General features: G+C 30.4%; 52 protein-coding genes (2 of these 52 running past the window's edge). 44 read left to right on the top strand and 8 right to left on the bottom strand.

Features of this window, described 5'->3' with window-relative positions; genetic code table 11:
• Both ACR9ES_RS00775 and ACR9ES_RS00770 read right to left on the bottom strand, forming a co-directional pair.
• Nucleotides 1-6,774, bottom strand: the 5' portion of a protein-coding gene (locus ACR9ES_RS00775) for an HYR-like domain-containing protein (protein WP_435254711.1). It extends 1,692 nt beyond the left edge of the window; the window shows 6,774 of its 8,466 coding nt (coding positions 1-6,774); its start codon is at nt 6,772-6,774; its stop codon lies beyond the left edge, outside the window.
• A 41-nt stretch (nt 6,775-6,815) separates the two neighbouring features.
• Nucleotides 6,816-7,292 carry a hypothetical protein gene (locus ACR9ES_RS00770; RefSeq protein WP_274634525.1) on the bottom strand — a complete coding sequence of 159 codons (477 nt, stop codon included), beginning with the start codon at nt 7,290-7,292 and terminating at the stop codon, nt 6,816-6,818.
• A 362-nt stretch (nt 7,293-7,654) separates the two neighbouring features.
• Between ACR9ES_RS00770 and mnmE the strand changes: the two genes are divergently transcribed.
• The 31 genes from mnmE to ACR9ES_RS00615 all read left to right on the top strand — a co-directional run bounded on the left by mnmE (nt 7,655) and on the right by ACR9ES_RS00615 (nt 40,929).
• The gene (gene mnmE, locus ACR9ES_RS00765; RefSeq protein WP_274634524.1) at nt 7,655-9,049 is read left to right on the top strand and encodes a tRNA uridine-5-carboxymethylaminomethyl(34) synthesis GTPase MnmE; all 1,395 of its coding nucleotides are present in this window, start codon (nt 7,655-7,657) and stop codon (nt 9,047-9,049) included.
• A 172-nt stretch (nt 9,050-9,221) separates the two neighbouring features.
• Nucleotides 9,222-10,373: a tyrosine-type recombinase/integrase gene (locus ACR9ES_RS00760; protein ID WP_435254710.1), complete on the top strand. Its 1,152-nt coding sequence runs from the start codon at nt 9,222-9,224 to the stop codon at nt 10,371-10,373.
• A 6-nt stretch (nt 10,374-10,379) separates the two neighbouring features.
• On the top strand, nt 10,380-11,294 hold the full coding sequence (locus ACR9ES_RS00755; RefSeq protein ID WP_435254709.1) for a hypothetical protein: 915 nt from the start codon (nt 10,380-10,382) through the stop codon (nt 11,292-11,294).
• 108 nt (nt 11,295-11,402) lie between these two features.
• Nucleotides 11,403-11,693, top strand: coding sequence for a helix-turn-helix domain-containing protein (locus tag ACR9ES_RS00750; protein ID WP_299002180.1), 291 nt, complete (start codon nt 11,403-11,405; stop codon nt 11,691-11,693).
• A 1-nt stretch (nt 11,694) separates the two neighbouring features.
• A complete protein-coding gene (locus ACR9ES_RS00745; RefSeq protein ID WP_299002181.1) occupies nt 11,695-12,105 on the top strand; it encodes a helix-turn-helix domain-containing protein in 411 nt (136 codons plus the stop codon).
• A 4-nt stretch (nt 12,106-12,109) separates the two neighbouring features.
• Entirely contained in the window at nt 12,110-12,856 is a 747-nt protein-coding gene (locus tag ACR9ES_RS00740; protein ID WP_435254708.1) for a hypothetical protein, read from the top strand.
• Between the two features lie 182 nt (nt 12,857-13,038).
• On the top strand, nt 13,039-13,554 hold the full coding sequence (locus ACR9ES_RS00735) for a BfmA/BtgA family mobilization protein (protein ID WP_435254707.1): 516 nt from the start codon (nt 13,039-13,041) through the stop codon (nt 13,552-13,554).
• Nucleotides 13,544-14,464, top strand: a complete 921-nt coding sequence (locus ACR9ES_RS00730) for a DUF5712 family protein (protein ID WP_435254706.1) — start codon at nt 13,544-13,546, stop codon at nt 14,462-14,464. The genes ACR9ES_RS00735 and ACR9ES_RS00730 overlap by 11 nt, the downstream gene beginning before the upstream one ends.
• The gene (locus ACR9ES_RS00725; RefSeq protein WP_435254705.1) at nt 14,418-15,008 is read left to right on the top strand and encodes an AAA family ATPase; all 591 of its coding nucleotides are present in this window, start codon (nt 14,418-14,420) and stop codon (nt 15,006-15,008) included. Before ACR9ES_RS00730 ends, ACR9ES_RS00725 begins: the two co-directional genes overlap by 47 nt.
• Before the next feature lie 42 nt (nt 15,009-15,050).
• Nucleotides 15,051-15,284, top strand: coding sequence for a hypothetical protein (locus tag ACR9ES_RS00720; RefSeq protein ID WP_408035479.1), 234 nt, complete (start codon nt 15,051-15,053; stop codon nt 15,282-15,284).
• A gap of 36 nt (nt 15,285-15,320) precedes the next feature.
• Nucleotides 15,321-15,647: a phosphotyrosine protein phosphatase gene (locus ACR9ES_RS00715; protein ID WP_435254704.1), complete on the top strand. Its 327-nt coding sequence runs from the start codon at nt 15,321-15,323 to the stop codon at nt 15,645-15,647.
• Between the two features lie 288 nt (nt 15,648-15,935).
• Entirely contained in the window at nt 15,936-16,922 is a 987-nt protein-coding gene (locus ACR9ES_RS00710; protein ID WP_435254703.1) for a hypothetical protein, read from the top strand.
• Between the two features lie 332 nt (nt 16,923-17,254).
• On the top strand, nt 17,255-19,165 hold the full coding sequence (locus tag ACR9ES_RS00705; protein WP_299002188.1) for a sigma factor-like helix-turn-helix DNA-binding protein: 1,911 nt from the start codon (nt 17,255-17,257) through the stop codon (nt 19,163-19,165).
• Complete coding sequence (locus ACR9ES_RS00700; protein WP_038505269.1) at nt 19,162-19,344, top strand: DNA modification system-associated small protein; 183 nt, start codon at nt 19,162-19,164, stop codon at nt 19,342-19,344. The genes ACR9ES_RS00705 and ACR9ES_RS00700 overlap by 4 nt, the downstream gene beginning before the upstream one ends.
• A complete protein-coding gene (dndD, locus tag ACR9ES_RS00695; protein ID WP_299002202.1) occupies nt 19,341-21,443 on the top strand; it encodes a DNA sulfur modification protein DndD in 2,103 nt (700 codons plus the stop codon). The genes ACR9ES_RS00700 and dndD overlap by 4 nt, the downstream gene beginning before the upstream one ends.
• Entirely contained in the window at nt 21,433-23,010 is a 1,578-nt protein-coding gene (locus ACR9ES_RS00690) for a DndE family protein (RefSeq protein WP_299002204.1), read from the top strand. The genes dndD and ACR9ES_RS00690 overlap by 11 nt, the downstream gene beginning before the upstream one ends.
• A gap of 36 nt (nt 23,011-23,046) precedes the next feature.
• The gene (locus tag ACR9ES_RS00685; RefSeq protein ID WP_299002206.1) at nt 23,047-25,191 is read left to right on the top strand and encodes an ATP-dependent DNA helicase; all 2,145 of its coding nucleotides are present in this window, start codon (nt 23,047-23,049) and stop codon (nt 25,189-25,191) included.
• A gap of 1 nt (nt 25,192) precedes the next feature.
• Complete coding sequence (locus ACR9ES_RS00680; protein ID WP_435254702.1) at nt 25,193-27,751, top strand: tetratricopeptide repeat protein; 2,559 nt, start codon at nt 25,193-25,195, stop codon at nt 27,749-27,751.
• Between the two features lie 320 nt (nt 27,752-28,071).
• Nucleotides 28,072-28,656: a hypothetical protein gene (locus ACR9ES_RS00675; protein WP_299002210.1), complete on the top strand. Its 585-nt coding sequence runs from the start codon at nt 28,072-28,074 to the stop codon at nt 28,654-28,656.
• A 40-nt stretch (nt 28,657-28,696) separates the two neighbouring features.
• Nucleotides 28,697-29,149, top strand: coding sequence for a WapI family immunity protein (locus tag ACR9ES_RS00670; protein WP_299002212.1), 453 nt, complete (start codon nt 28,697-28,699; stop codon nt 29,147-29,149).
• 106 nt (nt 29,150-29,255) lie between these two features.
• A complete protein-coding gene (locus ACR9ES_RS00665; RefSeq protein WP_299002214.1) occupies nt 29,256-30,533 on the top strand; it encodes a DUF2130 domain-containing protein in 1,278 nt (425 codons plus the stop codon).
• A gap of 85 nt (nt 30,534-30,618) precedes the next feature.
• Entirely contained in the window at nt 30,619-30,984 is a 366-nt protein-coding gene (locus ACR9ES_RS00660) for a hypothetical protein (RefSeq protein ID WP_299002216.1), read from the top strand.
• A gap of 106 nt (nt 30,985-31,090) precedes the next feature.
• Entirely contained in the window at nt 31,091-32,542 is a 1,452-nt protein-coding gene (locus tag ACR9ES_RS00655) for a DUF262 domain-containing protein (RefSeq protein WP_299002218.1), read from the top strand.
• On the top strand, nt 32,535-34,475 hold the full coding sequence (locus ACR9ES_RS00650) for a DUF262 domain-containing protein (protein WP_299002220.1): 1,941 nt from the start codon (nt 32,535-32,537) through the stop codon (nt 34,473-34,475). Before ACR9ES_RS00655 ends, ACR9ES_RS00650 begins: the two co-directional genes overlap by 8 nt.
• A gap of 101 nt (nt 34,476-34,576) precedes the next feature.
• Nucleotides 34,577-36,535 carry a DUF2779 domain-containing protein gene (locus ACR9ES_RS00645; protein WP_435254701.1) on the top strand — a complete coding sequence of 653 codons (1,959 nt, stop codon included), beginning with the start codon at nt 34,577-34,579 and terminating at the stop codon, nt 36,533-36,535.
• Between the two features lie 60 nt (nt 36,536-36,595).
• Nucleotides 36,596-37,069 carry a 5' nucleotidase, NT5C type gene (locus ACR9ES_RS00640; RefSeq protein WP_435254700.1) on the top strand — a complete coding sequence of 158 codons (474 nt, stop codon included), beginning with the start codon at nt 36,596-36,598 and terminating at the stop codon, nt 37,067-37,069.
• On the top strand, nt 37,056-37,640 hold the full coding sequence (locus ACR9ES_RS00635; RefSeq protein ID WP_435254699.1) for a YqiA/YcfP family alpha/beta fold hydrolase: 585 nt from the start codon (nt 37,056-37,058) through the stop codon (nt 37,638-37,640). The genes ACR9ES_RS00640 and ACR9ES_RS00635 overlap by 14 nt, the downstream gene beginning before the upstream one ends.
• Complete coding sequence (locus ACR9ES_RS00630; protein WP_435254698.1) at nt 37,640-38,809, top strand: PD-(D/E)XK nuclease family protein; 1,170 nt, start codon at nt 37,640-37,642, stop codon at nt 38,807-38,809. The genes ACR9ES_RS00635 and ACR9ES_RS00630 overlap by 1 nt, the downstream gene beginning before the upstream one ends.
• Nucleotides 38,810-38,812: 3 nt before the next feature.
• Nucleotides 38,813-39,718 carry a helix-turn-helix transcriptional regulator gene (locus ACR9ES_RS00625; protein ID WP_435254697.1) on the top strand — a complete coding sequence of 302 codons (906 nt, stop codon included), beginning with the start codon at nt 38,813-38,815 and terminating at the stop codon, nt 39,716-39,718.
• A 1-nt stretch (nt 39,719) separates the two neighbouring features.
• On the top strand, nt 39,720-40,283 hold the full coding sequence (locus ACR9ES_RS00620) for a hypothetical protein (protein ID WP_299002231.1): 564 nt from the start codon (nt 39,720-39,722) through the stop codon (nt 40,281-40,283).
• Nucleotides 40,284-40,368: 85 nt separating this feature from the next.
• Complete coding sequence (locus ACR9ES_RS00615; protein WP_299002233.1) at nt 40,369-40,929, top strand: hypothetical protein; 561 nt, start codon at nt 40,369-40,371, stop codon at nt 40,927-40,929.
• A 33-nt stretch (nt 40,930-40,962) separates the two neighbouring features.
• Here ACR9ES_RS00615 and ACR9ES_RS00610 read toward each other — a convergent pair whose 3' ends face one another.
• The 4 genes from ACR9ES_RS00610 to ACR9ES_RS00595 all read right to left on the bottom strand — a co-directional run bounded on the left by ACR9ES_RS00610 (nt 40,963) and on the right by ACR9ES_RS00595 (nt 43,234).
• Complete coding sequence (locus tag ACR9ES_RS00610; RefSeq protein WP_435254696.1) at nt 40,963-41,895, bottom strand: HipA domain-containing protein; 933 nt, start codon at nt 41,893-41,895, stop codon at nt 40,963-40,965.
• Nucleotides 41,888-42,220, bottom strand: a complete 333-nt coding sequence (locus ACR9ES_RS00605; RefSeq protein WP_435254695.1) for a HipA N-terminal domain-containing protein — start codon at nt 42,218-42,220, stop codon at nt 41,888-41,890. Before ACR9ES_RS00605 ends, ACR9ES_RS00610 begins: the two co-directional genes overlap by 8 nt.
• The gene (locus ACR9ES_RS00600; RefSeq protein ID WP_173360303.1) at nt 42,207-42,428 is read right to left on the bottom strand and encodes a type II toxin-antitoxin system Y4mF family antitoxin; all 222 of its coding nucleotides are present in this window, start codon (nt 42,426-42,428) and stop codon (nt 42,207-42,209) included. Before ACR9ES_RS00600 ends, ACR9ES_RS00605 begins: the two co-directional genes overlap by 14 nt.
• Nucleotides 42,429-42,748: 320 nt before the next feature.
• Nucleotides 42,749-43,234 carry a hypothetical protein gene (locus tag ACR9ES_RS00595; protein WP_408035449.1) on the bottom strand — a complete coding sequence of 162 codons (486 nt, stop codon included), beginning with the start codon at nt 43,232-43,234 and terminating at the stop codon, nt 42,749-42,751.
• 549 nt (nt 43,235-43,783) lie between these two features.
• Between ACR9ES_RS00595 and ACR9ES_RS00590 the strand changes: the two genes are divergently transcribed.
• The 9 genes from ACR9ES_RS00590 to ACR9ES_RS00550 all read left to right on the top strand — a co-directional run bounded on the left by ACR9ES_RS00590 (nt 43,784) and on the right by ACR9ES_RS00550 (nt 52,415).
• Nucleotides 43,784-44,167, top strand: a complete 384-nt coding sequence (locus ACR9ES_RS00590; protein WP_299002247.1) for a GreA/GreB family elongation factor — start codon at nt 43,784-43,786, stop codon at nt 44,165-44,167.
• 175 nt (nt 44,168-44,342) lie between these two features.
• Nucleotides 44,343-45,140, top strand: coding sequence for a hypothetical protein (locus ACR9ES_RS00585; protein ID WP_435254694.1), 798 nt, complete (start codon nt 44,343-44,345; stop codon nt 45,138-45,140).
• Between the two features lie 24 nt (nt 45,141-45,164).
• Nucleotides 45,165-46,160 carry a metal-dependent hydrolase gene (locus tag ACR9ES_RS00580; RefSeq protein ID WP_435254693.1) on the top strand — a complete coding sequence of 332 codons (996 nt, stop codon included), beginning with the start codon at nt 45,165-45,167 and terminating at the stop codon, nt 46,158-46,160.
• 138 nt (nt 46,161-46,298) lie between these two features.
• A complete protein-coding gene (locus tag ACR9ES_RS00575) occupies nt 46,299-46,775 on the top strand; it encodes a hypothetical protein (RefSeq protein ID WP_435254692.1) in 477 nt (158 codons plus the stop codon).
• Complete coding sequence (locus tag ACR9ES_RS00570) at nt 46,775-47,215, top strand: hypothetical protein (protein WP_435254691.1); 441 nt, start codon at nt 46,775-46,777, stop codon at nt 47,213-47,215. The genes ACR9ES_RS00575 and ACR9ES_RS00570 overlap by 1 nt, the downstream gene beginning before the upstream one ends.
• 105 nt (nt 47,216-47,320) lie before the next feature.
• Nucleotides 47,321-49,651: an FdhF/YdeP family oxidoreductase gene (locus ACR9ES_RS00565; protein WP_435254690.1), complete on the top strand. Its 2,331-nt coding sequence runs from the start codon at nt 47,321-47,323 to the stop codon at nt 49,649-49,651.
• A gap of 106 nt (nt 49,652-49,757) precedes the next feature.
• Nucleotides 49,758-51,038, top strand: coding sequence for an APC family permease (locus ACR9ES_RS00560; protein ID WP_435254689.1), 1,281 nt, complete (start codon nt 49,758-49,760; stop codon nt 51,036-51,038).
• A gap of 15 nt (nt 51,039-51,053) precedes the next feature.
• Nucleotides 51,054-51,941 carry a mechanosensitive ion channel family protein gene (locus tag ACR9ES_RS00555; RefSeq protein WP_435254688.1) on the top strand — a complete coding sequence of 296 codons (888 nt, stop codon included), beginning with the start codon at nt 51,054-51,056 and terminating at the stop codon, nt 51,939-51,941.
• Between the two features lie 33 nt (nt 51,942-51,974).
• Nucleotides 51,975-52,415 (top strand): thioredoxin family protein, encoded by a 441-nt coding sequence (locus tag ACR9ES_RS00550; RefSeq protein WP_435254687.1) that lies wholly within the window; start codon nt 51,975-51,977, stop codon nt 52,413-52,415.
• A gap of 6 nt (nt 52,416-52,421) precedes the next feature.
• Here the strand turns inward: ACR9ES_RS00550 and ACR9ES_RS00545 are convergent, their stop codons facing one another.
• Entirely contained in the window at nt 52,422-53,456 is a 1,035-nt protein-coding gene (locus ACR9ES_RS00545) for an RluA family pseudouridine synthase (RefSeq protein WP_435254686.1), read from the bottom strand.
• Nucleotides 53,457-53,471: 15 nt separating this feature from the next.
• A complete protein-coding gene (locus tag ACR9ES_RS00540; protein ID WP_299002262.1) occupies nt 53,472-54,053 on the bottom strand; it encodes a PASTA domain-containing protein in 582 nt (193 codons plus the stop codon).
• A gap of 153 nt (nt 54,054-54,206) precedes the next feature.
• Between ACR9ES_RS00540 and ACR9ES_RS00535 the strand changes: the two genes are divergently transcribed.
• From ACR9ES_RS00535 to ACR9ES_RS00520, 4 genes are all read left to right on the top strand, one after another.
• Nucleotides 54,207-55,184, top strand: a complete 978-nt coding sequence (locus tag ACR9ES_RS00535) for a D-alanine--D-alanine ligase (RefSeq protein WP_435254685.1) — start codon at nt 54,207-54,209, stop codon at nt 55,182-55,184.
• A gap of 6 nt (nt 55,185-55,190) precedes the next feature.
• Nucleotides 55,191-55,643, top strand: a complete 453-nt coding sequence (coaD, locus tag ACR9ES_RS00530; RefSeq protein ID WP_274634514.1) for a pantetheine-phosphate adenylyltransferase — start codon at nt 55,191-55,193, stop codon at nt 55,641-55,643.
• A gap of 65 nt (nt 55,644-55,708) precedes the next feature.
• Nucleotides 55,709-57,457, top strand: a complete 1,749-nt coding sequence (locus ACR9ES_RS00525; RefSeq protein WP_435254684.1) for a M14 family metallopeptidase — start codon at nt 55,709-55,711, stop codon at nt 57,455-57,457.
• A 61-nt stretch (nt 57,458-57,518) separates the two neighbouring features.
• Nucleotides 57,519-57,671, top strand: the 5' portion of a protein-coding gene (locus ACR9ES_RS00520) for an RNA polymerase sigma factor (RefSeq protein WP_274634512.1). The gene runs 366 nt beyond the window's last position; 153 of the gene's 519 nt are visible here — the first part of the coding sequence; it begins with the start codon at nt 57,519-57,521; its stop codon lies beyond the right edge, outside the window.

The raw sequence follows: 57,671 nt of genomic DNA, 5'->3' as shown, positions 1-57,671 counted from the left end.
ATTATCTGTCGCTGTTAATACCATAGCTTCTGGAATGGCATCACAACTTATCGTTACATCCGCAGGTAATTCTTCGACAAACTCTGGAGCTACCGTATCTTCTACTGTTACTACTTGAGAGTGTGAAGTTTCATTTCCTGCACAATCTTGAACTGTCCATGTTCTGGTAATGGTATATTCTGTTACACAGTCATCATCTTGTCCTGCAAACTCTTCTGAATAATTTACTGTAACTGATGAACTACAATTATCTGTCGCTGTTAATACCATAGCTTCTGGAATGGCATCACAACTTATCGTTACATCCGCAGGTAATTCTTCGACAAACTCTGGAGCTACCGTATCTTCTACTGTTACTACTTGAGAGTGTGAAGTTTCATTTCCTGCACAATCTTGAACTGTCCATGTTCTGGTAATGGTATATTCTGTTACACAGTCATCATCTTGTCCTGCAAACTCTTCTGAATAATTTACTGTAACTGATGAACTACAATTATCTGTCGCAGTTAATACCGCTGCTGCTGGAATGGCATCACAACTTACCGTTACATCCGCAGGTAATTCTTCTACAAACTCTGGAGCTACCGTATCTTCTACTGTTACTACTTGAGAATGTGAAGTTTCATTTCCTGCACAATCTTGAACTGTCCATGTTCTAGTAATTGTATATTCTGTTGCACAATCATCATCTTGTCCAGTAATTACTTCACTTGGAATTACGGTTACTGACGGATCACAATTGTCTGTTGCTGTTAAGGTTTCCATTACTGGAATATTATCACAACTTACTGTAATTTCTGCTGCTGGCAACTCTTCTACAAACTCTGGTGCTACTGTGTCTTCTACTGTGATTACTTGAATATGAGTCGTTGTGTTTCCTGAACAATCTGATACCGTCCATTTTCTTGTAATTAAGTATTCAGATCCACAAGCATCATCATCTCCACTTGTTACTTCACTTGGAATTACGGTTACTGATGCATCACAATTATCGGTTGCTGTTAAAGTCTCCATCACTGGGATATTGTCACAACTTACTGTAATTTCTGCTACTGGCAACTCTTCTACAAACTCTGGTGCTACTGTGTCTTCTACTGTGATTACTTGAATATGAGTAGTCGTGTTTCCTGAACAATCTGATACCGTCCATTTTCTTGTAATTAAGTATTCAGATCCACAAGCATCATCATCTCCACTTGTTACTTCACTTGGAATTACGGTTACTGACGGATCACAATTGTCTGTTGCTGTTAAGGTTTCCATTACTGGAATATTATCACAACTTACTGTGATTTCTGCTGCTGGTAACTCCTCTACAAACTCTGGTGCTACTGTATCTTCTACTGTGATTACTTGAATATGAGTAGTTGTGTTTCCTGAACAATCTGATACAGTCCATTTTCTTGTAATTAAGTATTCAGATCCACAAGCATCGTCGTCTCCACTTGTTACTTCACTTGGAATTACGGTTACTGAAGCATCACAGTTATCTGTTGCTGTTAAAGTCTCCATCACTGGAATATTATCACAACTTACTGTAATTTCTGCTGCTGGTAACTCTTCTACAAACTCTGGTGCTACTGTATCATTTATAATAAATTTAGCGCTATTTGTGTCTACAGTGTTTCCACAAGCATCTTTTGCTGTAAAGATTACTTCCACTTCTCCTGTAAAACTACATGTATACGTTAAATCAGTATAATTATTACTCCAAGATACTACGCTACAATCATCATCTGCTGCAGCTCCACCATTACTAGCTAACCAATCATTTAATTCTGTTGTATTACCTGAGCCATCACATTCAACAACTTTGTCTGATGGTTGCTGAGTTATTGCTGGTGGTGTTTCATCTTTAATTAAGTATCCTGCCGTAGTAGTGCTTGAATTTCCACAATCATCAGTAGCTGTAAATGTTACCATGATATAACTTCCATCACATTTTACTGAAGTATCATCTCCATAATTGTTTGTCCATGTTACATTACTACAATTATCAGTTGCAGTTGCTCCTGCATTATTATCTAACCAATCTTGTAAAGTAACTCCTGTATCTCCTACTCCACATTCTATATCAATATTATTTTTGCTTGTTTCATCAATAATTGGTGCCGTATTATCCTTAACTATTATTGTCTGAACCTCTTCAGTAGTGTTTCCACAGTTATCAATAAGACTCCATGTACGAGTAACTATTACTTCTCCTTCACAGCTTCCCGCTGATTCTACATCATTATAACTGGCTTCTAAAGTTGTATCACAGTTATCTGATTCATCTATAACATCTCCAGTAATTCCTACACTAGCATCATAAGCACAGTTGTCATCTTTATAAATTGTAATATCTATTGGTACTGTAAAATCTGGTGCAGTAGTATCTGTTACTGTGATTGTTTGAGTATGACTTACTGGGTTACCACAATTATCCGTTGCTTCCCACTTACGTACAATCTCTCCACAGCCATCTACTACTGTATTGCTTACTTCAGTAAAGGCTACGTCTACTACTGTATCACAGTTATCGCTTGCCATAATCGTTGGTACTGATGGTATTGATTCACAGTCTACACTGATATTAGCTGGCTCTGATGACAGTACTGGTGCAGTAGTATCTGTTACTGTGATTGTTTGAGTATGACTTACTGGGTTACCACAATTATCCGTTGCTTCCCACTTACGTACAATCTCTCCACAGCCATCTACTACTGTATTGCTTACTTCCGTAAAGACTACGTCTACTACTGTATCACAGTTATCGCTTGCCGTAATCGTTGGTACTGATGGTATTGATTCACAATCTACACTGATATTAGTTGGCTCTGCTGACAGTACTGGTGCAGTAGTATCTGTTACTGTAATTGTTTGAGTATGAATTACTGGGTTACCACAATTATCCGTTGCTTCCCACTTACGTACAATCTCTCCACATCCGTCTACTACCGTATTGCTTACTTCTGTAAAGACTACGTCTACTACTGTATCACAGTTATCGCTTGCCGTAATCGTTGGTACTACTGGTATTGATTCACAGTCTACACTGATATTAGCTGGCTCTGATGATAATACTGGCGCAGTAGTATCTGTTACTGTGATTGTTTGAGTATGACTTACTGGGTTACCACAATTATCCGTTGCTTCCCACTTACGTACGATTTCTCCACATCCGTCTACTACCGTATTGCTTACTTCTGTAAAGACTACGTCTACTACTGTATCACAGTTATCGCTTGCCGTAATCGTTGGTACTACTGGTATTGATTCACAGTCTACACTGATATTAGCTGGCTCTGATGATAATACTGGCGCAGTAGTATCTGTTACTGTGATTGTTTGAGTATGACTTACTGGGTTACCACAATTATCCGTTGCTTCCCACTTACGTACAATCTCTCCACAGCCATCTACTACTGTATTGCTTACTTCCGTAAAGACTACGTCTACTACTGTATCACAGTTATCGCTTGCCATAATCGTTGGTACTGATGGTATTGATTCACAGTCTACACTGATATTAGCTGGCTCTGATGACAGTACTGGTGCAGTAGTATCTGTTACTGTGATTGTTTGAGTATGACTTACTGGGTTACCACAATTATCCGTTGCTTCCCACTTACGTACAATCTCTCCACAGCCATCTACTACTGTATTGCTTACTTCCGTAAAGAGTACATCTACTACTGTATCACAGTTATCGCTTGCCGTAATCGTTGGTACTGATGGTATTGATTCACAGTCTACACTGATATTAGCTGGCTCTGATGATAATACTGGCGCAGTAGTATCTGTTACTGTGATTGTTTGAGTATGACTTACTGGGTTACCACAATTATCCGTTGCTTCCCACTTACGTACAATCTCTCCACAGCCATCTACTACTGTATTACTTACTTCCGTAAAGAGTACATCTACTACTGTATCACAGTTATCGCTTGCCGTAATCGTTGGTACTGATGGTATTGATTCACAGTCTACACTGATATTAGCTGGCTCTGATGATAATACTGGCGCAGTAGTATCTGTTACTGTGATTGTTTGAGTATGACTTACTGGGTTACCACAATTATCCGTTGCTTCCCACTTACGTACAATCTCTCCACAGCCATCTACTACTGTATTACTTACTTCCGTAAAGAGTACATCTACTACTGTATCACAGTTATCGCTTGCCGTAATCGTTGGTACTGATGGTATTGATTCACAGTCTACACTGATATTAGCTGGCTCTGATGATAATACTGGCGCAGTAGCATCTGTTACTGTGATTGTTTGAGTATGACTTACTGGGTTACCACAATTATCCGTTGCTTCCCACTTACGTACAATCTCTCCACAGCCATCTACTACTGTATTGCTTACTTCAGTAAAGGCTACGTCTACTACTGTATCACAGTTATCGCTTGCCGTAATCGTTGGTACTGATGGTATTGATTCACAGTCTACACTGATATTAACTGGCTCTGATGATAATACTGGCGCAGTAGTATCTGTTACTGTGATTGTTTGAGTATGACTTACTGGGTTACCACAATTATCCGTTGCTTCCCACTTACGTACAATCTCTCCACAGCCATCTACTACTGTATTGCTTACTTCAGTAAAGGCTACGTCTACTACTGTATCACAGTTATCGCTTGCCGTAATCGTTGGTACTGATGGTATTGATTCACAGTCTACACTGATATTAACTGGCTCTGATGATAATACTGGCGCAGTAGTATCTGTTACTGTGATTGTTTGAATATGACTTACTGGGTTACCACAATTATCCGTTGCTTCCCACTTACGTACAATCTCTCCACAGCCATCTACTACCGTATTGCTTACTTCCGTAAAGACTACATCTACTACTGTATCACAGTTATCGCTTGCCGTAATCGTTGGTACTGATGGTATTGATTCACAGTCTACACTGATATTAGCTGGCTCTGATGATAATACTGGTGCAGTAGTATCTGTTACTGTGATTGTTTGGGTAAATTGTCCACTTGTTCTTCCACAACTATCTGTAAATGTCCAAGTATTAGTATATGTTCCTATAACAGGACAATTAGTTGTTGAAGCCTCAAAACTTCCAGGTATTTTGGTTATTGTTAAATCACAACTAGCCTCTGGCTTAAGTAATTGTGCTGCAGCTAGGGCAGCACCGTCGTCACAAGACACTGTTCTATCTAATGAACCGACTGTAGTTGTCCAATTAGCCTCGTCAGGTTGGTTAATACTTATCTCATTAGGTAAATTATCTCCTATACCACAAGAATCAACTGATTTAGAACTTAAAGTAGTTTGTGTACTATTATTTTCTTCTCCTGCATAAGTTGCTACTAATTGCATTTGAAATTTATCGGAACACATTTCTTCTAGAAAATAACATTGTTCTTTTACTTTCACCTGAAAACTTAAACTATATGGTGTATCTCCAACATCTGTAATTCCATCAATAGCATTAAAGGTTAATAATCTAGTTGTCGTATTATAGCTATAAGTAACTCCAAAAGGTAACCCTGTTATTGGTTCTATTAAATCTACTTCTTGAGGTATTGTTGTTTCTATTTTTAAGTCTTTTACATTGTCATTACCATTGTTTTCTATATTGACTGAAAAACTAACAGTGTCTTCTACACTACTAGTATTTGTTGAGCTTGATAATATTAATGGTGCTAAATCTGGTTTCCAAACATCAACAGATAAACCTATTAAAAAGAGTCCGTATGTTTCTTGGTTTGATGTTAATCTTATTGTCGCAGAAGTTTGATTGTTAGCTATTATACTGTTTCCTGGATTATTAAGAGCAAATACATCTGCATCAAATCCTAAAGTATTAGTACTAGCTGGATTTCTATCTATAAAGTTACTTCCATTTTTAGCTATTCTACTATTAAAAAAATTACTTGAACTCCTTAAACCATATGATAAATCTACCCAATTGTTACTAGTATTTTTTATTTGTAACCTGTCTCCTGATAAATCTCTATCTCCTTCTAAGGCACCTATTACTACATCTACATCTACATCTCCTGTTGGTACTGTTTGAAAACCACTAAATCCAATTTCAAAATTATTAACACTACTTGTAACATGGGCGTAACCATCAAAAAGCGATATATTTTTTGCTGGTAAAGTGGGGCTTTCATATACAAATACTATTTGCCAACCTCCAGAAGTTCCTGTATTTCCTCCACCATGTGAGGTCAAACTTCCTTCCTTTGCCTTAACATTAGCTACTTGATAAGTCCCATAGGGTGTTGCCAAAGCTTTTACTTCATTTGTGATGTCTTTAAAACAAATATATGGGTCATTAACAAAGTGACCTACATCGTCTCTTCCTCTATAAATAACATCATCAGCTGTTATAGTTGTATAACCTAAACTTCCTGGTAATTGCAATTTTATTTTATTGTAATCCCAGTTTGGTTCATCAGAAGGATCGTTCTCTTCTTTATCAGCTGCTGCCCAGTATAAATATGCTTTTTTTATACTTAAACAACTAACTGTTGGCTCTGGATTAGATAAATTTGCACTACTTGAATTGAATGTACTTGCATCGTTATCTATATCAACAAAAACGTTATTACTAAAGTCATGGTTTCCATCATTTCCTGTATAGCTTGTTGTTTTATTTCTTGATAAAACGTTATTCGCTATTAATGTTACATTTCCTTTAACTGCTTCTGAAAATCTTGGTTGAAACCCTTTTTTTATTTGAGCTTCTAATCTTCCTTGAGCAACTAGAAAAACCATTATAAAAAGTAGAATAAAACTAGTAATTTTTTTCATGTTCTCTAAGTTTTTAATTATAACAATCTTATCTAAATAGTCTAATTGTCATTACTTTGATTGGGTATGTATGTTTTTATAATAATTTTACTAGAGACTGCTGCTTTTTGCATTGACATTTGCTCTTGAAGGTCATTTACTAGAAACTCTACACAATTCCAACTTCCTAAGTTGATATTGTAAGGTTTAGTAATTTTTAAATAAAGTGCTTTACTTCTTTTAGGTAGTACTTTAAATGCTCCTGTAATAGGTTTCTTTTTTTCATCCAGTAATGAATACTCTAATACAGTTTCTATATTCTTTTGATTTTTACAAGGTATGTTATTTATAGAAAAACGATACCTTTTTTCTACTGAGCTATTATTCTTAATTTTTAATTTATGTATGTGTACTCTTTCATAGTCTGGTTTTTCACTATGAGAAATTACTGAAAGTTCAGTTAAACCTTGTGACCATAGGGTTAAACCACTGAATAAAAAGAATAAATACAATAATTTTTGAATAGTATTTTTTTTCATATCACTTGTTTTTAATTATTACTAATACAAACAATCAAAGATTGTATATCTAATCTAAAGTGGGGGGGGGGGTAATTAAGAGGTACGCATTTCTGAGTATTACAAGAATGTAATACATCAATAATACACAATGGGTATACAATAAAAATTTTGGGGAAAATAAAATAATACTGTTGGGAATTGTATTATTTTGAGGGATTAACGTTTTTAAAGTTCTAAAAACTTTAGGATAAAAGTAGTGTTAATTTTTAGATTCAAAAAACCCAAATTAAAAAAAGGGGGTTTTACCTTAAGCAATAAAGGAAAAAAACAGAACTAAAATATTTCAATGAACTTCTTTTATAATTAGGTAATTTTGTAACATGATACAAAACGATACAATTATTGCTTTAGCTACACCTGCAGGTGTTGGTGCCATTGCTGTTATTAGACTTTCTGGAGAAAATTCAATAAAAATAGTTGACGCATATTTTAAATCTATTAAACACAAAAAGTCGCTAAGCGACCAAAAATCGCATACATTACATTTAGGTCATATTGTAGAAAATGATACGGTTTTAGATCAAGTTTTAGTATCTATTTTTAAGAACCCACATTCGTATACAGGTGAAAACGTTGTAGAAATTTCTTGTCACGGTTCAAGCTTTATTCAGCAAGAAATTATTCAACTTTTTTTACGAAATGGTTGTCGAATGGCCGATAACGGTGAATTTACCATGCGTGCTTTTTTAAACGGTAAAATGGATTTATCGCAAGCGGAAGCTGTAGCTGACGTGATTGCTTCAAACTCCGCTGCTTCGCATCAAATGGCAATTCAGCAAATGCGAGGTGGAATTACTAATGAATTAAAAGAGTTACGTGCTCAATTATTAGATTTTGCCGCTTTAATTGAATTAGAACTTGATTTTTCTGGGGAAGATGTAGAGTTTGCTGATAGAACTAAATTCAAAGAATTAGTCGCTAAAATTTCATCAGTTTTAAAACGCTTAATCGATTCTTTTGCTTTTGGAAACGCCATGAAAAATGGAATTCCTGTGGCTATTATTGGAGAGCCAAACGTTGGAAAATCAACTTTATTAAATGCACTTTTAAATGAGGAAAGAGCAATTGTTTCTGATATTGCAGGTACTACTCGTGATGCGATTGAAGATGAACTAATTATTGATGGTGTTGTTTTCCGTTTTATTGACACTGCGGGTATTAGAGAAACTGAAGATATAGTTGAAAACATAGGGATAAAAAAAGCCTACGAAAAAGCTGAAAATGCTCAATTAATAATTTTCTTAATAGATTCAAACAAGTATATCTACTCTAAAGATTTATTTTTAGAAGAAATTGAAACGATTCAACAACGTTTTCCAAACAAACGTTTGCTAGTTATCGCTAATAAAATTGATACGCTATCTTGTCATGATTCATCTATTTTACAATCAGAAATAGACAATTTAATTCTACTTTCTGCTAAACAAAATATCGGAGTTGACGAATTAAAACAAGAGCTCATTTCATTAGTAAATACTGGTGCTTTGAGTAATAATGAAACGATTGTTACCAATTCTCGCCACTTTGAAGCACTTACTTTAGCTTTAGAAAGTATCAACTCTGTTAAAAATGGAATCGATTTAGATATTTCTTCTGATTTATTTGCTATTGACATTCGTGAATGCCTTCGTCATTTAGGAAATATTACTGGTGAATACGATGTTGATAAAGATATTTTAGGTCATATTTTTGGTAATTTCTGTATCGGGAAGTAACAAAGGAAAATAAAGGAAACCAAAAGAAACAAAACCCTGAAAAACAAATAAGTCACAGTAATTTCTGTTTAATTTTATTTTCTCCTGTTTTACTTTTTCAATATATTTATGGAGTCTAAATTCCACCTCATAACTTAAAAATAAAATTGAGGTGTAGTTAATTCCACCTCTTATGAAAATATCATTAAAAAAGAAAAAGTTAAAAACAGGAAAATATAGTCTATTTATAGAATATTACAAAGGCACTATCATAGACAAAAACGGAAAGACGAAACATGATAGAGAATTTGAATATTTAAAAGAGTATTTAATTATTTCTCCAAAAACAAAATCAGAGAAAAAAAAGAATAAGGAAACTCTTGAATTAGCTGAAAAGATTTTATCTATTCGACAAGCTGAATACTACCAGGGTAAATACAAAATTCAACATGGTTCTAAAGAAAAAACTAATTTTCTTGAGTACTACAACCAAAAAAAGGAAGAGCGTTACCAATCTGAAACAAATTATGATAATTGGGAAGCTGCTCAGAAGCATATAGAAGCCTTTTGCTCCTCCTCTACTACTTTTAATGATATTGATATAGATTTCATTAAAAACTTTCAAAAGTATTTACATACTGAAGCAAAAACAAAAGCCGGTCAACCATTAGCTCAAAACACAAAACACACTTACTACAATAAATTTAAAGCTTGTTTACGAAGTGCATTTGATGAAGGCTTTTTAAAAGAAAATTATGTTGAAAAAGTTCGTGCTATCCCTATGGGCGAAACACATAGAGAATATTTAACTATAGATGAAGTCCAAGCACTTTCAAAGACCCCCATTAAACAAACCATTTTAAAAAAAGCTTTTTTATTCTCATGTCTTACAGGTATTCGATGGTCCGATATTAATAAAATGAAATGGAGTGAAGTAAGAGATGAAGGTACTGATTATGATGATAAACCTATTCACCGAATTGTTTTTTCTCAAAAGAAAACTAAAGGAGCTGAATATTTGTATATATCGCCTCAAGCTAGAGACTTTTTAGGAGAAAGAAGAAGACCTGACGACAGAGTTTTTGTTAATCTTCATTATAGTGCTCAAATGAATATAAACTTAATTAAATGGTGCATGAGTGCAGGTATCACAAAACATATTACATTTCATTCTGCACGACACTCTAATGCTGTGTTATTATTGGAAAATGGAGCTGATATTTATACTGTTTCTAAACGTTTAGGGCATAAAGAAATTAGAACTACTGAAATCTATGCTAAAATCATTGATAAAAAAATGAAAGAGGCTGCTCTTTTAATTCCTAAATTAAATATTGAACTATAAAACAGCATGGAAAAATATACGTCATCAGATTTTAACACTAGATATATTATAAATCTGTTAGAAAGAGATAACAAATGGGATTATATTGAAGATATTAAATTTAGAATTTCAGAAACTTCGGAAGTACAGTTTTTACATATTTTAAACAATATAATTTATCCTATCTTTTCTAAAAAAACCACATTAGATAAGATTAGTTTAACTATCAAACATCTGGATGTTTTTTTTTATTTTGGACACGATAGTGCCTTACCATACCCTAGTGTAAGTAAATTAGAGTTTAGATGTATGCAAACTTTCTGTTTTGAAGATCAATACAATGCTAAATATCAATTAGAGTTAGATCAGTTAATAAAAACATTAAGATTTAAGTTAAAAACTGAAACTAAATTAGAATACTTCAATGATGCTATATATGGGACTAATGAAAATCCTATTGCTGAATTTAACAGGATTTCTGTTATAGAATTTTTAATAAAAGCTCTTGAATACAATTTATTCAAAAGAAAAAAATTAGAGGCTACTTTTGGTGGTAAAACTGAAAACATCAACAACTATAATATTAAGGTTTCAAATTCCATTTTGGAAAAGTTATACTCACAACTTGAAAAACACGAATTCATCGACATCGAAAAAACTTCTAACAAAGATTTTTGTAAAGTATTAAAAGGCGACTGGCACACTCATTATTCATTAATCCATTTGAATATGGATAATATTCAAACAAATCTTTTATTCAAAACTATAAATGAGTTTTTATCCATAGATATTAAAATTACTTCACTAGAAAAAGCCAGAAATATAAGAAACAAGAATGGTTTTATTAAGTCAAAATCAATATATACTTCTGTTTCTAAATCTCATTCTTTACCTAAGAGTTCAGATGTAATAACAGACTTAATAAAAAAGGTTAAGATGTAAACAATCTTAACCTTTACCTTTTTCCTTCTTTATACTTTTACTTCAGAATTCTAAATCAACGGAAACAAAAGCAGCTTTTGTTCATTATAAATTTTAAAAACAAAAATAATGGACATCTTAAAAATCAGTCAAAAACTAGACAAAATAGAAAGACTATTACTAGTAAATAAAAAAGTATTAACATTTGAAGAAGCTTGTGAATATACAGGGTTAAAACCTAGCTATTTATACAAAAAAACTTCAACTAAGCAAATTCCTTTTAGTAAACCAAATGGTGGTAAAATTTTCTTTAACAAGGAAAAATTAGATAATTGGTTGCTACAGAATGAAAGTAAGTCTAAAAATGATATTGAAAAGCAAGCTCTTTCATACGTCTTAAAAAACAAAAAAAGGCAATAATATGCACACTAAAGAGCCTGCATATTATTCAATTATTCCTGCACCTGTTAGGTATGACAAAAGACTAACCCCTAACGCTAAAATTCTATATGCCGAAATAACCTCATTAACCAACAAACTTGGTTTTTGCTATGCTAACAATAGATATTTTGAAAATTTATATCAAGTATCTAAACAGTCCATAAACTTTTGGTTAAAACAGCTTGAAGAATATGGATATATAGAAAGACATGTGTATAGAAATAAGGGTAGTAAAGAAATTTTGAATAGGTATATCACAATTTTTGAAAAGCCCATACAAGTAAACTTTAATAGACCTATACAAGAAATCCTTAAAGAAAATAATAAAATTTTAAATATTAAATCTAATAATTTAAAGAAAGTTAAGAAATTAAATCCTCGAAAAAGATAAGATTATGAGAATAGGTCAAAGATTAAAACAGCAGTTTAGAATGGAATCTGAAAATGAAAGAAAAAAAAGAGTTGCGCGAGAAAAAAAAGAAATAGAGGTGAATAATTCTTATTTCAAAAATATCTCTCAGGTAAAAGAACAACTCCCTACTTCTAGTATACCAACCGAAGCTCTAAAAACTTTGATTTGGCGAGAAAGTAAAAATTATTTTAAAAAACAAGGAAGAGAGTTTCAAGTAGATGGTTTTAACAAAGATTTTCTTCACTTAATATCTCTTTATTTTTCAAATAATCCAAGGTTTGAAAATGAATATGGTGGAGAACTTAGAAAAGGGTTGTTTGTTTATGGAACCTGTGGGACAGGAAAATCATCAATTTTTGATATTATTCAGATTATCAGTAAGAAATATAAGCTCCCGTTTTTATGGTTCAAGAACATATCTGTTCATAATGTTATTACTAATTACAATACAGAAGGTGAATATGTGGTAGAAAAATACACAAAAGGAAGAGTTCATTTTGATGATTTAGGAGCAGAAAAATTAGCAAACAGTTGGGGGATAAAAGAACAATTAATGATAAGAATTTTTGAAATGCGCTATAATGATTTTAAAACTAACGGGATAAAAACATTTATCACATCAAATCTTACAGTTGAAGATATTGAAATTAAATATGGAGATAGAATTTATAGCCGTTTTTTTGAAATGTTCAATTTCATAGAACTAAATGGAGGAGATAGAAGGTTTTAAGTGTTACGAAGTTAGCGAAGTTAGCAAGTTGAACAGGGGCAGAACCCCTATTATTCAACTTGCTCTGCGAGGCTTAACTTCTGTAAATGTGAACATTACAACTACAAACCATTTATAAAATTTTATAACCCAATCATAAACAAACTCTTAACCTACTGAAAACCAACTCTAAAAATTATAAAATGAAGAAAAAAAGTATCATTATTGATGAATTCCACCACAAAGAATTAGTAAAGATTTCTAATGTATTTGGTGCTAAATATGGAGATTTTACCGAATCTATGATTCTATATTTTAAAAAGACAGGTATTAACCCATTAGAAACTACAAATGATAATCCTGCTACAATGATTAAGGTCTTAGACAAACGAATTATTTCCTTCTTAAAAGTTCAAGAAAGAGATATTCTAAAACCTCTAAGAAATGAAATTTTTGAATATTCTGCTGAGCAAAAAAAACAATATGAAAACTTATCAAAATGGATTCAAGAAAGTATTATAAAAGTGAATCATTTTGACAAAGAAAGAACACAAAAAATCAATCAAGAGCTTAAAAGTGTATTCCAAAAAATAGAAGACATTGAGAATAAAATAGAAAAACAGCAAGAAGCTTTTTATACTATATGTGAATTGATAGATCAAAAAAACAAATCTGGTCTTAAAGGCAAATTAAACTCAATTTTTAACAATGCCAATTAGTAAACCTCATAGCACATTAGGAGCTACTAATACAGGGAGCTGTTCAGACCTTGCTTTGTATTTAGAAAAAGAAAATCATGATTTAGATAAATTGTTACTAGCTCAAAACTCTTCTGAAGCTAAAAGGAATATTGAAGCTAGAAAACAATTCTTTTTTTCTCACAATGAACAAAATATTAGCACCAATGAAGCTATTAACTCCATAGACACTAACATAAAAAAGTTAGGCAAAAATGATGCTAAATATTTTGCTCCAACTATTAGCTTTAGTCAAGAAGAACTAAAACATATTCTTAGTATAATTTCTAAAAGTGAAGAAATAAAAGATATATGGCAATTAAATACAACTCAATACAAAGAGTATAACCGTATCATCATAGAATATGCTCGAAAAGTAATGACCAACTATGCTGTAAATTTTAACAGACAGGAAAAAGGACTAATTTCTGGTGATGACTTGGTTTATTTTGGAAAAATTGAACATTTCCGACGATTTAAAGGAACTGACGAAGAAGTTATAAAAGGAGACTACAAAGCAGGCGACCTTAAACCTGATATTAACACTCATGTACACATTATTGTCAGTAGAAAATGTAAAAATCAACGGTTAAAACTTACTCCTACTACAAAAGAAAGAAAAACAGATAGATCTATTGGAGGAAACAAATATCGTGTTGGCTTTGATAGAATGCAATGGATTAACACAAACGAAGCAACTTTCGACGCATTCTTTAATTATAAAAGAAAAGAACTCGAAAAATTTCAAAACCAATACATACTTAAAAATGGCTCTCCTAAAGAAATTAAAAAGCTAAAAGAGCATATCAAATTAAAAGAAACTTTAAACACAAAAGAAAACATCCATGAGCAAAAAAATACTCATCACACATCAAAAGGGTGGCGTAGGTAAATCAACACTTACTTTTAACCTAGCTCAAAACATATCTGAAAACGCCTCACTAGCTATTCTTGATTTAGATTTACAAGGTAGTTTATCTCAAGTTAAAGAATTAGCTTCTGGTTTTGATATTATTCCCTACAAAGGAAAGATTAATGAAATTCAAAATCTGGAGTATGATTTCGTTTTTATCGACACTCCTCCTTACCTATCCAATCAATTACCTGAGCTTATTCAATTAGCTGATTTAATCATCATCCCTACAAAAGCTGGTGTATTAGATCTATTAGCTATTAAAAGTACTATAGAGCTTATTGAAAACGAGAATAAAACTGATAATGCCTTGGTTGTTTTCAATATGATAAAAGCTAACACCACTTTAACCTTAGATATTTTGATTGGATTAGAAGAATACAATATTCCTATTGCCAAAACTCACATATCTGACTTAGTTGCTTTTACTCGTTCAGTTTTGGTTGGTGGTGTTCAGGATGATAAAAATGCTCAAAAGCAATTAGACAATCTAACAAAAGAAATACTAACAAAACTCATATAATTCTATACATCCACATTTATATAAAACTACAATTCTAGCATTATGGAAAAACAAAATTTTAACGATCTAATCAATAAAGCTAAGGCTAATAATCAAGCGAAAACAATTCAAAAGGTAGTTCCTATTCCTACTAAAGAAAATGAAGAAGTTCAGTTTTCTTTTTACCTAGATAAAAACCTGCTTAAAAAGATTAAACAACACGCTTTAAACAAAGATAAGAGCATTAAAAACATCATCAACAAAGCCTTAGAGAACTATATAAAAAGTAAGTATTGATACTTTATTCACTACCTTTATAAAAGAAAAACTAAAATGAAAATTCTATTTGTATGTTCGGCTAACAAAGAGCGTTCTAAAACTGCTGATGATTATTTTTCTGAAAAGTACCCAAACATTGAGTTTCAATCTGCTGGAACAAATATTAATCTTTGTAGAAAAGAAGGTACTAATGAGCTAACTGAAGATTTATTGATTTGGTCTGACAAAGTTTTTGTTATGGAAACAAAACATTTTAACCTTATAAAAAAGTATACAAATGGAAAGTATGGAAATAAAATCACTGTGTTAAATATACCTGATAATTACAAGTATTATTCTCAAGACCTTATTGATATTCTGAAACAGAAAGTAATACTTTGAAAACTAAAAATCACCAATAAAGCTATGGAAAACTATAACAAAACAATCTAACATTTAAAATATCTGTAGTATCTTGCATAAGATTTACGGATGTAAAAAGACATATTAATTTATAAAGCGTTTAGCTTTTGATTTAGTAACTGAAATCGCCAAAATTTTAAGCACACTAAATTCAAAACTAAGACGCCCACGTTCTGCGTGGGCTGTTCTTATTTGGTGTGCGGGTGTTTGGCGATACCTAGTTACTAGTAAGATTCAGTTCCACGCTTTTTTTATTCATTTTATATCATGGAAAATCAAAACAAACAAATCGCCAACATTCAATTACACTTATCAGAAAACTGTACTGACTTAGAAAAAGAAATTCTTCAAACTTATTGGGAGTTTAACGAATCAGGACTCGTGAATAATCCTAAATTCATTAGATATAAATATAATTTAAGACAATCGGAATTAACTAAACTATATACACTTGCAAAACTCTCATTTTATGCATATTGCAAAAACTGTAGCTCATACGCTCATTATGAAGTTAATAATCATTCTGTTTTCCTGCAACTTCTTCAAAAACTAAAAAACAGTAAAAGAAATCAATATAAATGTAGAGAATGTGAAAACATATCAGAGATAAAAACTAAGAAAAAAACAATCAAGAATCATGAAGAATTACTTAATAAATTAGAACAAGCTATTGAAAATAAAAACTGGAAAAACCTATCTAATTTTGAGAAAGCATTATTAAAAAAAAGTTTAACAATGCCTTTTCCCAATTTAAAAAAACACTATGAAAATATTCTCGGACAAAGCCATTACTTAAAATTCATTAGAGCTCTAGAAACTTTAGAAAATCATAATCTACTAATTCTAAAAAAAGATCCAAAAGGTCAGATAGAGAATCATTACTACATTCCAAAACTATTAAAAATAAAAGATCAAATTATTACTGATAAAGTTTATTCTAAATCTAAAGCTTATTTTAATTCTGAAACCAACGAATTAAAGCTTAAACTTACTATTAATAAAGAAAAGTTCCACCCTGACAGTCCGTTATATGCAGGAACAATAACCTTTAAAAAACAAATTGTTATCAATCCTGATATTGAATATGTTTTCGCGCAATGGGAAAGAGCAAATAACAATTTATATTTCACGTTGATTCCAATCTCTGAATTTGAAAAATTCCCCAAACAAAAACCTATTTCAAAAGTTCCTAAAATTTTAAGACAAGGGATTCCTGAATTTTTAAAAAATTCAGGAAGCAATTTAGACTTCTAAAAACATCAAGCTCTTCTTACTTTCAAAAGAAGAGTTTTTTATTTCTTATTTATATAAAAATAGAATTATATTTTTATATTTATGCCAGTTAACTTGCTATGTTTAACTTGTTTTATTGATGAAAAAAATTGCTAGACTCTAAAAATGCATATTAAATCAGGTATTGATGGAACGTACTAATAACTCGTTTGCATTTTATTTACATAAAAGCTAAACCTAAAAAACAAAAGAACTGTCCCTCCTAGATCTGAAGAAAAAGAGGAAAACCGTAAAATAGTTAAGTAAACTAACTTTATTTTTAGAATCCGCCAAAAAACTGATTTAAAAGAAGAATGACAATAGATGAAATTTATAAAAAAAATGAAATAAGTATTAGGACATATCACGTTTGTAAATACAATAAATTTAATTCAATTAAAGATTTAAAAGAATATTACTTCGAACATAAATCTTTCGATAAACTTCAAAATTGCGGTAGGAAATCTAATGAAGAATTAATCGAAATCTGTAACAAATATCAAGTAGAAAACTTCTTAAATCCCGAAGTTGAAATCAAAGAAGGTTTTCAGTTTAAAACAATAATATCAAATCTAACAAGAGTTCAAAGAGATGTTATAAATAGCTTCATTCTTGTGAACACTAATAGTCTATCTGTAAGAAGCAAAAACGCAGTATCACTTCGTTTAAAAAATAATTTTACAATTAAAAACTTTGCTGAAAAAGTATTTTTTAATTCTGTAGATATTAAACATTGGAAAAACGTTGGTGCTAAATCAATTCCTGAAATTGAACTTTATTTAAGTATTATAAAAGATTTTGTAAAGGACGTAAGTAAATCCAAAGAAGAAAAATATTTAATTTCATTAAAGAATAATTTTTTAATTCAACGTACTTTTTCTATCTCAAAAATTCCAAAAGAAATACTTGAGACAGAATCAATTTTCTTACTAACTGATTTTTTATTAAATCAGAATGTTCTATTTGATGAAACTCAAACAGATATAATAAAAAAAGCTTTAAAAATATATCAAAATCAGAAAGAACTAACCCTTGATGATATTGCGGAAAAAGTAAACTTAACAAGAGAAAGAGTGAGACAAATACGAAAATTATGCATTGACAATCTTTTTAATAAACTTTTATTCATACAAAATTTCAATGATGATTTACATCAAAAATATGGCTTAGATATTGAAAATCACCATTTGGAAATCGATGATGACATTATTTTTAAAATAAACAATAGTAACAAAACAAACTTTTCAAAAGAATTCATCTCATATACAGTATATGTATATTTATTTAATAAATATAACTTGATTGGAGATATTGAAGATATACTTCAACCCACATATGTTAATTCTCGTAAAAAACACAATTGGAAAAACTTTTATCTAATAAACTCAAAAATTGCAAATGAAGTCAACTTTATTTCAATGGCTGATGACGTTGATAAAAGGTTAAATGATAGAATTGAAGAAACTTACTTTTTTAACTTTAAAAGCTATCTCTTTAAGTTCCTTGTAAACAATAACTATTCTATTTTAAATATTAGTCTTCCAGTTGCTGAAAAAATCATAAATGATGAGTTCAATTTGTTTCTAGATTTAAATGACAATATAATATTCCAGAGAAATACTCATAAACAGGTACCTGAGTACATTATAGAAGCTCTAGAGCATTTAGGAGAACCATCAAAATTAAATGAAATATATAATTGGATTAATCGTAATTATCCAGAGGCTACAAAAAGTGAAGAAGCATTACGTGGTAGCTGTCAACGTAGTAATGAAATAATATATTTTGGAAGAAGCAGCACGTTTGGTCTGAAAAAATGGGAAAAAACAAGAAATGATATAAAAGGAGGTACTATAAAAGATATTATCACTGAATTATTAGAAAATTCTAAAACACCTTTACACATAACTGAAATTCTTACCGAAATTCATAAATACAGAGAAAAAACCAACGAAAGAAATATTATAACAAACTTAAAACTAGACCCTAATAATTCATTTATAATATTTAATCAAAAGTTTATTGGTTTGGCTAGTCAGAAGAATAGTTACGATTTAGAGAAATATAGAAATTTACCTATTCAGTTAGGCAAAACAATTAAAGGAAAAATAAAAAAGCAGCAAATAACAGATATAAATCAAATGAGTGATTTTTTAAATAAAAATTACGATTTGACTAATAAAGAAACCAAAAATATTTTAACCTCATTAAATATTAATTTATGAAAATAAAAGAAACTAAACTATTGCAAAATCAAAGACTCAAAGAGATTTGCAATGATAAAGAAGTCAATTTTGAATCTATTGAAACCTTATTGGATTCAGTTAAAACAAAAAAATTGCTGAAAAGAAATAATTATCATCAGCAAAAAATTAATGATGTCATTGAAAAAGCAATAAAATGAAGTTCTCGAATATAAAAATTAACAATTTCAGGCAATATTACAACGCTGTAAATATTGATTTATCAACTAATACCAACCAAAACATTGTAGTTATTGGTGGTAGAAATGGTTATGGTAAAACAAATTTCTTGCTATCAATAGTTTGGTGTCTTTATGGTGAAAAAATCTCACAAATTGATGATAACTTCAAAAAGGAAATTCAGAAAGAAAAAAACTATTCATCTTTTATGCAACAGTCTATAAATTGGACAGCAAAAAGAGAAAGTAAAGATACTTTTTCAGTTAGTATCGAAGTTTCAGAAATAGAGTTGCCTGTATTGAATAAACTAAATTCAAACTCTAATAGTGTTATCATAACCAGAACATTTAATGTTACTAGTATGAACGAAACACTTTCTATTTCAGATACTAATTCAAATATGGAAATCTTTGATGATGAAGCTGATAAAATTAATTTCATCAATGATTATATAATCCCAATCGATGCTGCAAAATTTGTTTTTTTTGATGCTGAAAAAATCTCTGAAATAGCAAATTTATCTATTAAGGAAGAAGGTAGTTTTATAAATGATGCATTAGGCAAAATATTAGGTCTTGATACATACGACACTCTAATTGAAGATATAGAGTTTTACATTAATACCTTGAAAAAAGAAGGAGCGACAAAAAACTTACAAGAACAAATAGTTGATAAAGAAAAAGCAATTGAACTCTCTAAAATCGATATTGAAAAGCTTGAAGAAGAAAATGCTGAAAAACTTAAAGAGATTGATGATTTAAAGAAAACCATAAGACAATACGATAACCTCATATCGCAACACAGTAAACTAGGGAATTCGACATTTGACAGAAACTCAATTTTATCTGAAATAGAAAAGCTTAAAGCAAAGGAATTTGAACTATCTGAAAAATTCAATGAATTAAGCGAAATAATTCCGTTAGCTATTTTGACAGGAAAACTTGAAGAAGTAAGCGAACATCTTGAAATTCAAGAGAAAAACTCAATATCTCAAAACTCTTCAAAAGAAAACGCTGAAAAAATTGAGAATTTTATTGAACTACTTTTTAACAAACCACCTGAACCTGAAAATTCTACTATGTCATTCAAGGACAAGCTTTTTTATTACGATAAGGCCAAAAATTTAGGTTCAGAATTGTTTACCTCTAATGGAGATTATCTGGATTTAGAATTTGAACACGATTTAAACAATTCTGAAAAAAGCTTAATCTATGATGCGATTAATCTTGTAAGTTCTCAATCAAAAGACTTATTCGAAACTACAATTGAAGAATTCAACAAGACAAGAATCAAACTTTCAGAATTAAACAAAACGTTAAGCAAAGTTGATGCTGATATGGAAGATGAGTTAATTTTAGACTATTCATCAAAAAAAGAAACAGCAGATTATAATATCACAGAAAATAACAGAAAAATTGGAGAGAATAATCAGCAAATAAACAAACTTAAAGGTGACATAGTAAGACTGAATCAACAATTGTCTGTATTAGTTAAAAAGGTTGATGTTAATGCCCAAAACAAAATTAAAATTAAAGAAAGTCAGAAGTACATTAACGTTTTAAATTTATTCCTCGAAGAACAGAAAAACAAACATAAAGACAGTCTTGAAAAAACAATTTTAAGCGAGCTAAAAATATTAATGCACAAACTTGGAAGCGAAGAAAATAGTAGCAAGTTTATTGAAGATGTAAAAGTTACCATTTTAGCATCTGGCCAAGGAATGAAAATAACTCTTTTGGACCAAGACGATAATGAAATTAGAAAAGAGAGTTTGTCTTCTGGAGAAAAACAAATTTATATTTCTTGCTTAATAAAAGCAATCTTGAACGAATCAATACAAAGTTTACCAATATTTATAGATACGCCTCTTGGAAGGCTTGATGAAGAACATAGAGATAATATTACTAAAAAATATTATCCTGCTCTATCTGAACAAGTTGTATTATTCTCTACAAATAGTGAGATTACACCTAAACGGCATAAAGACATTTCAGCAAATATTTCTAAATCCTATTTATTATTTAATGATGGGGCAAACACAAATTTAAAAACAGGTTATTTCCAAGGTTATGAGAATTAAAATAAGCAAAGAAAATGACGAATTATTATATAAGTTAAAAACCTTATACAATTTTAAAAATGACGGAATAGTTCCTCGTATTGCATTTTCCAATAGTTTGCTATCAGGTAAAATATTTGACATTGAAAATGATATTATTCCAAGCTCTGATGGTAAAGAATTTAGAGATGATAAAGCAATTTTTGGTACTGTCATAGGAAATGGTTCAAATACAATAATTTTTAAATCTATTCTTGACCAACATTATGGCAGAAATACATTTGAAGATGAATTTATAAAACTGTTTAAGCTTCATCTAAATCACGGATTAGAAATTTGGAATAGTAAAATTGAAAAAGCTAACATTTCTAAAGGTGACCACATTGATATTCTTTTAAAAGTTGTTAAAAGTGGACTGGATTTAAGGAAAAACGTTGTTAAAACAAACATTTCCTCAAAAAACATTAATGTCAAAGAGTTTAAAGACCTTTTAACTTTTGAATTAGGCCAAACAGAAGAAGGCGAAAATGTTGTTATAAAAATTAATGATTTAAGAGAATTTGACAATAGAAACATTGCAATAGCTGGAATGGCAGGTTCTGGAAAAACGCAATTAATGAAAGATATTTTATATCAAATTTCTAAAAACACCAGTAATGAACTGAAGTTTATCTTCTTTGATTACAAAGGAGAAGGAAACCCAGAGCAATTAAAACCTTTTCTGGATGCTACAAAATGTGAGTTTGTTGATATTGTAAATGATAGTGGTATTGAATTTAACCCATTTTTATCTATAAATCTTGACGAAAGACAGAGACCTTTTAGCATAAGGGCTTTTGTTGATACAATATCTACTTTCGTTCCTAGAATGGGCGTCAGCCAAGAGAATATTTTAATTACTCTAATTAATGATTTATTAGACAGTAAAAATGGTGGATATCCTACTATTTTAGAATTATTTGAGGAATTAGAAAATTACTATGAGGAAAACAATATTAGGCAAGACACATTATATTCAATCATTCGTGATTTGTCCACAAACATATTTAATTGTAACCCGAATAATCCAAACATTTTAGATAAAAGTTTATATCTTAATCTTCCACCTGCTTTATCTGACACTTTAAGACAGCTAGTTGTATTTTTATTATTGAGATATTTCAATTCTTATTTTAGTTCTACAAATGATTGCGAACCAAAAGACCATATTTTTCCATTACGTTATGTAATTGTAATTGATGAAGCTCATATATACTTAAAAAATAAAAATGCCAGAAAGGCGCTTGAGGAACTTTTGAGACTATTAAGGTCAAAAGGTGTTATTATCGTTATGCTTTCACAAGGAGTTGAAGATTATAAAACAAAGGACTTTGATTTTGCTTCACAAGTAAAACTTCCTATTTGTTTGAATGTTCAAAATAAGGACTATAAAGCTATTAGTAATTTTGTTGGTACACCAAGCAGTAAATACAAATTAGAAACTGAAATTAAAAAACTTGAATCAGGAAAAGGGCTTATAAATATTGGCGAACCAAAAATGATTGAATTAAGACAGTGGTGGAAAACAAAAAAGGAAGAAAACAAATAAGCCAACCCCACAAACAACGCTCTGAACTGAAATAAAATGCAAGAAAGAATTACACTAAAAGATACTTTTTCAAAATATACGCTTACATCAGGACAAAGTTCTCTTATTGACGAATTAGAAAAGTTCCTTTCCGACCAGACACCTTGCTTTTTATTGAAAGGTTACGCAGGAACAGGAAAAACATTTTTAATGAAAGGTCTTACAGATTTTCTTCTGCAAAGCAAAAGAAACTTTGTTATTGCTGCACCGACAGGACGAGCAGCAAAAGTTATTTCTCAAAAGACCAAACACAAGGCTTGTACTATTCACAGAACAATTTATTCAAGCAAAGAACTCAAAGAGTTTAAAACCAAAGACGAAGACGGAACAGAAACTTTCAAATTTTATTTTGAAATCAGGAAAAATGAAAACCCAACAAATACGGTTTATATTATTGACGAATCTTCAATGATTTCGAATGTATATTCGGAAGGCGAATTTTTCAGATTTGGTTCGGGCTTTTTGCTTCAAGACCTTATCAAGCACATCAACTTTGATAACAACGATTACAACAAGAAAATAATATTTATTGGTGACAACGCACAGTTACCACCTGTAAACATGAATTTTTCACCTGCACTTGACGGGAAATACTTGCAAGAAAATTGCGGACTTGTTTCAAACGAATTTGAATTGACCGAAGTTGTAAGACAAAAAGCAGATAGTGGAATACTTCACAACGCTACAAAAATTCGCAAATCTTTAAAAGAAAACATTTTCAATCAACTTGACATTAAAACAGATTTTAAAGACATCAACAAAACAAAATATGAAGAGTTGTTGCCGAAATATTTACAAGCCTGTAACAACACGATAGACGAAGAAACAATAATTGTTGCTTATTCAAATTCAGCCGTAAAAGGTTACAACGACTTTGTGAGAGATCATTTTTTCCCAAATCAAAAAACAATTACGGTTGGCGACAAAATAATTTTATTGAGCAATAACTACAATTATCCCCAAATGGAATTGCTAAATGGAGATATTGGTTTTGTTGTAGAAGTTTCAACAACAACTGAAAGTCGAACAATTCCACTAAAACAGAAAAACAGCAAAAACGTAGTTGAAGAAATAAATGTTCCATTAACTTTTCGGAGCGTTACTATTACTTTCACAGACGAAGATTTTAAGAAACACGACATTGAATGTAAAATCATAGAAAACTTGCTTTACTCTCATCAAAGAGATTTGAGTTCAGACGAATTGAAAGCACTTTATATTGATTTCAAAATCCGCAACAAAAATTTAAAATCCGGAACACAGCCATTTAAAGATGCTTTGCGTAGCGATAAATATTTTAATGCCTTACGCATTAAATTTGGTTACGCAATTACTTGTCATAAAGCACAAGGTGGAGAATGGGAAAATACATTTTTGAATTGCAAAACTTCAATGGGTTATTTCAATTCATCTTATTTCCGTTGGCTTTACACAGGAATCACAAGGGCAAAAGAAAACTTATTTACACTTGACGAACCGCATTTTAGTATTGCAAGCAATGTTCAGCCACCAAAAATTGAAAACATAATACCAAGAGAAGATATTATTGCGTTAAACACAGAAATTGCGGAAATAGAATTGCCATTTGATTTTTCAAATCAAACAAAATTCGTAAAACACATTTACCTTACAATTAGTGAATGTTTGAAAGATGAAAATATAAACATCAGTGACATCCGCCACACAAATTATTTGGAACATTATACTTTTTCACAAGGAAATGAAGTAGCTGCTTTCAAAATCAACTACAACAGCCATAATAAAATTACAATCATACAAAAACCTATAAATTCAACAGAATTTTCTGAAAATATTTATACGAAGCTTGCTAAAATTCAAAACAAGATAATTATAGTTGCAGAACCTGAAGCAGAAGAAATAAAATTTGAGTTTGAGCAGGAATTTTTGCGTGAACATTACGAATTAAGAAAAAAACAGGTAGCTGAAAAAAATATCAGTATAGTAAAAATAGACCACCATAATTATCAAGAGGTTTATACATTCCAGCGAGATGGATTTAATGCAGTTTATCGATTTTATTACAATGGACAATGCAGATTTACAAGAATTGACATTGACAGGAATCACACGACAGGTTTAGTTGAGGAAATTAATGAACTCTTATTAGAAAAAATTTCTTGATATGGATTCTAAAACCGTTTTTGAATTACGAAATGAAGCAAAGTATTTATCAGGAGTTGAAAAACTGAATAAGCTAACCAGTGCTTTAAACATTTCACGACAATTATATTTAGAAGATAGTTCAGACGAATGGACTCAAAAAGCATTAGCCTGGGTTCTCATAGATTTATGTAAACACTACATAGCAGTCAATAACTTAAATCAAGCAGGAACTTATTACAGAGAACTGAACGCAATAGATTTTCAAGGTTATGAAGATGAGATAATTGAAAATCAAAAAAAAAATCTTCGTCCAAAAATTGACACTAATTATTCGGAAATTCATAAAGCTGAAGAATTAAGTAAAAACGGGAAACATCAAGAAGCATTAGCTATTTGCAAAAACCTAATTTCTCAAAACCAGCTTACAGAATTGCATCACGAATCTTATGGTTGGATAATTTACCGATACATTAAAGCAGAAAAAAGCAATCTTTCATCTGTTGAAGTGCGAACGTTTTTGAGAGATTATATGAACTTAAAGAATGAAAGACCGTCTATGCTTCATTCTATGATTTTGAATTTTGCTTTAAACTATTCAAAAAATCACAGCGACTTTAAATTTTACAACTTTTTCCTTTTATGGAATCCTAAAAACTTGCGTTATGAAGACTTACACGATGGAACAAATCAAAATGGAGACAATATTCCGTCACTAATTTCAAGAATTTGTAAAGAATTTGTAAACTCAAATACGGAATTAGATATTGAGGAAGTTTTAAACAATATTGGCCTTGACAAAGAAACTGTTATAGACTTTTTCAGAGAAACTATTTTTTGGAACATTTTTAATACTCACAGAGAAAACAGATTTTCCGACTTGTGGAATTTATTTGAGCAATACAATAACAATTATTCCAAATACGGACAATCAAAATGGCATTCCGAAATTCTAAATCTTGCCGAAAGGTTTATGAAAGAAAATGACGATTGGCGTTTTCTGAATTTCTTTAAAAATTGGAATCCCGAGAATTTAAGAACTGACGATTGGAAAAAAACCAAGAAAGACGAAAACACATATAAACCATTAGCAACAAAGGCAATAAAAAAGACTTTTGAAATTCTGAAAACTCAAACATCTGAACAAGATTTATCTTGGCTAATCAAACCCTATGAAACTGCAATCAAATTATTTCCTGATGATGAATGGTTATTGAGAGAAAAAGCCTTACTACATTTCAAAAACAATGAATTAGAATTAGCAATCAAAATATACAAACAACTTGTTTTGGAACTTGCAAACAAACATTATGTTTGGCAAGAGTTTTCAGATTGTATTGTTTCAGACAATTCTTTAAAAATAGGAATGTTGTCAAAAGCATTAAGGTTAGAAAAAAACGAAGATTTTTTGGGCGACATCCATTTGAATTTAGCAAAAGTCATGATTGACGAAAATCTGTTAGAAAACGCACTTGTAGAACTTGAAGCATACAAAAAACATCGTGAAATAAAAGGATGGAAATTGTCATCAATTTTTGATGAATTACACAAAAAAGCAAGTTCAGTTAAGCAAAGCCTTAAAGACAATCGGGAACTATACAAAAAATACATTCCTTTTGCTGAAAACTTTGCTTATGCTGATTTTGATTGGACAGAAGTTGTTTTAGCGGATAATTGGAAAGACAAAAAGGGCAAAGAACGTTTGACTTTTACTAACGGAGAAACAATAGAGTTTTCTATTGGAAAAAATCGTTTTGAAGTTTTAAAGCATTCTAAATTAGGTCAGATTTTCAAATTCAAACTTCACAAGCAGGAAATTAAAAAAGAAATTGAAAACAACTTTTCTTGGCTTAGTAACAATATCATTACAGAATACAAATATATTCCTCTCATTGTTAACAAAACAGAAAAACAATATTGGGAAATACTGAATGACACTTTTGCGGTTGTTGATTACATCAACAAGGAGAAAAACATGATTCACGTAATTACAACGGATAACAAAGAAGTATTTTTCCCTCAAATAAAAAGTGAATTACAAATTGGCGATTTTATAACAGCAAAAAGTTACATCAAAAAGGTAAAAGACGAAAACAGAACAGAATTACGAAACATTCAGAAAATTAGCAAAGATTCTGTTCTTTCAAAATTCCAAACAGAAATTGCAATCGTTGACGGAATGAATGAACAAAAACAATTATTTCATTTTGTCATTTCTTCCAAATTGCAAGGAATTGTCAAATATGCAGATACAAACCTAAGACCAAAAGAAGGCGATTTTATTAAACTTTCTTATGCCTCAAAAATGGGAAAAGACAGAAAATTAAGAGTAAAAGTATTGAATATTGAGCTTACAAAAGAAGTCAACCCCAATTTGAGAAAGGATATTACAGGTCTATTAGAAGTAAAGTATAAGAACTATAATTACGATGAAGAAATACCCGACTTTGCTTTTATTGGTGATTATTACGTGCCTAAATATCTTATAGAAAAACATCAAATTATAGATGACTGTAGAGTTAAGGCAACAGCAATTTATGCAGGAGATAAATGGAAAGTAACAGAAATTGAAGAAATATAATACCAACGATACTTCCAGAATAGAAAATAAAGTATTAAAATACAACAACGTACCTTATGAAAGGTACTAGCCCAGTTATTCAAAATTATTTTTTATAAATCTACAATTATATAATTAAGGAAATCCATAATTATATATTAACTAGTTTTTAGTATTTTTAGGTCTTTTCAATAAAAATAAAGTGTTTTAATATACTACGACACAGTTTGTCGTACATTTCATTTATTTTATCTATAAATTAAAACAAAGGTTAGTGCTAAACTGAAAAGTTGGTAATTATTAATCCGCTACTATTCTTATACTAGACCATTTCTAATAATATGAAAAACGAATTTCAACATATCAATCATAGATTTGAAGATAATCCTGAAAAGGGATTTTTTGCACTAAATAAATTTAAGTCGGAAATAAAAAACCCGACTTTAGATTGTATTATTCAATCTGATCTTTTGAATAAAAAATATTTTTCAACAGAACAACAAAAAAATGAAACTCAAAGACAACTCGACCAACTGACTTCATATGTCGAAATGGTTGGTATTTATAAAGTTGACGAAAATGAGCAAATTGAACTTTACGGACCTATTTTAAAAAATAAACTAAGTTCATCCGATTTTATCAAATTGGACTTCAAATCGTATCTGACAAAAATACAAACCTACATAATGGAATGGACTGATGAAAATTGGAATCAACGTGTAGAAGCATTTCAAGAGTTTCATCAAATAGCGTTAGCGGAATTGAAAAATAATTCGGCAAAAGAAAGAACTTATTATTTTTTAGATGCTGAAAATATTGACAAAGAGAAGCTGTATGAAATAAACTGGTATGACTATTTTTTTACGGTAGTTTCAACACTTGAAAATTCTGACAGTTTACTAATAATGAATTATGGAAATGACTAAAAACTATTGGCAACAAAACCATATATAAAAAACTAATTATATGCTATTTAAAGGAATAAACAATCAATCTATTGAATTTAAAATAACGAATTATCAATTTCCTGAAATAACAGACTGTGGTTATGACTCAAATTGGTTAATGGTTTTTGTAAAAGTCAAAAGCAATTTTGGTGATTGGGAAGCGACTGACCCTTCTCTTTTAGTCAGTGATTTAAAAGAGATTGTAGAATGGTTTGAAAAGCTCTCAAACAACAATCAAATCGATTCTGATTCGCTTTGGTTTATGGAGCCTAATTTGGAATTTCAATTAATAAAAAACCAATCGGATTTAAAAACTGTTCGAATTACATTTGACATGGAACTTCGACCAAAAAATCCAGATAATTCAAAGAAATATTTTGTTGATTGTGAAATGGATAATGAGGAGTTGAAAAGAGTGGTTAAAGAACTAACAAAACAACTAGAATCCTTTCCAGAAAGAGCTACCGAATAAAAAAAGCAAACATAAAGCTTTTGACAACTATAATTACTAACTTTTCCGCAGCTTAATTTTTACCAGGAATTTGTTGGTGTATTTTAATCAATTAAAAAAATAAACTATGAATGAAATAATCTGTCCAAATTGTAAAAAAGCTTTTAAAGTAGATGAAGCAGGATATGCCGATATTTTAAAACAAGTACGCGACCATCAGTTTGAGGAAGAATTAAAAAACAGACTTGATTTAGCTAAAAAAGATAAGGAAAGTGCCATCAAACTTGCAGAAGCAACTATAAAAAATGCTTTACAAGAACAACTTGCCGAAAAAGATAAACAACTAACCGAATTAAAAGCTAAGAGTGAAACAGAACTAGCCCAAAAGCTATCAGAGAAAGAAACTGAATTGGTGGAATTGAAATCTAAAATTCTAAATGCTGAGTCTGAGAAAAAATTAGCAGTTTCTGAAGCGATTAGACAAATTGAAAAACAAAGAGACAGTTTAGAGAACGATTTAAAAATAAAAGATACAGAAAAAGAGCTCCTTGAAAAATCGATAACAGAACAATTCAATAATAAACTTGCTGTTAAGGAAGAAACTATTAAAATGAAAGATGATGAAATTACAAGACTAAAGGATTTCAAACAAAAACTTTCAACTAAAATGGTTGGTGAAACCTTGGAGCAACACTGCGAAATTGAATTTAATAAACTCCGAGCAACTGCATTTCAAAAAGCATATTTTGAAAAAGATAATGATTCGAGTAATGGAACAAAAGGAGATTATATTTACAGAGAAACCGATGACGATGAAAACGAAATCATTTCAATAATGTTTGAAATGAAAAATGAAAATGATGAAACTGCTACCAAGAAAAAAAATGAAGACTTCTTTCAGAAACTTGACAAAGACCGTAAAGAGAAAAAGTGTGAATATGCGGTTTTAGTATCGTTGTTAGAGTCGGAAAATGAATATTACAATAATGGAATTGTAGATGTATCTCATAGGTTTGAGAAAATGTATGTTATTAGACCACAATTCTTCATTCCTATAATTACGCTTCTTCGTAATGCAGCGATGAACTCTTTAAAATACAAGCAAGAATTAAACTTAATAAGAAATCAAAATATTGACATTACAAATTTTGAAGATAAAATAATTAAGTTTAGAGAAGGTTTTGCGAAAAACTATTTATCTGCAGCAAACCATTTTGAGAAAGCAATTGAAGAAATTGATAAATCCATTGCGAGAATGGAAAAAGTAAAACAAGAATTAAGAACATCAGGAAATCAATTAAGGCTTGCAAATCAAAAAGCAGACGGATTAACCATTAAAAAATTGACGTATGGAAATCCGACAATGAAGGCTAAATTTGATGAAGCTAGGGAGGAAAGAGAATAAACTACTTTACTACTTATGAAACATACAGTAGTACGTCACTAATTGACGTACTATCAGGTTATTTTAACTTCAAAAACAAAATAGAATGAAAGGTTATACAGATACTTATAAAAAAGATTTCTACAATCTAAAAGAAAAAGCCTCTTTAAATGAAAATGATTATGAACCAAGAGATTTTTATGATTTAATAGAACAAATAAATGGTGATCTTCAATATTTAGAAGAACAAGCAGAAAGGCATCCCAACTACAATTATTGCCCTGATATAGATATTCCTGCCTCTATTGAAATTGAAAAATTATCATTATTTAAAAGAGAAATTGAAAACTTTATTAGAAACAAAGAAACTATTAATAATGACATAGAATTAGATATAATGTTTCCTGACAGGCATGATGACGATTTTGATGAAGAGTCTATGAATTTTGACAGTATATATGGGAGCGATTAAGCTCTCTTATTTTTTAGACTACTACTCACATAATGAATAAAAACACAGCAAGAATATAAAAGTAGTTTAATAAATAGTGTTGTAATAGAAAATAAAAACTGTATAGATGGAAAACGTGTTAATTAAAAGTTTTGTAGAAGAACAAAAAAACATAAGAGCTAATACAGATGTAAGAGTATATAGCTGCACACTCGAAGACTTATTTACAGACCAAGTAAAAGGTTTGTCTGGCAAGTTAAGTATTCCAGAATATCAAAGACCTTATGTTTGGCAACAAAAACAAATCAATCAAATTTTAGGAGGCTGGAGAGAACATCTAAATAAGCAAGAAGATGATAAACCTATGTATTATCTAGGAAGCATTATCTTACATCAAAATGATCAAAAACTTAATATTATTGATGGTCAGCAACGCCTTACCACCGCTTTAATTTTAAGAAAGATTATTGCTCCACATAAAAAAAGTGGTATTAACTATACCTCTGGAATAAGTATTCGCAATATTAAAGCAAATTATCAGTACCTAAAACAACTGAATGATGAAGAATCTTTAATACACTTAGATTTTACTAAAATCAACATCACTCTTGTCGTAACTAATACAGAAGATTTAGCCTATACATTTTTTGAAACGCAAAACACCGGTGGAGTTCGTCTAAAAGGAAGTCATATAATTAAAGCTCATCATTTAAGAGCCATACAAGATAATCGCATAGTAAACTTTCAGGCTCGCAAATGGGAAGCAATCTCAAGTAATAAAGTAGAAAGCATAACGGCATTACTAACCAAAGCAAGGTATTGGGATAGCAAATTGTGGAGAGATTTCCCTTCATTTAGAAATAAAAGAGAACTAAAACAATCCTTAATAGAAGAGTTTACGCTTCTTACACATAACGATGATGAAAATCTATCGTATCACTATAGCGTAATAAAAAATGAAGGAGACAAAAAGTATCAATTACAAGAGAGCGACTATAAACAAATAAGACAACCTTTATCTGACGGAAACAACACACTTGACTATATTACAGAGTACATTGATTTATATCAAATTTTATTTGAACAAAATGACCATAGAGCCTCTCAAGAATTTTATGAGCTTCGTGAAGCTTTAATCGATAAAAATTATGGCTCCGTGTTTTTAAAGGAATTTTACCAAATAGTGCTTATGTGTTATGTTAGTCGATTTGGTTTTTACAAACTATTTGAAGCTAGCTTATGGTTATTCAGAGCAATATATTCAATGCGATTAACAATGAATAGAAATGTAGTTGAAAAAAGTATTTTTAAATATGCTCGTGAAACTATGATTATCAATCATATAGTGGAATCTTATACACCACAGCAATTATTTAATCATTTAACTAAATACAAGTATGAGTTGAACCCTAACAATATGGAGGAAAATTACGCTAAGGGACGTCATATTAACTGTATTAAAGCCTATTTTGGTAAAAATACCATAAATACAATATCATATTACACCACTAATTTAAATCAATTTGACAAAGATTTATTAAAAGGAATTCACTCTAAAATAAAGACTAACTATGCTTAATAAATTCACTACAAAAATTGTAAGCCTAAGTACTTTAAATAATTATAGTTTTATAATTCCTACCTATCAAAGACCTTATGTTTGGGGCGAGGAACAAATAAAAAAGCTTTTAGACGATGTTTTACTTTCTTTCACTACAAATAAAGAAAGTATTTACTACATCAGTACTTTTCTTACAAAAGAAGTTGGTGATAAAGCTGAACTAATTGATGGACAGCAACGTTTTACCACTCTTTGGTTGATAGCTTTAGTTTTATCTGAAATGACTTCAAACAATTCAGAAATTAGTACTTTTTTAAAAAAAGGAGATGAATTGAGACTTTCTTTTGAAATTCGAGACGAAATTAAAAATTATCTCAAAGCTTTACTTAAAAAAGAAAGTACTAGTAAATTCTTAAATGAACACTTTATAAAAAAACATCCTTATCTTGAAAATATAGCTGAAGCATTATCAACAATAAAAGGGTATTTTTTACAATTATCAGAAGACTACAATTTAAATGAATTTGGTAATTACATATATACGAATGTAAAACTGATAAAAAATACCACCCCTACAAATACAGATTTAAACAAGCTATTTACTACTATTAACAGTGCTGGAATTCAATTAGAACAAACCGACATTATTAAAGCTCGTTTATTAAATCTTATAAAAGATGAAAAAATTAAATTTAGCAGAATATGGGAGAGTTGTGAAAACATGAATAACTATTTTGAAAGAAATGTTCGACAAGCTTTTCCGAATTGGAAATCGTTTAATTTTAAAAAACCTTTTGATTTTAATGATAATTTGTTTCAACATAATGAAGATGTTATTGTAACAAATCCAAAAGATATATTTAGTATTGATGATTTATTAGAACATGATTATGAAACTGTAAATATTAATACAGACATAAAAAGTAACCAAACTGAAGAAATTAACGAAAATGAAGTTTATTGTCGTTCAATTATTAACTTTAGTCAGTTACTACTACACATCTACCGTATTCATTTATTTAAAGAAGGAAAAACAGACTTTTCGGAAGAGTTTCATAGTAAAAACTGTATTGCCATTTTTAACGAAATGATTAAAAGAAATAATACAGAAGAAATAAAACGTTTTTTTAAACTGCTTTGGAAGGTTCGTTTTGTTTTTGACATTTATATTATAAAATGGGTTACTAATATTGAAAACAAGACTGAGCAACTTGAGCTTATGAATATTAACTCAAATACTGATGGATATTATTCTAGAACTAAATACGAACCTTCTAGTAATCTTATGCTACAAAGTATGTTGTATTTTACTGGTGATTATTTGAGACAATATTGGCTAACTCCCTATTTAAATTATTTACTACAAGATTTTGACAATGTAGCTCCTACAAATAATAGCCATTTAGAATATTTAGAAAAAATGGATAATATAATTTCTACAAGAGGAGGAAAAAGTGAAAAGGAGCTTTCTTTTGAGTATTTAAAAACTAATGAGTTTACACAACAAAGATTAGATATTGAATACTTTAACATGCATTTAGGAACAGGCTTTAAACATTATTGGTTTCAAAAATTAGAATATATACTATGGAAAAACTGGAAAGATAGAGAAGAGAAAAATTTTAAAAATTATAGAATAACTTCTAGAAACTCTGTTGAACATATTTATCCACAAAATCCTGAAAATAGGATACAACACCCGGAAATTGAAAATAAGCACCTACATTGCTTTGGTAACTTAGTTTTATTAAGCGTTGCACAAAATTCTGAGTATAGTAATAAATCTGTGAGTGTTAAAAAATCTATGTTTGGAGAGAAAAAACATACTTATGATACATTAAAGTCTTTCTACATCTTTCAATCTAATCAATGGACACCTAAAGAAATTGAAGAACATAAATCAGAAATGATTAACCTATTAAAAATGCATTATGAAAAAACTTTCTTTTAAATAGAATTATATAATTCCATACTTATATGATTATATACGAGAACTACGACATAAATTGTCGTTAGTAATAATTTAATTAATACTCATAAATTTTACTTGCTATGAAAAAACAAAGACTACTAACAAAATCTAGATTTAAACAGGCTTTAGATTGTCCAACCAAACTTTATTACACAAAAAAAAGTGAGTATGAAAACACTCAGGACAGTGATCCTTTCTTAGAAAGTTTGGCGCAAGGTGGATTTCAAGTAGAAGAGCTAGCTAGAATGTATTTTCCTGATGGAATTGCTATTTTAGGTGAAGATTGGAACTATCAAAGTTTAGCAGATAAAACTCAAGAGTTACTTCTACAAGAAAATATTACCATTTTTGAAGCTGCATTTTTAATAAACGATCTATTTATTAGGGTAGATATTTTACACAAACAAGGAAACAACATTCGATTAATCGAAGTAAAAGCTAAATCTATAAACGCTACTAGCCACAACTCTTTTCTTAACAAAAGTGGAGGGATGGGCGGTTGGACATCTTATTTATACGACGTAGCATTTCAAAAATATGTTATGCAACTTTGCTATCCTGATTGGAAAATATCATGTGAACTAAACCTAGCTAATAAAGATGCAATAGCTTCCGTTAATGGATTAAACCAACTTTTTAGAATTACTCAAAACTCAGATTTAAGAACAGGAATTATTAAACCTGATAGTTTAACAATTGATGATTTAGGTGAGCCTATACTAGCTTATATAGATATTAATCAAGAGATTGAACACATTCATACAAATAATCCACTAAATCCAGATAAGTCTTTTGAAGAGTTGGTAAATTTTTATTTACATCATTATAAAATGGATATAAAAATTTTCACTCCCATTGGACATCATTGTAAAGGGTGTGAATTTCATACCACTCCTACTCCATCACAAAAAAGTGGTTTTCATGAGTGCTGGACACATCAATTAAACCTTTCTGAAATTAAAATAGATAGCCCAAAAACTTATGAAGTAAATAATTTTCGAGGTAGCAAAAAATTAATGAATGAAGAAGAAAAATTCTTTATGCATCAACTTACCGAAAATGACTTGAGTTTAAAGCTAGAAGCAGGAAAAATATCTACTTCAGAAAGACAACTTATTCAAATAGAAAAAGAAAACAATAATGACACTACTCCACACATAGAAATTGAAGGGTTAAGAGATGAAATAAATTCTTGGGCGTACCCTTTAAACTTTATTGATTTCGAAACTTCTGCTGTGGCAATTCCTTTCACAAAAGGAAGAACTCCTTACGAGCAAACAGCCTTTCAATTTTCACATCACATAGTGTATGAAGACGGTCGTATAGAACATTTTTCAGAATACCTAAACACCTCACCTGGAGAGTTTCCTAATTTTGATTTTATAAGAGCCTTAAAAAAATCTCTAGAAAGTAATAACGGAAGTATTTTTAGATACCACAATCATGAAAACACTATAGTTAATGCTATTTACAAACAACTTTTAAATAGCAATGAACCTGATACAGAAGAATTACTTGAATTTATTAAATCAATATCTCATAACACAGGAAACAGTTCATCTACATGGTCTGGTGAAAGAGATATGATTGATTTATGGAAAGTGGTAAAAGACTATTACTACGATCCTTATACTAAAGGATCAAACTCCATTAAAAGCGTCTTACCAGCTACTTTAAACTCTAGTACATTTTTACAAAATAAGTACAGTAAACCTATTAAAGACATTAACCTAACCAGTAAAAATTTTCCAGATGATTTTACCTTCTTAAAAATGGAAGAAAATCAAATAATCAATCCATATAAAATACTTCCTCCTCTCTTTAATAATTGGACAGATGAACAATTAGAGCAAACTATTTCAGAACTTGATGAAATTGCTAACGGTGGTGCTGCTTTAGTAGCCTACGCTAAGTTACAGTATCAAGAAATGAGCAGTAAAGAGCGTAACGAGATTAAAAAAGGACTTTTAAAATATTGTGAACTTGACACCTTGGCTATGGTAATGATCTACGAGTATTTTATGGAAGTTATAAATTAACATTTCTCTACGACATGCTTTGTCGTTACATCATAATATATTTTACTAAAACATTTAAGAATGAGTAAAAAAATAATTTTTATAGACATGGATAATGTCGTTGTAGACTTTCCTTCTGCTTTTCCTAAAATAGAGAAAGGAGTTTTAGAACAATACCAAGGAAATGAAGATGAAATCCCTGGAATTTTTTCATTAATGAATCCAAAATTGGACGCTGTTAGATCGGTGAACTTTTTGGCTCTACATTTTGACGTCTTTTTTCTTTCAACAGCCCCATGGGAAAACCCTTCTGCTTGGAGTGATAAGTTGTTATGGATTCAAAAATATTTTCCTGAAGTTGGATATAAACGACTTATTCTATCACATAATAAGCACTTAAATTCAGGAGACTATTTAATAGATGATAGACTTGCAAATGGTGCTGATAAATTTAAAGGTGAGCACATCCATTTTGGACAGAGCAAGCATGAAAACTGGATAGATGTAATTACTTATTTATGTAATAAAGAAAACATTCAAGATGGCTTTAAATAATGTTTTATACATACATGGATTTAACAGTGGTAAAGGCAAAAAAGTAACAACTCTTCAAAATGAAGGATACACTGTATTTTGTCCGCAGTTAAAAAACAACGTCAAAGAAGATCTTTTAACGCTTGAAAACTTAATTAAAAAAAAGAGCATACAATCAATCATTGGAACTTCTCTTGGTGGATATTACGGACTAATACTTTCGCAATTCTTCAAACAGAAAGATTACTATTTAATAAATCCATCGTATAAGCCATATATCACGTTAAAAAAACATCTAGGTGAAACTTTAGAAAACTTTAAAACATCTGAAAAATTTAAAGTGAATAAAGAATTTATAGAAGGGTTAAAAGAAGTTCAACCTGAGATTAAAAATGTACCCTTAGCTGTAATTAATTTCTATATCGGAACTAATGATGAAGTTTTAGATTATAAAGAATTTACAAACGACTTATTATCTTTACAAAAACCGCTAAATATTTTCAAAGAACAACAAGATCACCGATTTCAAGATATATCTTTAGTAGTAAAACATTTAAAAGAAAACACAACAACTAATAACCTTAATCAATAATGAATATATTTAAAATTTTAGCAAACGGCCATGGAACAGTTAGTGAAACAAATGTTTCAGCTTTTTTAGGGTATTTATTAGATCCAAACGCTGACCATGGTATTGGTTATGAATTTTTAAATTTATTTTTAGAAGAAGTTTTATCAGAAAAAAACACCTCAGACGAGACAGATTTCAAACCTTATCAATATGATTATCAAGTTTTTTTTGAACAAAAATTTAAAGAAACTAACAATAACAAATCAGAAGCTATTGATATTTGCATAGTGTGCTATGAAACTAAAAATGAGGGTAAATCAATGTCTGTAATGTCTGACTTCATTTCTAACAATAAAGAAATCAAATCAGTCTTTTTAATAGAAAATAAAATTAAAGGAGAACCTACTAAAGGACAACTTTCTAATCAATTTTTGGCTTTTAAGGATCAATTTTCTGAGATTAAACCTGATTTTAACTTTAACAATATACATTCAGTTTATATTACCCCAGAAACGATTAAATTCAATAAAGAATTTGATACTAACACAAATAAAATTCAAAATAAAACTCACTTACACTGGAATAATAATGATGACGAAAACAATTCTATAAAAAAATTACTTCAAGAAATATTAATCAAAGAAGCTAACTATAAAATTGATCCTTTAAATGAGTATTCAAAACATACCATCAAAGCATTTATCCAATTCATTAATAACAATTTTAAATCTATAAAAGAAGAAAAGAAAGAAAGAGGTAAAAATGATGGTAGTTATACTAACCGTTTTATTGAACTAAATGAAGAAACAAATATTAATGAAAAACTAAATAATTTAAGGGATAACCTTTTAACTTTAGATAGTGATCTAAATATTTCTAAAATAGATTTAAGCAGCCCTCGATTTCCTAAATTAAATATACCTTATAAAGGAATTATTATAGAAATTTTTACTGCTTCAATAAGAAGAGATGTGGTGAAGATAATATTCCGCTTTGATAAAACAACAAAGAAACCTAGAGAAAAAATATCACATCTCGCGGAAAATTTAGGTGTAGAACTCAAAAACTCAAAATCGAGAAATGCCTATTGTCTTACTCAGGAAATGGATAGAAAATTAAAGATTTCAGACACAAACAAAATATTTTCTATCATTCAAAAATCAAAAAAATTAATAGATGAAAACCTATAGAAAATGTCTAGACAAGGAACGATAAAACGCTATACGTTAATTATTGAAAGAATTAATAGAGGCTTATACCCTACTCTTAAAGAAATTGAAACCTATTTGTTTGATCATGGATTTGAAATATCTAAAAGAACGTTGCAACGTAATATAGAACAAATTAGAGATGAGTTTGGTATTGAAATAATTTATGACCAAGAAAAAAAAGGATATTTTATTGACAAAGAAAGCAGTATTCAATTCAATTCTTTTTTACGCTTCTTAGAAATTGCCAATACTGCTGAATTAATTACTGAAAGTATTAAAGACAGTAAAAAAACACTTGAATACATCTCTTTTGATAATGATGGGACTCTAAAAGGAATTAGCAATCTAAAAATATTACTTCAAGCAATAAAAGAACAAAAAGTAGTTACGTTTACTCACTATAACTTCGATCAAGGTAACTACAAGGAAAGAAAGCTCTATCCGTACCTACTCAAAGAATACCTCAATCGTTGGTACGTTATAGGTTTACAAGAAAAAGACAACACTAACTTTAGAACATTTGGTATTGATAGAATATCTAACATAACACTAACAACTGAAGTGTTTGTTAGAAATCAAGAACTTCATCCTCAAAGTTTATTTTCTTCAATAATTGGAGTTATCTATCCTGAAGAAAACATTCAAGAAGTTGTGTTAAAATTTACTCCTTTTCAAGGTAAATACATTAAAACTCTCCCGTTACATCACTCTCAAGAAATCCTCATTGATAATGATAAAGAATTAACCATTAGACTTTGGATAAAAATAAACTACGAACTTAAACAACGTCTTTTAATGCTTATTGACCAAGTAGAAGTTTTAAAACCTATAGCATTAAGAGATGAAATGAAACAAGTTTTAACCAAAACCCTTAACAATTATAACTAATATGAATCTTTCAGAAATTGCAAAAATTATTTACAATAATACTCTCAAAATTGAGATAACAAAAAGCATTTACAAAAAAGAAATTTTTACAAAAAACTGGTTGATAGATGAGGCTGAAAGGAATTTAAAAAATGTAGAAGGCTGGTATTGGATAAAAACTGACTTAGACCTTATTAACTTATCAAAACTACATCCTGAAAACCAACAAAAGAAAGGATCTTTATTCTATAAAACAGCAGGTAATAATAAAAAGATTTTCCATGAAGAGTTAATCAATAAAACATACTTTTATAATGGACACGCCAAAAAAATAGTAAGTAGATTGCGAAATCATTTTTACTTACAAAATGATGGTACTGGTGCTTTAGGAATTAACGCCTACCCTATTCTACAAAATCACACTATAACAGTTCGTTATTTCACTACAGAAATGATTGACAATCTAAAAATCCCTGAAATAGATAAAAGCGTTATTAGAAATTTAATTCTTAAAAACATTGGTAGAACCGCCATAGAAAATGCTTGGAGAGCCGAAAACGGTTTTCCTATTTTATGCAAACATTAAAATATTTATTTCTTTTTTTACTACGACACACTTCGACATAGCTTCATTATAATTTATCCGGTTAAAAATATATGTAATTCAATAGATGATTACTTTAAAATTATTTGGAGAAGGGTGTTTTGTACATTATTTAGAATCTAGTAAAGCTTCAATAGAGACCTATAAATTAATTGCTGCTAAAATGAAGCTTCCTCTAAAAGAAGCTTTATTAGACGCATACTTTTTTTATAAATTACATTCGGATGTACAATCGATAGATGATCTTATAGTAGATTCATTTGGAGGGCTACTTCCTCTCTCGCCTTGGAAAATTGAAGTTTGGTTTGAAAGAAAAAAAATAGCGAAAATTCCATTTAACGAACTTCTAAATTCTACTACTCTTTTCCCATTATATAATGTTGAAAATTTAAATGCTCCAATTAGTTTTTTTGATAAAGGAATTTATCTAAAAGAACTAGTTACAGGATGCATCGGCACCTATAAATTTGATTCTAGTAGTTTTGATATAGACAATGTAACCTTTACACTCTTAAACTCTGTATTTACTGAAAAACCATTACTTGTCAATACTTCTTATCAAAACAAAAACTTTGAAAAAGTAAAAGACGATTATTTAATTAGGCATCGGGAAATTGTAATTATTTAACTACATATTTCATTTATTATACAATCTGTCTTTTTAACTTAAGAGTATATCTGATTTAGTTTTTAATACACTGTTATACTTCTCTTGCATTTCTTTAGATAAAAATGAGCTATTAATAAGCACTACTGCTTTTGGTAATAACTTTTTAAATCGTTTAAAAACTCCTTTAATTTGTTTTTCATTAAGCTCTAAACTAAGTCCAAAATCTACAAAGTGCTGTTTTGACAATTTTTTCTTTTTTCCTGCTATCGTTAATGCTAGCTCTTCAGTATCATCAGGATTTGCAATAGAAACATTTAATAAATCATACGCAGGAGATAACGCCCAACCATAGGCGGTTTTAATCATTGAAAAGTTTTTTAAGTGCATATCATTATTTCCTGTTATGTAAGAAAAAATTGTTAATTCAAATAAACGAAGTTTATCTAAAAGTGTATTTTCTGCATAGTTATTTACTGCTTTAGCAACACGTTCCATAGAGCCTTTATACTTATCAAATGCTTCTGTAATTTGAAACATATCAATCATGTGGATTTTATCGCCACTTACTCCTCTATCAATTCTTTTAGTTATATATGATAATTCTCCTGAAGCTAATCGTATCAAAGAATGCGGAACAACATCTATATTAAATAATGTTGCCATTTTCATTGTTACGTGTTCATTTTCTGGCATTTCAGGGTAATCTAACGAAGGTGGTTTAAAAATATAGTTTCCTCCTAAAGCACCGACAACTGTTAATCGTTTATCAACACTATTTTCGTTAAGAATTGACATTGATAGTTTAGGCTGAACACCAGGAACAGAAACACTTCTTTCAACTACAGCTTTAGCTAAATCAGACATTTCATCTAAAGTATAAGTTATTTTAGGGGGTTGATCACTACCAAAAAACTCTTTACTACATTTTAAATGAAAGTCTTCTCCCTCACTTACTTCTTTATAACAATACAAACATTTACTCATTGTCATCCTCTATTGGTTCAACACTTACAGCTCCTATACAATTATGGCAGCAAGCCAATAACAACCCCATTCTATCATTTTTATTTATCTTCCAGTTTTTAGAAGCAATATCTAACAGCCATCCTTCAGGAATCAACCCCTCAAAAAAAGGAAACAATCGATTCTCTTTATATATTTTATTGGTTACTGGAATTGTAAACGTTATAAACTGATTAGGATAATTCTTTACATAATCTTCTTGATATTGAAATGTAAAATCTCCATCATTAGTTTCGGTTAAAACTCCACAAAAAATACTATCATAAAAAATTTTAGCTTGCCTCATTATCTTTTATTTCTTTTAGACTTACTGGCATTAAAACATGACCAAACATTTTTAAAACTTGATTTACTTTTTCAAGGTTTAAATTTGTTTTTCCTTGCTCTATTTTACGAATAACTGTTAGCGCAACTCCTGCTCTTTCAGCAAACTCTTCTTGGGTTAAATCGACTTCTTTTCTGCGTTCTTTAACAAACTCTGACAAACTGTTCATTATATGTAATTGAATATAATTATATCCAAATATACTAAATTATATGTAATAACATATAAAAATAAACAAAAACGAATTATTATATGCAAAAGCATACAATAAAATAGAATCAACTTATTAAAAATTGGTTAGTTGTGCAAAACCTTGCACAAACTTTGCACAAAAACAACACAACAATCACTTGGTTTCATTGAGTTTATCTATGATTGTGAAGAAAATGAAGCTTGTGCAACAGTATTAAATAATTTATCTATTATGTAATAAAAGAGAAAACTAATATTATAATTGTTAACTTATAAATTACCAAAAAGAAATAGTAATTAATAAATTAAATCATCTTTAAAATTGTAAGTAACTTTTTCTAGCTTTTCATTTTTATATTCTAAAAATAGCATATCATAAAAAACCGAATACTCTTCAAAAGATAAATGTTCATTTTCCTTTAATTCAAATTCTTTATCAAAATTAAACTGACTTATAAGTCTGTCATCAAAAGCAAAACTATATTCTACTTGCATATCCGAATACCTATCAGCTAATTCTATATATAAATTAGTCAACATTTCTTTAAATGTATATTCATCTCTATCATCTAAATATTCATTGTTTTCAATAATTGACAGTACGAATTCTCCTGCCCAAGTTCCTATTCCTTTATTTGATTTCCATTCAGGAAAAGCTATATCCATAAAATGTAAAATCTCATTTAACAATTCTGTTTCATTATACTGTTCCATTACGGTATAATAATCCATGTGCATCTCTCTATTCTCTATAAATTCTTCAAAGTGAAACTGGTTTAGCATTTTATTTTTTTAGGGTTAAGATACAAATTTTTGAATAAGAAGTATCTTCAAAAATCAATCAAAAGAAAACAAAATCTTCCACCTTTACTCCGCTTCATAAAGCTAAAACCATTAATTTTACTAGGCATATTACTTTCTGTATCGGGAAGTAAAATTTATTTTCCTTTAATTAAAAAGACAGCTGTTTTCAGTTTTATAAAATCATCTCTTTTTAAACAACCTCACATTCTCTTTAAAAACAAAGAAAATTAGGGAGTTTGAATACCACTTTTTAATTCAATAAATAAGCAGTAAATTTGTATTCTCTAAGTGTAAATGATACATGACTGCAATATTTACATTTCAAAAAAACTTTGCGCAAAAGCTAATAGCTTCGTTGCGTTACCTGCTTGATGATATATTTTTAAAAAATTCTAAAGAGTTTATTATTTAAGCCCTACCCATTTTAAAGGTAGGGACAACTTTAGTTTTAATTAATTTAAACTAAATCCTAGGTGTTTTTTAATACCTAGCGATGGTTTATTTCTATTCATCAATAATTATAAAATAATGACAAAAAATATTATAGTAACCACAGGTATATACGATCTTATAAAAGACCACGTTAGAAGAAAAAAAGTAACTCTTGAAGAAGAAAACCGCTTACTAGCAGAACTAAAAGGCGCAAAACAAGTAAGACGAAGAGAACTTCCTGATGATGTAGTTACCGTAAACAGAAGAGTCTTAATTTTAGACCATTCAGACCAACAAGAAAAAGAATACATTTTTGTTTCTACAAATAAAACTAAACTTCAAAAAAGAAAATTTTCAATCCTTTCAGATATGGCTTTAGCCACTGTTGGCTATAAAGAAGGTGATATTATTGACTGGCCTTTTAAAAAAGGAAATAAAAAAGTTGAAATTTTAAAAGTAACTCCTTTCGAGCAGCTTTAAATCTAAAAATCTATTACCTCAACAAGGAGTTTTTAAGCAAACTCCTTGTTTTGATTACAACTTCAAATTAGCTTAAAATCTTCAAATTTATAACGGTTAATTACGCTTATAAAACAGATTATTATCATTTCGACGGAGTTTATAATTTTACTAGTCCTAGACTCAATTTATATTCATGGAAAAAGACAAAAAAATAAAATTGCAAGAAAAAAAATATCAATCCGTAGGAAAACTTACTACAAGTAAAATTATTGATCTTTTTATCGAAAGTGAAAACGAAGCTTTACACCATAAATTTCAAGGTAAATTTTATCCTTCTCGTCATTATGATATTAACGCAACATTGACAAAAGCCCTAAAAGGAATTGACAAACAAAAAATAATTGATGCCTATTTTCACGCCTCTAGGTTGGGAGTTATAGTAAAAGTAAAAGAAAACAATTATCCCTTCTTTTTAAAAGGAATTGAAAAAACACTATCATCTCTTGGTGAGGGATATAATATTAATATTTTAAGACCTAGTACGGTATATTTACTCTTTGGCGTGAACTCACTAAATGACATAGAAAACCTACACAACACAAAGTATAATGAGTTTTTAGAAAATTTAAAGTTTGTTATCAAAGTTAACTCTTATACAAGTTACCCTAGTTTACGAAGAAAGTTAAAAGCTTCTCTTTTCTTAGAAAATCCTATGCTTTTAAGAAGAGCTCAAAAAATAACTCCTTTCTTTAATAAATTCAATTTTGAAACAGCAGGTGCCTTGGTATTGTTGTTGGTAGATTCTTCAAAAACTTCAAAACAAGTTCTTTTAGAATATCATAACGCTGATTTACCTAGAGAAACTGTTTGGGTTCTTGGTAGTTTCTATAAAGATTTCTCTAACACCGAAGCTAACAAACTACTTCTTAAAGACTTATACAAAAAGTATCCTAAAGAATGGGTTGATGAATATTATAGCTCTATTTACTAATAGTTTTATAAGTATTTTTGCTTTATGGATTCACTTACACAAATTGTTCTTGGAGCGGCAGTTGGAGAGGCTGTATTAGGGAAAAAAGTTGGTAATAAAGCAATGTTTTATGGTGCTATTGCTGGTACAATTCCTGATTTAGATGTATATGTTGGAAAACTTTTCGATACTGTTACTGCTCTAGAAATACACAGAGGTTTTACGCATTCTGTTTTTTTTGCAATCATTTTTGGGTGGATTTTCGGTTGGTTCATTTCCTTGTATGAGAAAAAAGCCTCCACAAAAGAATGGGCACTACTCATGTTTTGGGGATTTATTACACATCCAATTCTAGATGCACATACCACTTGGGGAACTCAACTTTTTTGGCCTCTCGATATTCGATTGGCTTTTAAAAACATTTTTGTGATTGATCCTCTATACACATTGCCTTTCTTAGTGTTCCTGTTAATGGCAATGTTTCAGCGTAAAGGAACAGCAAAAAGAAGGAAATACAACAATTTAGGACTGATTATTAGTAGTTCTTACATGGTAATTACTATTGTTATCAAAGGAATCACTTATACTAAATTTGCGCATGCTTTAAAAGAACAAGGAATAGTTTATAAAGAAATAGAAACCAAACCTACACCTTTTAACACTGTTTTATGGTCTGCGAATGTAGAAACTGACGATGCTTATTTAATAGGTTATTATTCTTTTTTTGACACCAAACCGATTGAGTTTTACTCCTACCCTAAAAATCATAATTTACTAGGTGATTATAAAGATGATGTTTCTGTAAAACGACTTATAAAAATTACCAAAGGTTGGTATACAATTTCAGAAAAAAACAATACTCTTTATTTAAATGATTTACGCTTCGGACTGCTTAGTGTAGCTCCGAATTTTCAACAATTTGCTTTTAGTTTTAAAATAACTGAAGAAGATAATAAAGTGGTTATTGATGAGGTTCCTAGAAACAGAGAAAAAGCCAAAGAACTCGTAAATGATCTTTGGGTTAGAATTCAAGGAAATTAATTGAGAAATCGCTGTATATGTCGTAAATTTGCAACTCTATTTTAAAAGCAGCGTTACTCAGGTTTGAGACAAAAATATTTTCACTTTTTTTCAATCATCTTTTTAGCTCTTACTCAATTCGCATTTATTACTGCGTTATTGCTAGAACACAAAAATGTTTTTGCCGTAATATCGTTAACAACACTTATTACTGCACTCATAATTTACACCTACATAAAGTTCTTTAAAATTAAAGAAGTAGATTTTGAGCCTTTCTATGTAATGATTTTTGTTATCGCTGGTGCGCTACTTACAAGTTATTTGCATCTTTTTACTCCTTTGAATTCTGTTTTAGCTGCAGCACTTACCGGAACTATTGCTTCCTTTTTACCCAACTTGAATAAAAAATCTAAGGTTTTACAAAATATTCCTAATGCCATGTACTGTGGTTGTTTTGTAGGAATGTCGCAAAAACACGTTGCAATTGATTATAGTTTTATAATTATTGCGGGTATGATAGCTGGTATCTTTTACATGTTTTCAAAAAATCTGTTTCATGGAGTTGGCGGTAAATTAGGTACTCTTGCTTTTGGTAGCGTTGTTATCTCATCATTATTATTGTTAATTCTATCATAATGCTAACTACTATATCAATATATTTAACAAGCATACTCGGAGCTTTTTTAACCTTTTTAGTAAGCACAAAATACAACCAAGGTCCTGTAAGAGCTTCTGCCCTATTAACTCTTATTGTCGCTGGTGTATGCTTCCTTTTTCCTGAGTTATTTCCAAAAGATATAACCAACCAAATTCCTTGGGTATTTTTTGGTGCTTCTTTTGTTGGAATGACTTCTGGGAAGCTTACTCGAAACTATATTTCAATTATTTTCGCTGGAATAGTTTTCGGATTCATATATACGGTTAGTCCTGATTTTTTTAATGGTTATGGAGGCGCATTAGGAACAGCTGCTTGTATTTCTATCTTAGTTGTTATTGGAATAAACAATCTTATCCGACTTTCAAAAGCCTCTAAAAAGAAAAAGAAACTACTTAAAAAAGTAGTTCTTAAAAGCTAATTCTATTATAGGTTACATTTTTCAAACAAAACACAAAACCACTCAACCTACTACAATCTCCTTTATTTTTTCTTAACTTTATCTTCTTAAGATTAGAGAAAAATCATGGAGAATAAACCTAAAAAACAAGCTTCTGCTGAACCACCGTATAAGTTATTAAGTCTAAGAACTGGTAAACCAAAAGATTGGGCTGCCGGTATCCCTGCTGTAGTACACTCTATAAAAAGTCTTCTTAACGATAAAACGTTAACCAGAGGAGGCAAAGCCTTGTTTAAAATGAATCAATTTGATGGTTTTGATTGTCCTAGTTGTGGTTGGCCTGATCCAGATGATGAACGTTCTCCTATTGCTGAATACTGTGAAAACGGTGCCAAAGCTTTAGCTGAAGAAGCCACTAGTAAAAGAATTACTGCAGATTTTTTCAAACAAAATTCTGTGTATGATTTATCTCAACTAACTGATTATGAAATTGGGCATTTAGGTCGCCTTTCTGAACCTATGTACCTTCCTAAAGGCAGTACCCACTACGAGCCTATAACTTGGGATAATGCTTTTAGCAAAATTGCCGAACACTTAAACAAATTAGAATCTCCTAATAACGCAGCTTTTTACACTTCAGGAAGAACAAGTAATGAAGCTTCATTTGTTTATCAACTTTTTGTTCGCGAATTCGGAACCAACAACTTTCCTGATTGCTCTAACATGTGCCATGAAACCTCTGGTTTTGCCTTAGCTCAAACAACAGGTATTGGAAAAGGAACTGCTACTTTAAACGATTTTTACGATACTGATATTGTAATAATTATCGGGCAAAACCCTGGAACAAACTCACCACGAATGTTGAGTGCTCTTGAAAAAGGGAAAAAGAACGGAGCTAAAATCATCGCTGTTAATCCGCTTCCTGAAGCAGGTTTAATGGGCTTTAAAGATCCTCAAAAAGTAAATGGTATTTTAGGAAAAGGGGTTCAACTCGCAGATTTGTATCTTCCTGTAAAAATCAACGGAGATTTAGCCCTTCTAAAAGCAATTGAAAAATTACTATTATTTTTTGAAAAGGAAACCCCTGGAAAAGTTTTTGATCAAGATTTTATTAAAAATAAAACGGTTGGTTATGAAGAACTAATCAAACAAATAGAAAACTATAACCTTGAAGAGCTAGCAAAAGCTTCTGGTGTTTCATTAGAAGATATCCGTAAAGCTGCAGAAATGTTAGCTTATAAAAATAGAATTATTATTTGCTGGGGAATGGGACTTACCCAACAACCTAACGGAGTTGATATTTTAAAAGAAGTTTTAAACCTTTTATTCCTAAAAGGAAGTATCGGTAAACCTGGAGCCGGTTCTTGTCCTGTTCGCGGACATAGTAACGTGCAAGGAAACAGAACAATGTTGATCAATAATCACCCTTCGCAAGAACAACTAGATAAACTTGAAGAAGTTTTTGGTTTTAACCCGCCAAGAGAAAACGGTTATGATGTGGTTGATACCATAAAAGCAATGAATGAAGGAAAAATAAAAGTACACTTTAGTATGGGTGGAAATTTCTTATCAGCTACTCCTGATACAACTTATACAGCAAACGGATTAAGACAACTGGACCTATCTGTTTCTGTTTCTACTAAACTTAATAGGACCCATTTAATTCACGGTAAAGAATCTATAATTTTACCTACAATTTCCCGAAGTGAAACAGATATTATAAATGGTGAATTGCAACATGTAAGTACCGAAAATGCAATGGGAATTGTAGAATGGTCAAGAGGAATGTTACAGCCAATTTCAGATAAACTAATCAACGAAACTCATATCGTTTGTAAAATGGCAAAAGCTACTTTAGGAAACAAAAGTGTGGTTGATTGGAATCGTTACATGAACAGTTATGATGCTGTAAGAGATGATATTGAAAAATGTATTCCTGGTTTTGAAAACTACAATGTTCGTGTAAAACAAAAAGGTGGGTTCTACCTACCTAACGGTGCTCGTGAAGGAAGCTTTAAAACAAAAGAGTTTGGTAACCGTGTTCCGTTTTCTATAACTAAATTACCTCAAAACACACTTGCCGACGATGAATATTTAATGGCTACTGTAAGAACACACGATCAATTTAACACCACTATTTACGGATTAGATGATCGCTACCGCGGAGTATATAACGAGCGTCGTGTAATTTTTATGAATAAAAAAGATATAGAAAAAGCAGGATTTAAAGCAGGTGATAAAGTAGATTTATTCAACTATGACAATAATACCGAGCGTGTTGCTCCACTTTTCATTATTGTTGAATATCCTATTCCTGAAAAAAATACAGTTACGTATTTCCCTGAAACTAATGTATTGGTATCTATTCACAATGTAGTAGCAGGAAGTAACATGCCAGCTTCTAAGCATGTTAAGATTAAGATTAAAAGACACAACCCTGATAATCTAACTAATTAGAAAAGCCACCAACCACTTCTTAACTAACTTAAAACCTTGCTTTTATGCAAGGTTTTCTCAAAATAATAGCTATTTTAGTAACTGTTACATCAACTAATACAGTACTATGTCTAAAAAAATAGGATTAAAAGAAGCCATATCTATAGGTATTGGAGGTATGGTTGGCGGTGGTATTTTTGCCGTTTTAGGTCTTGCCGTTTTACTTGCCAAAGGAGGAACTCCAATTGCTTTTTTACTTGCTGGTATTCTCGCACTTATAACTTCTTATAGCTATGTACATTTGTCAAAAAAGTATCCAGACAGAGGAGGAACCGTAAAATTCATCAATCAAGGTTTTGGAAAAACAATTTTTAGCGGAGCTATCAACAACCTTTTATGGGTAAGTTATATTGTAATGCTTTCCTTATATGCCTCGGCTTTTGGCTCTTATGCTCCTAACCTATGGGAAATAACACAAAATAAAACGATCAACTTTCATATATACGCCAGTGCTATTATTATTATAGCTACAGCTATTAACTATTACAGTATTGCTGTAGTAGGAAAAATTGAATCATACGCGGTAGTTATAAAACTTATAATTCTTATTGGTTTTATTGCTATTGGTGCCTATGGACTCATAGGGAATCCTAATATAGCACAACTATCCATTAGTAACTGGGAAAACCCTATCAAACTATTTGCTGGTGGAATGGTTATTTTCGTTGCTTACGAAGGTTTTGAATTAATTGCTAATGCCGCTCCTGATATTCTAAATCCCGAGAAAAATATTTCAAAAGCCTATTATTATTCTGTCATATTTGTCATTTTTCTGTATATCATTATTGCTTTGGTTACGGTTGGATCATTACCTTTCAATCAAATTGCAAAAGCTCAAGATTATGTACTGGCAGAAGCTGCAAAACCTATGTTAGGACAACTCGGTTTCACCATCATAACCATTGCTGCTTTAATTTCTACTTTTTCTGCAATTAATGCTTCTTTGTACGGAGGTAGTAAAGTAAATTATGAAATTGCTGAAGACGATGAATTACCTCACCATTTTTTATCTAAATTCTGGAATCAACCTATCGGTTTATTAATTACTGCTATTGCTACACTTGTACTTGTAAATACTTTAAATCTTGAAAGTATTTCTACTGCCGGGAGTGTTGGATTCATTTTAATTTTTGGAATTGTAAATTATGTAGGCTTTAAACTCTCAAAAGAAACTGGTAGTAATAAAGTAATTCCTTTTTTAGGTTGTTTGTTATGTGTAATCGCCTTATTTATTCTAATAAAACAACAACTTCAATCCAATCTAGTTGGAGTTTTTGTTTCTCTTGGAATTATTCTCCTTTGTTTTATTATTGAATGGTTTTATAAGAAAAGTGAAACAAAAAGCTAAAAAACTATAGATAAAATGGTTGATAACATCACTCAAATTTGGAAAGAATTTCAACAAAATGTTTTAGAGCATATACCAAAAGTTGTATTAGCTTTAATTATAATTATTCTTTTTTCGCTTGTAGCTAGTGGAGCTAAAAAAATATGCATTAATGTATACCGAAAAGCTTTTAAAGAAAACTACCTGAATATTGAAAGGATCATAGCGTCATTATTTTATGTACTATTTTTTGCTACAGGTGTTTTATTAGCGTTACATATCTTAGGTTTAGACAAACCGTTCGAAAAACTACTAGCTGGGGCTGGTGTTGTGGGTATTATTGCTGGTTTTGCTTTAAAAGACATCGCTTCTAATATGTTTTCTGGACTTTTGGTTGATTTACAACGCCCTTATAAAGTTGGAGATTGGGTTGAGATTGATGGAAAATATGGTGTTGTGTTAGATATTAGCTGGCTTACAACTAAAATAAAAACGGTACCAGGTCAGGAAGTTTTTGTACCCAACCAAATTATTTACAATGGCACTTTTACCAATTATTCTACTTGGGGAAAACGACGTATCATTTTAAGAAGTGGAGTTTCGTATGGTGACGATTTAGAACACGTTAGATCAGTTGCTTTAGATGAAGTTAAAAAAATAGAAGAATATCTTCCAGAAGAAGGTATCGATTTTTATTTTACTGATATTGGTGGTTCTACTTACGATTTTATGCTTCGTTATTGGGTTAAGTTTGAATCTAATGATGATTTCTGTAAAGGAATGAACGATGTTATTATGCGTATTAAAAAACGTTTTGAACAAGAAAACATTTCCATTGCTTATCCAGTAACCACCCTTGACTTTGGAGTAAAAGGTGGTGTAAACTTATTTGATAAGGATATAAATATTAACTCAAAAAAATAAATAGTATTTTTAAAACTTAAAAAAACTCTAGCTATGAAAAACTTAACCTTTTTATTATTTATACTAACCTCTGTTTCTATATTCTCTCAAGAACTTGAAAGTAAAATTAATTGGAGTAATGATATAGACAAGGCTATTGCTTTAGGTAAAGAAAAAAATCAAGAGGTTTTTATTTATTTAGGAGAGAAAAAATGTGTTCCTTGTAGAGCTGTGGAAAAATATGCTTACAGTACAGAAAAATTCCAAGAATACGCTAAGAAATTCATTATGGTTAAAGTCTATAATGATTTAGATGAGACTAAAACAAAAGAATTGCAATATTTTAATGATGCTAAAAAACGTTTTAATACTAAATCTGTTCCTCGTTTTATCATTATTAAAAATGGGGAAGAAATTGCAAACTTCTTTGCTTATATAAAATCTCCAGAAGCTTTGATAGAAAAAATAAATTCTTTCTATAAAGCTTCTGAATAATATTTTTTATTCTTCTAATTTAGAATTTTCAGAATAGGTACGCCATTTTGCCAAACATGCTTCAATATCCTCAGGGATTTCAGAGTTAAATTGTAAAAACTCTCCTGTAGTTGGATGTGTAAACCCTAATGTTTTTGCATGCAACGCTTGTCTTGGTAAAACCTTAAAACAGTTCTCAACAAACTGTTTATACTTAGTAAATGTAGTTCCTTTTAAAATGGTATCGCCTCCATAACGCTCATCATTAAATAAGGTATGTCCTATATGTTTAAAATGAGCTCTAATTTGATGGGTTCTACCCGTTTCTAACTTACATTGTACCAAAGTTACATACGTTAATCGCTCTATAACTTTATAATGTGTTACCGCATGTTTTCCGTGTTCTCCATCAGGAAAAACATCCATTTGTAGGCGATTTTTAAAACTACGCCCTATATTTCCTTCTATAGTACCTTGGTCTTCCTCTATATTCCCCCAAACTAAAGCATAGTACAAACGTTCAGTAGTTCTATCGAAAAACTGTTTCGATAAATGCGCCATTGCATATTCAGTTTTTGCAACAACTAACAATCCGCTAGTATCTTTATCAATACGGTGTACCAAACCTGGACGTTCATTCGAGTTTTTAGGTAAATTTTCTATATGGTGAATTAACCCATTTACTAAAGTTCCTGAATAATTTCCATGACCTGGATGTACTACCATACCTGCAGGTTTGTTTACAACAATTACCTCGTCATCTTCATACACGATATCAATCGGAATATCTTCAGCAACCAATAAATTTTCATGTGGTGGATAGGTTAACACCACTCTAACCACATCTTTTGGTTTTACTTTGTAGTTTGGTTTTACTACAACATCATTTACCAACACATTTCCTGCTTTGGCTGCTTGTTGTATTTTATTTCGAGTAGCATTTTCAATAAAATTCATTAAAAACTTATCTACTCGTAAGGGTACTTGACCATCAGTAGCTACAAACCGATGGTGTTCGTATAAATCATCATTCTCAAAATCTGGAGTCGTCTCTTCCTGCATCAATCAATATTAAAATTAGTTTCCGTTACCATCTCCTAAAATTAAATCGATGGTTGTTTGTTTTGGTAATTTTGTTCCTGGTTCTATTTTTTGTCCGTTATGTTTTAATCCACGAACTACATCTTTTCCTATATCGTGCACCCAAGTAACATTACTTCCTACTTTGAATCCTATAGAACGTAAATGTGTAGTTGCTTGACGTCTTGTACGTCCATTTAAGTCAGGTATTACAACATCTCGATACTTAGACGGATTTAGTGTTAAATATATTTTACGTTTTTCTTTTACAAAATCTCCCGCTTCTGGATCTTGCTCAATAATCGATTTTTTAGGATATTCAGGGTTATAACTAGCACTATCAATCACTACAAAATCTAAGTTCAATTCATCTAGCTTTTGTGTTACTTCATCTAAAGACATTTTGTGCAAGTTTGGCACTTGTATTTTTTGGTTGTGGTTTGTCGTTACTCCAAGCCACCATTGTAGTCCAAATACGAATATAAATATTGCTACAACTGCTATAATTACGTTTGTTAAAAAAGATTTACTTTTAATAAATTGAAATAAACCTCCAGACTTTTCTGTTAAATTACTCATATCATTTTTTTGTAAGATCGCACAAATGTACAGTAAAAATAGTACTATTTTCAAATCAACAAGTCTTAAACGAGTTTTTTTGGTAAGTTTGTATAATCCTACATTGGGATTTTAAGAAAACAACAACAAAACAGTAATTGAAATATAAATAAAGTGAAAAAAAACATCGCTATTATTATGGGAGGATATTCCTCAGAAGTAGGTATATCTTTAAAAAGTGGTAATGTAGTTTACAAACATCTTAATAAAGAAAAATACAACCCGTATAGAGTTCATATTTTAAAAGATAAATGGGTTTTGGTTGATGATGAAGAAAATGAACACCCTATTAATAAACATGATTTTTCTGCTGAAATTGATGGAACCAAAATCACTTTTGATGCTGTTTTTAACGCCATTCATGGTGCTCCAGGTGAAAACGGAGTAATTCTAGCATATTTTAACCTTATCGGATTAAAACATACTTCTGCCCCATTCTATCAAATGGCATTAACTTTTAACAAGCGTGATACGTTAAGCGTAGTAAAAGAATATGGAATTCCGGCTGCAACTTCTGTTTATTTAAATAAAGGAGATGAAATCAACACCAATACCATCATTGAAAAAATTGGATTACCTTGTTTTGTAAAACCTAACGGTGCGGGATCTAGCTTCGGAATCTCTAAAGTATATACACAAGAAGAATTAATTCCTGCTATTGAAAAAGCCTATGAGGAAGATTCAGAAATATTAATTGAAAGTTTTTTAGACGGAACTGAAGTTTCTGTGGGTGTAATTCAGTACAAGGGAGAAATCAAAGTATTACCAATTACTGAAATTGTTTCTGATAATGACTTCTTCGACTATAAAGCTAAATATGAAGGAGAATCGCAAGAAATTACTCCAGCACGTTTAACAGAAGCTCAAGAGAAGAGCGTAAATAACATTGCTAAGCGCGTGTACGAAATTTTAAATATGAGCGGATTTTCACGTTCTGAATATATTCTGGTAAATGACGTTCCTCATTTCTTAGAAATGAACACTGTTCCTGGATTAACAGAAGCAAGTATTTTACCACAACAAGCCAATCATGCAGGTATCTCTTTAACTGAATTATTTGGAAATGCTATTGAAATGGCTTTAAACAACTAATTAACAATGAAAAGAGCTATTTTTCCAGGATCCTTCGACCCAATCACTTTAGGACATGTAGACATTATTGAACGTGGTGTTACACTTTTTGATGAGTTAATCATTGCTATTGGTGTAAATGCTGATAAAAAATATATGTTTTCTTTAGAAGAACGTAAACGCTTTATTGAAGAAACTTTTAAGCATGAACCTAAAATAAAGGTACTAACTTACAGCGGACTTACCGTAAACTTTTGTATAGAGCAAAATGCTCAATTTATTTTAAGAGGCTTACGAAATCCAGCCGATTTCGAGTTCGAAAAGGCAATTGCCCATACCAATAGAAAACTTTCAGAAATTGAAACTGTTTTCTTACTGACTTCTTCTGGTAAAAGTTACATTTCATCTTCTATTGTTCGTGACGTTATCCGAAACGAAGGAGATTACACAGGTCTGGTTCCTGATGCTGTTAGAATTTAATCGCAGAGCGATAACCAAAGGTTTAATTACCTAGGCTTACCTCTAAACACTTAAAATATTATCCATTGAAAAAGCTAGCTGTATTATTACTACTAATTATTGTTGCTTGTAAACAAGAGTCTAAAAAAGAAACAAAAGATTTTACAACACTTTTTGAAACTTCAAACGGAACAGAAACACCTACTTATAAAGAGGTAATTTCTTATTACAAAGATTTGGCTGAGACGTATCCTGAAATTTCTTTATTTGAAATTGGCACCACAGATATTGGTAAACCTTTACACTTAGCTGTTTTTAATACAGATGGGAAAACAAACATCAATCAGATCAAAAATTCTTCAAAAAACAGAATTTTAATCAATAACGGAATTCACCCAGGAGAATCTGACGGGATAGATGCTTCAATGCTATTATTACGAGATATTGTTCAGAATGACTCCTTAAAAAGCAAGTATAAAAACTCTTTGATTTGTGTTATTCCTGTGTATAATATTGGTGGAGCTTTAAATAGAAACTCACATACTAGAGCCAATCAAAATGGTCCTAAAGAATATGGTTTTAGAGGAAATGCGCGTAACTATGACCTAAATCGTGATTTTATTAAACAAGATACTAAGAATGCAGCAGCATTTGCTGAAATATTTCATACTGTAAATCCAGATGTTTTTATTGATAATCATGTAAGCAATGGCGCCGACTATCAATATGCTATTACCCATCTATTTACACAACACAATCAATTAGGTGGAAAATTAGGAGAGTTCATTGAAACCAAAATGCGCTCTGAGATTGAACAATCGTTAGCTCAAAAAGATATCATCATAACTCCGTATGTAAATGTTTGGGGAACAACTCCTGAAAGTGGTTGGTCTCAATTTTTTGATTCTCCAAGATATTCTACTGGGTACACTAGTCTATTCAACACCTTAGGTTTAATGGTAGAAACACACATGCTTAAACCTTATAAAACACGTGTAAAACAAACTTATGAACTACTATTTTCAACGTTAGATTTTTCCGAAGAAAACAGTAATCAAATAAAAGAATTACGTAAAAATGCTGTGCAGGAAATTATCAATAAAAAAACATATCCTATTGCTTTTACAGTTGATAAAGAGAATCCATCTACACTTAATTTTAAAGGATATGAAGGTGTTTTTATAGACAGTAAGGTTACTAACGGAAAGCGTTTATTTTATGACAGAACAAAGCCCTACACTAAAGAAATTTCATATTACAATAATTATATCCCAACAAAAGAAGTTACCATACCTAAAGCTTATATTTTAGAACAAGGTTGGCACAAAGTTCTGGAACGATTACAAAATAACAATATTGAATTTACTCGTTTTAAGAATGATACTGTTTTAACGGTAGAAATACAGCACATCAAAAATTTTGAAACTCGAAAGACTGCTTACGAAGGTCATTATTTACATTACAACACCGAAATTACCAAAACAGAAAATCAACAAATTAAATTCAACAAAGGAGATATTTATATTCCTACCAATCAAACAGGAATTCGCTATATTTTAGAAACCTTGGAAGCTGAGGCGGTAGATTCTTTCTTCAACTGGAATTTCTTCGATACTATTTTACAACAAAAAGAAGGCTATTCTGCCTATGTTTTTGAAGATATTGCTGAAGCTTTTTTACAAGAAAACCCTTCAATAAAAAAACAGTTTGAAGAAAAACTAAACACCGATGAGAGTTTTGCCAAGAATCCACAAATGCAACTGTATTGGATTTACACCAAAACTCCACACTATGAAAAAGCGCATAAAAAACTACCTATTTTTAAGTTATATTAACAATTAGTAAACCTCTTCGTTACATTTTTATATTTTTGTTAATGATTAGGAAGTCAGTCTAATGGAAAATGAACCCTTAAAATCTGTTTGTGAGCAAAAAAACTTTGAAGAAGTCTTCAATAAACACTCACAAACTTTACGAAATTATATTTACTATAAATGTGGCGATACTCAGCAAGCTGAAGATATCGTTCAGGAAGCCTATATCAAATTA

The organism is Tenacibaculum sp. A30 (assembly GCF_051200845.1).
Taxonomy (GTDB): domain Bacteria; phylum Bacteroidota; class Bacteroidia; order Flavobacteriales; family Flavobacteriaceae; genus Polaribacter.
Note: the sequence above shows the minus strand (reverse complement) of the source record. Positions and strands in the feature narration are given on the sequence as shown.

Coding starts and splice junctions, on each gene's coding strand:
- ACR9ES_RS00770 (WP_274634525.1), bottom strand. CDS start 7,292: ATGAAAAAAAATACTATTCAAAAATTATTGTATTTATTCTTTTTATTC.
- mnmE (WP_274634524.1), top strand. CDS start 7,655: ATGATACAAAACGATACAATTATTGCTTTAGCTACACCTGCAGGTGTT.
- ACR9ES_RS00760 (WP_435254710.1), top strand. CDS start 9,222: ATGAAAATATCATTAAAAAAGAAAAAGTTAAAAACAGGAAAATATAGT.
- ACR9ES_RS00755 (WP_435254709.1), top strand. CDS start 10,380: ATGGAAAAATATACGTCATCAGATTTTAACACTAGATATATTATAAAT.
- ACR9ES_RS00750 (WP_299002180.1), top strand. CDS start 11,403: ATGGACATCTTAAAAATCAGTCAAAAACTAGACAAAATAGAAAGACTA.
- ACR9ES_RS00745 (WP_299002181.1), top strand. CDS start 11,695: ATGCACACTAAAGAGCCTGCATATTATTCAATTATTCCTGCACCTGTT.
- ACR9ES_RS00740 (WP_435254708.1), top strand. CDS start 12,110: ATGAGAATAGGTCAAAGATTAAAACAGCAGTTTAGAATGGAATCTGAA.
- ACR9ES_RS00735 (WP_435254707.1), top strand. CDS start 13,039: ATGAAGAAAAAAAGTATCATTATTGATGAATTCCACCACAAAGAATTA.
- ACR9ES_RS00730 (WP_435254706.1), top strand. CDS start 13,544: ATGCCAATTAGTAAACCTCATAGCACATTAGGAGCTACTAATACAGGG.
- ACR9ES_RS00725 (WP_435254705.1), top strand. CDS start 14,418: ATGAGCAAAAAAATACTCATCACACATCAAAAGGGTGGCGTAGGTAAA.
- ACR9ES_RS00720 (WP_408035479.1), top strand. CDS start 15,051: ATGGAAAAACAAAATTTTAACGATCTAATCAATAAAGCTAAGGCTAAT.
- ACR9ES_RS00715 (WP_435254704.1), top strand. CDS start 15,321: ATGAAAATTCTATTTGTATGTTCGGCTAACAAAGAGCGTTCTAAAACT.
- ACR9ES_RS00710 (WP_435254703.1), top strand. CDS start 15,936: ATGGAAAATCAAAACAAACAAATCGCCAACATTCAATTACACTTATCA.
- ACR9ES_RS00705 (WP_299002188.1), top strand. CDS start 17,255: ATGACAATAGATGAAATTTATAAAAAAAATGAAATAAGTATTAGGACA.
- ACR9ES_RS00700 (WP_038505269.1), top strand. CDS start 19,162: ATGAAAATAAAAGAAACTAAACTATTGCAAAATCAAAGACTCAAAGAG.
- dndD (WP_299002202.1), top strand. CDS start 19,341: ATGAAGTTCTCGAATATAAAAATTAACAATTTCAGGCAATATTACAAC.
- ACR9ES_RS00690 (WP_299002204.1), top strand. CDS start 21,433: ATGAGAATTAAAATAAGCAAAGAAAATGACGAATTATTATATAAGTTA.
- ACR9ES_RS00685 (WP_299002206.1), top strand. CDS start 23,047: ATGCAAGAAAGAATTACACTAAAAGATACTTTTTCAAAATATACGCTT.
- ACR9ES_RS00680 (WP_435254702.1), top strand. CDS start 25,193: ATGGATTCTAAAACCGTTTTTGAATTACGAAATGAAGCAAAGTATTTA.
- ACR9ES_RS00675 (WP_299002210.1), top strand. CDS start 28,072: ATGAAAAACGAATTTCAACATATCAATCATAGATTTGAAGATAATCCT.
- ACR9ES_RS00670 (WP_299002212.1), top strand. CDS start 28,697: ATGCTATTTAAAGGAATAAACAATCAATCTATTGAATTTAAAATAACG.
- ACR9ES_RS00665 (WP_299002214.1), top strand. CDS start 29,256: ATGAATGAAATAATCTGTCCAAATTGTAAAAAAGCTTTTAAAGTAGAT.
- ACR9ES_RS00660 (WP_299002216.1), top strand. CDS start 30,619: ATGAAAGGTTATACAGATACTTATAAAAAAGATTTCTACAATCTAAAA.
- ACR9ES_RS00655 (WP_299002218.1), top strand. CDS start 31,091: ATGGAAAACGTGTTAATTAAAAGTTTTGTAGAAGAACAAAAAAACATA.
- ACR9ES_RS00650 (WP_299002220.1), top strand. CDS start 32,535: ATGCTTAATAAATTCACTACAAAAATTGTAAGCCTAAGTACTTTAAAT.
- ACR9ES_RS00645 (WP_435254701.1), top strand. CDS start 34,577: ATGAAAAAACAAAGACTACTAACAAAATCTAGATTTAAACAGGCTTTA.
- ACR9ES_RS00640 (WP_435254700.1), top strand. CDS start 36,596: ATGAGTAAAAAAATAATTTTTATAGACATGGATAATGTCGTTGTAGAC.
- ACR9ES_RS00635 (WP_435254699.1), top strand. CDS start 37,056: ATGGCTTTAAATAATGTTTTATACATACATGGATTTAACAGTGGTAAA.
- ACR9ES_RS00630 (WP_435254698.1), top strand. CDS start 37,640: ATGAATATATTTAAAATTTTAGCAAACGGCCATGGAACAGTTAGTGAA.
- ACR9ES_RS00625 (WP_435254697.1), top strand. CDS start 38,813: ATGTCTAGACAAGGAACGATAAAACGCTATACGTTAATTATTGAAAGA.
- ACR9ES_RS00620 (WP_299002231.1), top strand. CDS start 39,720: ATGAATCTTTCAGAAATTGCAAAAATTATTTACAATAATACTCTCAAA.
- ACR9ES_RS00615 (WP_299002233.1), top strand. CDS start 40,369: ATGATTACTTTAAAATTATTTGGAGAAGGGTGTTTTGTACATTATTTA.
- ACR9ES_RS00610 (WP_435254696.1), bottom strand. CDS start 41,895: ATGAGTAAATGTTTGTATTGTTATAAAGAAGTAAGTGAGGGAGAAGAC.
- ACR9ES_RS00605 (WP_435254695.1), bottom strand. CDS start 42,220: ATGAGGCAAGCTAAAATTTTTTATGATAGTATTTTTTGTGGAGTTTTA.
- ACR9ES_RS00600 (WP_173360303.1), bottom strand. CDS start 42,428: ATGAACAGTTTGTCAGAGTTTGTTAAAGAACGCAGAAAAGAAGTCGAT.
- ACR9ES_RS00595 (WP_408035449.1), bottom strand. CDS start 43,234: ATGCTAAACCAGTTTCACTTTGAAGAATTTATAGAGAATAGAGAGATG.
- ACR9ES_RS00590 (WP_299002247.1), top strand. CDS start 43,784: ATGACAAAAAATATTATAGTAACCACAGGTATATACGATCTTATAAAA.
- ACR9ES_RS00585 (WP_435254694.1), top strand. CDS start 44,343: ATGGAAAAAGACAAAAAAATAAAATTGCAAGAAAAAAAATATCAATCC.
- ACR9ES_RS00580 (WP_435254693.1), top strand. CDS start 45,165: ATGGATTCACTTACACAAATTGTTCTTGGAGCGGCAGTTGGAGAGGCT.
- ACR9ES_RS00570 (WP_435254691.1), top strand. CDS start 46,775: ATGCTAACTACTATATCAATATATTTAACAAGCATACTCGGAGCTTTT.
- ACR9ES_RS00565 (WP_435254690.1), top strand. CDS start 47,321: ATGGAGAATAAACCTAAAAAACAAGCTTCTGCTGAACCACCGTATAAG.
- ACR9ES_RS00560 (WP_435254689.1), top strand. CDS start 49,758: ATGTCTAAAAAAATAGGATTAAAAGAAGCCATATCTATAGGTATTGGA.
- ACR9ES_RS00555 (WP_435254688.1), top strand. CDS start 51,054: ATGGTTGATAACATCACTCAAATTTGGAAAGAATTTCAACAAAATGTT.
- ACR9ES_RS00550 (WP_435254687.1), top strand. CDS start 51,975: ATGAAAAACTTAACCTTTTTATTATTTATACTAACCTCTGTTTCTATA.
- ACR9ES_RS00545 (WP_435254686.1), bottom strand. CDS start 53,456: ATGCAGGAAGAGACGACTCCAGATTTTGAGAATGATGATTTATACGAA.
- ACR9ES_RS00540 (WP_299002262.1), bottom strand. CDS start 54,053: ATGAGTAATTTAACAGAAAAGTCTGGAGGTTTATTTCAATTTATTAAA.
- coaD (WP_274634514.1), top strand. CDS start 55,191: ATGAAAAGAGCTATTTTTCCAGGATCCTTCGACCCAATCACTTTAGGA.